Raw genomic sequence first — 55,399 nt, forward strand, 5'->3', positions numbered from 1 at the left:
GGCGGGGAGGCGTGCGCGGGGGCGCCGCGCCGGACCGGCGGCTTCTGGGGCCCGGGGCCGGTCAGCGGCGGGCGCGCGGCCTGCACGGCGGGCGCGGTGCGCTGCTGGGCCAGCAGCTGCGGCGGGAAGAGCACGACGACGCCGGTGCCGCCCCGGGACGAGGGCCGGAAGTTGACGCTCATACGGTATTTGGCGGCCAGCCGGCCCACGACGGCCAGACCCAGCCGGGTGCCCTGCAGCGCGGCGAGGTCGGTGACCTTCCCGGACACCGCCTCCTCGGCGCGGCGCATCGCCGCGCCCGCCATCTTCAGACCGCTGTCCTCGATCGTCACCACCAGACCGGCGGTGCGCTCCTCGACGTAGACGTGCACCTCGTCGATCGGCGGCGAGAAGTTCGCCGCGTTGTCCATCAGCTCGGCGAGCAGATGCATCACGCCCTCGGCGGCGAACCCGGCGATCGCGGCGGTGCTGGTGGAGTGGAGCCTGACCCGCTGGTAGGCGGCGATCCGGCCCGCCGCGCCGCGCAGGATGGACTCCATCGCGATGGGCTTGTTCCACGACCGGCTCGCCCGGCCGCCCATCAGCAGCGCCAGCCGGTCGGTCATCAGGCCGAGCTGCGAGGTGTTGTGGTCGAGCATGAGGAGATCGCCGAAGACCTCTTCGCCGTGGCGGTCCTGCATCGTGCGCAGATCGGCGAGCATGCTCACGGCCTTGGCCTGCACCCGGCTCAGCGCCCTGGCGCTGGCGCCCTGGGCGACGGCGGCCCGCCGCTCGCTGAGGGCGAGCTCGCGCACCATGGTGTCCATGACGATCCGCAGCCGTGCGTCGGCCGGCAGCTCCAGCTCGGCGAGCGCGGTCTCGGCGGAGGCGCCGCCGCGCAGACAGGCGACGGCGGCGGGCAGCGTCACGGCGGTCAGCCGGTCCAGGCCGTCGGCCGCCGCGCTCAACTGGCGTACGGCCAGGGCGCTGTCGGCCGCCGCGCGCTGCGCGCGACGCTCCCCGGCGGCTACCTCGGAGGCGAAGAGCTGGAGCACGCGTCGCAGCTGGGGATCGTGCGGCTGACGGGCGGCGGCGAGGGTGTCGTCGGCGCTCTCGCCGTCGCGGAGCCGTTTGACGACGGAGGGGAGGGTGACGTTCACGAGATGGGCGGAATCGGCGCTGGTCTGCGCTGACTGGCCCTGGGCGGTGCGCATGTCGCCGTCGGCTCGGGCGGCCGCCGCGCGCAGGCGCCGCATGCTCAGCGTGGCGAGGACGACGGTGAGCGCCACGATCAGCCAGGCGCCGGCGACGGCGCCGGCGACCCAGACCCGGGCCGCGGCCGGCGCCGCCGCCGTCACCGCGCCCCCGCCCGCGGAGGCCACGATGAGCGCCGCCGGCGGTATGGCCGCCGGTAACGGCCGCGAGGTGCGTATCCGGTGCGGTGTAGGGGCGACTGGCACTGACATTCCGCGATCCCTCGCTGCTCGAGTGCGGGAACAACTGCGGTACGGGTCAACCAAGTTGACGGTGATCTTCCGCTCGCATGTGGCGCTCATGCTAGTCACGCGGGCATCGCGGTGAGGCGAGAGGAACCGGACTGCCCACACAACGGTGGACTTCGTCCCGAACTCACCGTGCCTGTTCGCTCACCGTGGTAGATGTACGACCGTGGCGTGAACCAGCGGACGGGCGCATATGCCGGGTGCGAAACGGCCGCGGACCGTGTGACGGGCGGGACGAGAGGGGCGGGAGAGGCGCAGCGGCGCCGTTGCCGCAGTGATTTTCGGCCATCCCAGCCGATGGACCGTCATATATTCAACGTCTACGGCGAGTTGAGGCGCTGGGCTCGCTGCGGAGCTTTCGCGCCGCGCGCCGGGCCGGGCAGGGCGCGCGTGCCCCCGGCGGCCGAGTCCGACGGCGCCGCCTTTGCCCCGCGGCACACGGCCGCAGGCGGCGGCGAACGCCCTCCCCGTGGGGCGAACATCACAGCGGACCGCCGTGATCAGGCCAGGTCGGGCGACTACCGTGTGCGGGTGCCCAAGAACAGAGACACGTTCTCCTCGCTCGCCGCCTGGCGACGGCGCGTCCTCGCACGCGCCGTGCAGCGCGGCTGGCGCTGGGTGCAGGAGACCGGCTCCGTCACCGCCGAGCACCCCGGACCGCTGCGGTTCCGGCGGCTCGGGCCGGGCACCCGGCTGGCCTTTCCCCAGGGCACCGTCTTCGGCGAGGCGTGGATCGAGATCGGCGACCACTGCATCATCGCCGAGCAGGTCACCCTCACCGCGGGGATGCTCCCCGGGCTCGACCTCGGGCCCGACCCCATCCTCACGCTCGGGGACGGCGTCGTCCTGGGCCGCGGCAGCCACGTCATCGCCGACACCCGTGTGACCATCGGCTCGGACACGTACTGCGGCCCGTACGTCTACATCACCTCCACCAACCACAGCTACGACGACCCCCACGAGCCCGTCGGCAGGCAGTGGCCGCGCGCCGAGCCCGTCGAGATCGGCCCCGGCTGCTGGCTGGGGACCGGCGCGGTCGTCCTGCCCGGCGCGCGGCTCGGGCGCAACGTGGTGGTCGCCGCAGGCGCCGTCGTGCGCGGCGACGTCCCCGACCACTCGGTCGTCGCGGGCGCGCCCGCTCGGGTCGTGCGGAGCTGGGATCCGGAGCTGGGATGGCAGCCTCCGCTGCGCACCCCCGCTCCCGTGCCGATCCCCGAAGGCGTCACGTCCGAGCAGCTGGTCGCGCTCGCCGACCTGGAGCCCGAGACTCCCTAGCCGGAGGCGGGGAGCGGGTGGCGGCCGGTGCTCGTCAGCCGCTCGCCAGCAGGACCGTGCCGACCAGCGCCAGGCCCGCTCCCGTCGCCTGGACGACGCGCAGCCGCTCCTTGAGGAAGATCAGCGCGGCCACGACCGTGACCACCGGGTAGAGGTTCGCGAGGACCGCCGCGACGGTGACGGGTCCGGTCTGCGCGGCGATGGAGTACGTGCCGTTGGCGGCGACGTCCGCGAGGCCCACGAACGCGAGCGCGGGCAGCGACCGCCACAGCACCCGCATCCCGCCCTCCTCGGGCAGTGCGCGACCGCCCCGGCGCACCGAGACGAACAGGGCCGCGCCGCCGACCGTCACATTGGCGACGCGCTGTACGAAGAGGGCGAGGAACAGCCCGGTGAGGGTCGACGAGGCCTCGGCGATCAGCGCCAGCACCGCGCCGAACCCGAACGCCGCCACCACCGTCAGCACGATCGCCTGCCGCTGCACCGCCGCCCCGCGCAGCTGGGGCCCGCCGGCCAGGATCACTCCGGCCACCGCCACCGCGATCCCGGCGAACTGGAGCAGGCCGGGCCGCTCGCCCATGACGAGCCCCACGCCGACCGGCACCGCCACGCTGAGGGAGCCCAGCGGCGAGACGACGCCCATCGGGCCGAGGGCGAGCGCCTTGTAGAAGCAGAGCATCGCCACCGGGCCCACCGCGCCCGCCGCCACGGCGTACCAGAGCTGAGGGCCCGCCTCGGAGAAGCCGCCGGTGGCGACGACGATCGCGCCGAGCACCACGACCGCGATCGTCTGCGAGGCGACGACGACGGTCAGCGCCGGGGTGCGGCGGGTGAGCAGCCCGCCGCCGAAGTCGGCCAGCCCGTAGAGCAGGCTGGTGGCCAGGGCGAAGAGTGCGGTCATAGGGGGCCTCGCAGTACAGTGCATTGAACGTTCTGGTGCAGCACACCGTAGTTCACTTTATTGAACTATGCCATCTAAGATATTGGACGGAATGTGTCGGACCTCGACCAGCTCACACAGTCCCTCGCCCGCAACCTCAAGCACTGGCGCGGCGAACGCGGCCTCACCCTCGACGCCCTCGCCGCCCGCGCGGGGGTCAGCCGCGGCATGATCATCCAGATCGAGCAGGCGCGCACGAACCCGAGCGTGGGGACCACGGTGAAGCTCGCCGACGCCCTGGGCGTCTCCATCGCCGCGCTCCTCGACGCGGAGCAGCCGCCGCAGGTGCGCCTCGTGCCCCCGGAGAAGGCCGTACGGATGTGGTCCACCTCGACCGGCAGCCACACCACGCTGCTGGTCGGCGCCGACAGCCCGGGGCCCCTGGAGCTGTGGTCCTGGCATCTGATGCCCGGCGACAGCAGCGCCTCCGACCCCCACCCCGACGGCACGATGGAGCTGCTGCACGTCACGGCCGGGGTCCTGACCCTGCTCGTCGACGGCGAACCGCACTCCGTCCCCGCCGGAACCTCCGCCGCCTTCGAGGCGAACGTCGCGCACGGCTACCGCAACGACGGCGCCGAGGCCGTCGACATGACCATGGCGGTCTCCGTCGTTCCCGCACGCTGAGACGGTCAACCGCACCCCTGGCTGGCGCTGTTAGCGTGGCGGTATGCGCGCTCCCATCGGCTCCTTCGACGACGCCCGGCCCGCTCCCGACTGCCTCGACCTGCTGACGCGGCCGGTCGCCGACGCCGTACGCGCCTGGAGCGGAGACGTCCCCGCCGAGCAGCTGATCTACGTCGACACCGACCCGGAGATCGCGGACACCGCCGTCTTCACGGAGCACTACGGCCAAGAGCTGCTCGAGCAGTCGGCGAACTGCGTGGTCGTGGCGGGCAGGCGCGGCGGCGCCGCCACGGTGGCCGCGTGCCTGGTGCTCTCCAGCACCCGGGTGGACGTGAACGGAGTCGTCCGCAGGCAACTGGGCACCCGCAAGGCGTCGTTCGCGTCCATGGAGCTCGCGACCGGCGAGTCCGGCATGGAGTACGGCGGCATCACGCCCATCGGGCTGCCCGCCGACTGGCCGCTGCTCGTGGACTCCGCGGTCGTCGACACGGAGTGGGTGCTGATCGGCAGCGGCCGCCGGCGCGGCAAGCTCATCGTGCCCGGCAAGGTCTTCGCCGCGCTGCCGGGCGCGGTCGTCGTCGAGGGCCTGGGCGTCTGAGGGCCGCGCGCCCTAGGCCCCGAGGGCCTGGCGACGCTCAGCCCAGCATCAGCCCAGGAGGCCCTCAGCCCAGGCGGGGGATCTCGATCGCGGGGCAGCGGTCCATCACGACGTCGAGCCCGGCCGCCCGGGAGCGCTCCGCGGCCGCCTCGTCGATCACGCCCAGCTGGAGCCAGAGCGCCTTGGCGCCCGCCTTGACCGCCTCGTCGGCGACCTGTCCGGCGAGGTCGGAGTTGACGAAGACGTCGACCACGTCGATCTCGAAGGGGATGTCGGCGAGGCTGGCGTAGCCCTTCTCCCCGTGCACCGTCTCCGCCTTGGGATGCACCGGCACGACCCTCTTGCCGTACCGCTGGAGCACCTCGGCGACGCCGTACGCCGCCCGCGCCCGATTGCCGGACAGCCCCACCACCGCCCAGGTGTCGCCGAGCTCCGTGAGGATCCTGCGGATGGTCGCCGGGTCGCCGTGCACAGACTGCCTCCTGCGGTCGGGTCTTCTCGATGGCCATCGTGCTCTATGACGCTGCTCTATAACGCTCTCTGGCCCTGCTGAGGGGAACAGCCGGGCGCGGCCCGCGATTCCCCGCGCCTATGGGGGCGGCGAGAAGCGCGCGCTATAGCCGCGCGGAACGATCCTCTCCGGGCGGCGCATAGGGTGGCGGGATGCAGGAGCAGTACCGGACGGTCGCCCGCGAGGGCGTCCACGAGACCGAGATCAACAGATCGCGCTTCATCTGCGCGCTCGCCCCCGCCGCGACCGAGGAGGAGGCGCAGGCCTTCGTCGCGCGCATCCGCAAGGAGCACCCGACCGCGACCCACAACTGCTTCGCCTATGTGATCGGCGCCGACGCCTCGGTGCAGAAGGCAAGCGACGACGGCGAGCCCGGCGGCACGGCGGGCGTGCCCATGCTGCAGATGCTGACGCGCCGCGAGGTCCGGTACGCGGTGGCCGTCGTGACCCGGTACTACGGCGGCGTGAAGCTCGGCGCGGGCGGGCTGATCAGGGCGTACGGCGGGGCGGTCGGCGAAGCCCTGGACGCCGTCGGCACGATCACCAGGCAGCGCTTCCGGCTCGCCTCGGTCACCGTCGACCACCAGCGGGCGGGGAAGCTGGAGAACGATCTGCGGGCGACCGGGCGTCATGTCCGGGACGTCCGGTACGGCGAGGCGGTGACGATCGAGATCGGGCTGCCGGACGCGGACGTCGACGCCTTCACCGCCTGGCTGTCCGACGCCACGGCCGGCACGGCGGTGCTGGAGCTCGGGGGTGAGGCGTATGGAGACGTCTGAGCTGCCTGCGGCCTCTGCGGCCTCTTATACCTCTGTGCTGTCGGCGACCTCGGAGCTCCCTGCGACCGCTGCGACCGTTGCTGCCCCTGTGACTTCGGCGACTTCAGCGGCGTCGGCGGCGGGTGTGGCGGGTGTGGCGTCGAGCACGGACACGGCCCGGACGGCCGATGCGGCCGAGACTCCTGAACCCGCCCGTGATGTCCGACCCCACCGATACGCTCGGGGATCATGAGACTCCTGCACACGTCGGACTGGCACCTGGGGCGGTCGTTCCACCGGGTGAGCCTGCTCGACGCACAGGCCGCGTTCCTCGACCGGCTGGTCGAGACCGTGCGCGCACGCGAGGTGGACGCGGTGCTGGTCGCGGGCGACGTATACGACCGGGCCGTGCCGCCGCTCGCCGCCGTCGAGCTCTTCGACGCGGCGCTGCACCGGCTCGCCGCCGCAGGCGTGCCCACCGTCATGATCTCCGGGAACCACGACTCGGCGCGCAGACTCGGCGTCGGCGCCGGCCTGATCGAGCGCGCCGGGATACATCTGCGCACGGACCCCGCCGGATGCGCCTCCCCGGTGCTCCTCGACGACGCCCACGGCCAAGTGGCCGTCTATGGACTGCCGTATCTCGAACCCGCCCTGGTCAGAGACGAGTTCAAGGCCGACAAGGCCCGGCACCACGTGGTGCTCGCGGCAGCCATGGACCGCGTCCGGGCCGACCTCGCCACCCGAGGCCCCGGCGTCCGCTCCGTCGTCCTCGCCCACGCCTTCGTGGCGGGCGGCGAGGCGAGCGACAGCGAACGGGACATCACCGTCGGCGGCGTCTCCGCTGTCCCCGCCGGGGTCTTCCACGGCGTGGACTATGTCGCCCTCGGCCATCTGCACGGCTGCCAGACCATCACCGAGCGCGTGCGCTACTCCGGCTCGCCGCTCGCCTACTCCTTCTCCGAGAGCCGCCACCGCAAGACCATGTGGCTCGTCGACCTCGGCGCGCGGGGCGAGATCACGGCCGAGCGGATCGACTGCCCCGTGCCGCACCCGCTCGCCCGGCTGCGCGGCACGCTCGACTCGCTGCTCGACGACCCGGCGCTCGACGTCCACGAGCAGTCGTTCGTCGAGGCGACCCTCACCGACGCCGTGCGCCCGGCCGAGCCGATGGCCCGCCTGACCGAGCGCTTCCCCCACACCCTCAGCCTCGTCTTCGAGCCCGAGCGCGCCGGCGAGGACACCCTGGCCTCGTACGCTCAGCGGCTGCGCGGACGCAGCGACCAGCAGATCGCGGAGGACTTCGTGGCCCATGTGCGCGGCGGCAGCGGCCCCGACGAGCGCGAGCGCACCGTGCTGCGCGGCGCCTTCGACGACGTCCGGGTCGACGAGGACGTGCGCGAGGTGGCCAGGTGAGGCTGCACCGGCTGACCGTCACCGCCTTCGGACCCTTCGGCGCCGGCCAGGACGTCGACTTCGACGCGCTCGCGGCCGCCGGGATCTTCCTGCTCCACGGCCCGACCGGCGCGGGCAAGACGTCCATCCTCGACGCCGTCTGCTTCGCGCTGTACGGCGCGGTGCCCGGCGCACGGCAGGGCCCCGGGCTCTCGCTGCGCAGCGACCACGCCCCGGCCGGGGTCTTCACCGAGGTGAGCCTCGAACTGACCGTGGGGGGCCGCCGGCTGGAGGTCACCCGCCGCCCCGCCCAGCCGCGCCCCAAGAAGAACCGCAAGGGGGGCTTCACCACCGAGAAGGCCCAGAGCTGGCTGCGCGAGTACGACGCCGCGGAGGACGCCTGGAAGGCCCTGAGCCGCTCGCACCAGGAGATCGGCGAGGAGATCACCCAGCTCCTGGGCATGAGCCGCGACCAGTTCTGCCAGGTCGTCCTGCTCCCGCAGGGCGACTTCTCGCGCTTTCTGCGCGCCGACGCCGAGGCGCGCGGCAAGCTGCTCGGCCGGCTCTTCGACACCCGGCGCTTCGCGGCGGTCGAGGAGCGCCTGGCGGAGCGGCGGCGCGCGGCCGAGCAGCAGGTGCGCGCCGGGGACGAGCGGCTCCTCACGGTCGCCCACCGCATGGAGCAGGCCGCGGGCGCGGCGCCCGGCGGCTGGCCGGCGCCGCAGCAGCAGCCGGGCGACCCCGGGCTCGCCGAAGCCGTTCTCGCCTGGGCGGCCGTCGCCCGCGCGGGCGCCCGCGAGATGCTGGACATCGCCGAGTGCGCGCTCGCCGCGACCGAGAGCCGGCAGGCCGCCGCACGGCACGATCTGGACGACGCACGCGAACTGGCCCGGCTGCAACTGCGCTACGAGGACGCCCGCGAGCGCTCCCACGCACTCGAAGAGCGCCGTCCGGAGCGCGAGCAGGCGCAGGCGCGGCTGGACCGGGCCCGTAAGGCGGAGTGGGTGGAGCCCGCGCTGCGGCTGCGCGAGGACGCCGAGCGCGAGCACCGGAGCGCGAGCGCGGACCGGGAGCGGATCAGGGCGAAGCTGCCCCCCGACCTCGCCGACGCCGGAGCGGAGCAGCTGGCGGGGCTGGAGCGCCGGCTCCGCGAGGACCTCGGCGGCATCGAGGCCGCCCGCCGGGCCGAGCGGCGCAGCGCCGAGATCACCCGCGAGCGCGGGGAACTGGACCGCCAGGCCCGGGCGGACGACGAGATCCTCCAGGACGCGGCGGGCTGGCTGACCGGCTGGGAGAGCCTGCGGCGCGAGTGCCAGGAGCGGATCGCGGCGGCCCAGGAGGCCGCCACCCGCGCCGAGCACCTCAGCGGCCAGCTCGAACCGGCCCGCCGCAGACTGCACGCCGCGCGGGAGCGGGACCGGCTCGCGACCCGCGTCGAGCTGGCCGAGGACCGGCTGCGCACGGCCCGTGAACAGGCCAACGCGGCGCACGAGAGCTGGCTGGACCTCAAGGAGCGCCGACTGCGGGGCATCGCCGCCGAGTTGGCCACCGCGCTGGCGCCGGGGGAGCCGTGCGCGGTCTGCGGCTCCGCCGACCACCCGGCGCCGGCCCGCGCCGGAGACGGGCACGTGGACCGTACGGCGGAGGAGTCCGCGTACGAGCGGTACAGCCTCGCCGACGCGGCGAAGGCGGAGGCGGAGCGCGAACTGGCCGTGCTGCGCGAGGCGTTCGCGGCCGCCCGCGAGGAGGCGCGAGCGCCGCAGGGAGCCGGTGGGACGCAAGGGACCGGTGGGGCGCAGGCCTCGGAGCACGCCGGCGCCGAAGCCGACGACCCCGAGGTCGCCCGACTGCTCTCCGCGGTGGAGCAGCTGGAGCGCGACCACGCGCAGGCGCACCAGGTGGCCTCCGGCACGCACGCCGCCCAGGAAGCCCTCGACCGCGCCGAGCGCGAGCGGGAGCGGCGTCTGGCCGCACAGCAGCAGGCCGAGCTGCGCGCCACCGCGCGTACTGCCCAGCGCGAGGCCCTCGACCGTGAACAGGGCGCGCTGGAGCGCGAGTTGACCGCTGCCCGGGACGGCGCCGACAGCGTCGCCGAGCGCGCCGACCTGCTGGAGCGCAGGGTGGGCATCCTCGCCGAGGCGGCGGAGGCCGTGCGCGCGGTCGACGTCACCGCGCAGCGCCTGAAGGAGGCGGACGACCGGCTCGCCGACGCCGCGTTCCGGGCCGGCTTCGAGACGCCGAGGGCTGCCGCCGCGGCGCTCGTCGCCGACGCCGAGCAGCGCGACCTCCAGCACCGTATCGACGCCTGGCAGACCGAGGCCGCCGCGGTCGCCGACCGGCTCGCCGAGCAGGACGCCCGCAGCGCGGCCGAGCGCCCGCCCGCCGAGACCGACGCCGCTGTGGCCGCCCACGAACAGGCCGAACGCGCCCTGCGCGACGCCGCGTCGGCGCTCGCCGCCGCCCGCGAGCGGTGCGGCGAGCTCGACCGGCTCTCGCGCGACGCGGCGACGGAGCGGCGCCGGCTCGGCCCGCTGCGCGAGGAGTACGACCGGGTGGCGCGGCTCGCCGGGCTCACCGCCGGCACCTCGGCCGACAACGAGCGCAAGATGCGCCTGGAGTCGTATGTGCTGGCCGCCCGGCTGGAGCAGGTCGCCGCGGCCGCGACCGTACGGCTTCAGCGCATGTCGGCCGGCCGCTACACCCTCGTGCACTCCGACGCCCGGGTCGGCGGCAAGCGCGCCGGGCTGGGGCTGCACGTGGTGGACGCGTGGACCGGCAGCGAGCGGGACACGGCGACGCTGTCGGGCGGCGAGACGTTCTTCGCCTCGCTCGCTCTCGCGCTCGGCCTCGCCGACGTGGTGACCGACGAGGCCGGCGGCGTACAGCTGGACACCCTCTTCATCGACGAGGGCTTCGGCAGCCTCGACGACCAGACCCTGGACGAGGTGCTCGACGTGCTCGACTCGCTGCGGGAGAGGGACCGCAGCGTCGGGATCGTCAGCCATGTCGCGGACCTTCGCCGCCGCATCCCCGCCCAGCTGGAGGTCGTCAAGGCGCGGCACGGCTCCGCGGTACGGCTCCGCGAGGCCTCCGGGGCGGTATAGCGGTCCCCGGAGCGCGTCGCTCAGCGGCTGATCGGGCGGCGCGGCAGCGGGGAGGAGTAGACGATGCTCGTCGTCACCGAGCCGAGCGCGCCGATGCGGCCCGCGACCTCCTCGAGATGGCTCATGGAACGGGCGGCGACCTTCAGCACGAAGCAGTCGTCGCCCGTCACATGGTGCGCCTCGAGTATCTCGGGCGTGGTCTCCAGCAGATCGTGGAACGGCTTGTAGTTGCCGTTCGGGTAGCGGAGCCGTACGAACGCGAGGATCGGCAGCCCGATCCGGTCGTGGTCCACCACCGCGGTGTAGCCGGTGATCACCCCGGCCTCCTCCAGCCGCCGCACCCGCTCGGTGACGGCGCTCGGCGACATGGCGACGGCCCTGGCCAGCTCTGCGAAGGTGGCCCGGCCCTGGTTCTGCAGGGCTTCGAGGATGCGCCAGTCCGTGGCGTCCGGTGAATATCCGGTCATGCCCGCTAGACAACAGGGGAATCCCCGGCTGATCAAGACAAGCGCCGTGGATTCTCACTTCATGGGAACGATCAACGATCGTAGATTCTCCGTCATGACAACGACGCAGCTCACCACGAACTCGGTCCTTCGCGTCCCGCCGGCCTCGCCCGCCGCGGCCGCCGCGGCCGCCGCGTACTTCGCGGCGAGCCTGGCCTTCCACGCCGACGTCTCCGACGTCGCCTCCGCGCTGGCGGCGGGCGGCGACCCCGGCTTCGTCGTCGTCGACTCCCGGTCCACCGCGTCCTGGGACCAGGGGCACGTGCCCGGCGCGATCCACCTGCCGACGGCGCTGATCCCCGAGCAGGCGGAGCAGTTGCTGGACAAGTCCGTGCCGGTCGTCACGTACTGCTGGGGCCCCGGCTGCAACGGCGCGACGCGGTCCGCGCTGGCCCTGGCCGAACGGGGCTACCAGGTCAAGGAGATGCTCGGCGGATTCGAGTACTGGGCCCGCGAGGGCTTCGCCTACGAGACATGGGAGGGCGAAGCGAAGCGCGAAGCGGACCCGCTGACGGCGCCCATCGACGCCGCCTGCGGCTGCTGACACGGCGAGGCGGGGGCGCTACGGGAGGAGTCCCGCACCGCCCCCGCAGTGCGTCGAGCGCCTGGTGGCGTGAGGCCGCCGTCTGCGCTGGACGCGGCGGTCGCCTCCGGCGTGCGGGCCGACGCGTGGCCCAGCGTGTTCCCGCCGTCAGGCCCTGCGCCCCGCCGTCGGCCCGCACCCCCTCCCGCAGCGCGGCGCGGGAGCCCGCCCAGGCACGGGCCGCGAGCCTGGTCGGCGGGGTATCGGTCAGAGCTTCGACAGCTCGTCCACCAGGTCGTCCAGGCCCAGCGAGCCCTGCGACAGCGCCGCCATGTGCCAGGCCTTCGCGTCGAATGCGTCGCCGCGCGCCTTGCGGGCGTTCTCGCGGCCCAGCAGCCACGCGCGCTCGCCCAGCTTGTAGCCGATCGCCTGGGCCGGGACCGAGAGGTAGCGCGTCAGCTCGCTCTCCACGAAGTCGGCCGGGCGGCCGCTGTGGTTGCCGAAGAACTCCTGGCCCAGCTCCGGCGTCCACCGCTCGCCCGGGTGGAACGGCGAGTCCGCCGGGATCTCCAGGCCCAGATGCATGCCGATGTCCACGATCACCCGGCACGCGCGCATCATCTGCGCGTCCAGATAGCCGAGCCTGCGCTCCGCGTCGGGCAGGAAGCCCAGCTCGTCCATCAGCCGCTCCGCGTACAGCGCCCATCCCTCGGCGTTGGCGCTGACCCCGCCGATCGTCGCCTGGTAGCGGGAGAGCTGGTCCGCGACGTGCACCCACTGCGCGATCTGCAGATGGTGGCCCGGCACGCCCTCGTGGTACCAGGTCGACACCAGGTCGTACACCGGGAAGCGGGTCGCGCCCATGGTCGGCAGCCAGGTCTGGCCGGGCCGGCTGAAGTCCTCGGACGGGCCGGTGTAGTACGGCGCCGCCGCGCTGCCGGGCGGCGCGATGCGGGACTCCACCTTCCGTACCCGGTCGGCGAGTTCGAAGTGCGTGCCGTCCAGCGCCTCGATCGCCTCGTCCATCAGCTTCTGCAGCCAGACGCGCACCTCGTCCACGCCCTCGATGTGCTCTCCGTGCACGTCGAGATGCGCGAGCGCCTCCCAGGGCCCCGCCCCGGGAACGATCTTGTCCGCCTCGATCTTCATCTCGGCCAGCAGCCGGTGGTACTCGGACCAGCCGTACGCGTACGCCTCGTCGAGGTCGAGGTCCGTGCCGTTGAAGAAGCGCGACCAGCGGGCGTAGCGCTCGCGGCCGCAGGTGTCGGGCGCGTCCACGACGGCCGGGGCGTACACCTCGCGCATCCAGTCGCGCAGCGCCGCCACCGCCCCGGTCGCCGAGCGAGCCGCCTCGTGCAGTTCGGCGCGGAGCGCGTCGGGGCCGTCCGCCGCGAACTCCTCGAACCAGCCCTGATCCGTCCCGATCCACTCGGTCAGCTGGCCGATGAAGGTCTCCGTCGCGCGCGGGCCCCCCAAGAGCTCGCGCTCGAGCCCCAGCTCGAGCGATGCGCGGTATCCCTCCAACGCGTCGGGCACCGCCCGCAGTCGCTGCGCGACGGCCGCCCAGTCCTCGTCCGTCTCGGTGGGCGTCACCGTGAAGACCTCGCGCACGGCGTGCGCGGGAGAGCGCATGTTGCTCACCGTGCGGAGCCCCTCCTCCGCTTCGTGCACGGCGAGTTCGGCCGTCAGACGCTCTCGCAACAGCCGGCCGCAGCGCCGTTCCACCTCGTCCTCGGCGCCCGGCAGCTTCTCGGCGTCGTCGAGCCGGGCGAGCGTGTCGCGGGCGAGTGCGGCCAACGCCTCCTGTCCGGCGGGCGAATAGTCGGGAAGAAGGCCGGAGCTCTCCCTCCGGCCCAGGTAAGTGCCGATCGTGGGGTCGAGTTCGATGAGCGCGTCGACATAGGCGTCGGCGACCTGGCGGGGCAGCGAGCTGCTGGAAGAAACTGGCATGCTCACATCCTCATACGAGTGGGCCCTCCACGTCACCACCAATGGATCTCAGTCGCCCGGGGTCGGCGGAAGCAGCGGCCCGCAGTCCCACTGCTGGAAGATCAACCGGGTTTCCACACGGGCGACTTCAGGCCGCGAGGTGAACTCGTCCAGGACCAGACGCTGGAGATCCGCGGTGTCCTTGACCGCCACATGCACCAGGTAGTCGTCGGGCCCGGTGAGGTGGAACAGGGACAGCGACTCGGGCAGCCCGCGGACGCGCTCCACGAAGGGGCCGATCAGCTCGCGCCGGTGCGGACGCACCTGTACGGACAGCAGCGCCTGCAGCCCGCGCCCCAGTCGTGCGGGGTCCAGGGCGAGCCGGTGTCCGAGGATCACTCCGGATCGGCGGAGCCTGGTGACCCGGTCCAGACAGGTGGAGGGAGCCACTCCGACCTCGGCTGCGAGATCGCGATAGGTGGTCCGGGCGTCGTTCTGCAGCAGGCGGAGTATGTGCAGGTCCACCGTGTCCAGTGCGACAGTTTCAGCCATTCGTCGAACGTAGCACGGGCTTTGGCCATTACCTACCGGTAAGTGTTCACAGTGCCGCCATGGAGAACGCATTCGCCGCTGCCGTACCCCGGGCACTGGCCACCGAAGCCGTGCACGCCGGTCGCGAAGACCTCGCCGAGCTGGGCGTGCACGCGCCGCCGATCGACCTGTCCACGACCTATCCGTCGTACGACGCCGCAGGCGAGGCCGGTCGGATCGACGCCTTCGCCACCACCGGCGCACGGCTGGAGGGGCCGCCGGTCTACGCCCGGCTGGACAACCCCACCAATGCGCGCTTCGAGACGGCCCTGGCCAAGCTGGAAGGCGCGGAGGCCGCGGTGGCCTTCGCCAGCGGGATGGCGGCTCTCACCGCCGTACTGCTCGTACGGGCCGGCATGGGGCTGCGGCACGTGGTCGCCGTCCGGCCGCTGTACGGATGCAGCGACCATCTGCTCGACGCCGGGCTGCTCGGCACCGAGGTGACCTGGACCGATCCGGCGGGCATCGCCGACGCGATCCGGCCCGACACCGGTCTGGTCATGGTGGAGACGCCCGCGAACCCCACCCTCGCCGAGGTCGACCTGCGCGCCGTGCGCCACGCCTGCGGCTCGGTCCCGCTGCTGGTCGACAGCACCTTCGCCACGCCCGTGCTCCAGCGGCCCCTGGAAGAGGGCGCCCGCATCGTGCTGCACAGCGCGACGAAGTACCTGGGCGGGCACGGCGACGTCATGGGCGGCGTGGTGGCCTGCGACGAGGAGTTCGCCCGCAAGCTGCGCCAGGTCCGGTTCGCCACCGGCGGCGTCCTGCACCCGATGGCCGGCTATCTGCTGCTGCGCGGACTGTCCACGCTGCCGGTGCGCGTCCGGGCCGCGTCGGCCACCGCGGCCGACCTGGCCTGCCGGCTGGCCGCCGACCCGCGGATCGCCCAGGTGCACTATCCGCGGATCGGCGGGGCGATGGTCGCCTTCGAGGTGTACGGCGACCCGCACCGGGTGATCTCGGGCGTACGGCTGATCACGCCGGCCGTCAGCCTCGGCAGCGTCGACACCCTCATCCAGCACCCGGCCTCGATCAGCCACCGGATCGTGGCCGAGGGAGACCGGCGCTCGGCGGGCGTCAGCGACCGGCTGCTGCGCCTGTCGGTCGGTCTGGAGGACGTCGAGGACCTGTGGCGCGATCTGACCGAGGCCCTCAGCGCTCAGCCTGTTCGTAGCGAGGCGCCGGCCGACGCCCGGGCGTCGCGTCGAGTCGGGCGGTGACGACCAGGGTGCCCTCCTCGATCTGGTAGTCGAGCGGCAGGCCGAGGCCGCGCATGGCCGCGACCATACCCGTGTTCGACGACTGGGTGACCGCGTACACGCTGCCGCAGCCGGCCTCGACCGCGAGGTCGACCAGCCGGGCGAGCAGCTCGGCGCCGATGCCGCGGCGCTGCCAGTCGTCCTCGACGAGCAGCGCCACCTCGGTCTCGTCGCCGTCCCAGAGCAGATGGCCGAGCGCGACGAGCCGGCCGGACGCCGTCTGCACGGCGAGGGTGCGGCCGAAGCGCGGGCTGAGCAGATGGCTGAGGTAGCGGTCCGCGTCCCCGACCGGGCCGTGGTAGCGCAGGCTCAGGGTGCGGTCGGAGCAGCGGTCGTGCATGGCTCGGGCCGCCGGGACGTCGCGCTGGTCGGCCCGGCGCACGGTGATCTCGTTGCCCTCGGGGAGGGTGAGCACGTCCCGGCTGCGCGGGAGACGGGGGCCGAGCCGGGCGTCCAGCTCGACCAGGGCGCGGGCCCGGGCGAACTCGGTCGGGGTGAACGGAAGGTAGGGGCGCTCGATGGTGATCGCGCCGCCGTTCGGGTCCCGCAGCCGCATCGTCGTCTCCTCCAGCACGCCCTCCACGGGAGGGGTCTGGCCGGTGGGCTTGCCGGTCAGGGAGACGGCGGGCAGCGAGTGGATCGTGCAGCGGCCGAGCAGCTGGCGCAGCGCGAGAGGGAGTTCGGCCGCGTCCAGGGCGGTGCGCGTGGCCAGGCCCAGCACTCGGGTGGGGGTGTCCACCAGATCGTGGGCGTCGGCCCGCTCGATCCAGGTTCCGGAGCCGCCCGCGTCCGCGATCGCCCGGCTCAGCTCCTGGGCCGGGAGGGACGCGGGGGCGCGGAGCAGGAACTCGTCCACCGTGCCCTCGGTCAGCGGATGGGTCTGCAGGGTGAGGATGTCGACCCGGTGGCGGGCCAGCGCGGTGCAGAGCGCGGCGAGGCTGCCGGGGGCGTCCCGGACGGTCGTGCGCATCCGCCACAGGGACGTCCCGGTCGTGGGCTCCTCGAGGTGGCTCCCTTCGGCGGCCGTGGTTTCGACGGGGCTGGCGGGCCCGGCGGGCTTGGCGGCTCGGCTCGGGGGCGCATGGCTATGGCGCCGTGCCCACCATGTGTGGAAGGCGGCCGTGGCGACGAGGGCCACCGCCGAGGCGACGAGCAGGAACGGGCCGTCCGGACCGTGTCCGACCATGTTCGCGATGGCGTCGGCGACCGCGACGGCGGTGAACATGGCGGCCAGCTCGACGAGATCCCGCCGCCAGTGGTGGGGACGGCGGGCACTCTTCGCAGAAGTCACATCAGTCATGCCATCACTGTGGCCGAGCGGTGTTGCGTGATCACCAACGCTCTGTGACTGCCAGGTTAAGTATGGATCTGAATGTTTATGAGCTGTTTTGAGCCGTTTTTGGCCAGGAGTGTTCGTCTGCTCGCCGCATTGCGGCCATCAGCCGAGCCGCCTGCGTGACCAGCTGCGAAGTGCCCCGGCGACCGGCGAGATCGGCGAGCCCGGGTATCGCGAACGAGCCGATCGGAGCCCCGTTTCCGGCTCCGTCGTCCTGCGCCGCTCCCGGCGCCGCGCTGTCCGCCGCGTCCCGAGTCGCTCTGCCCGCCCGGCCCGGCGCGGCCGTGCCCGCTGTCCCCGCGCCTGCCCCGCAGCGCTCGACGCAGTCCGCGGCCACCCCCAGTATCTCGCCCAGCCCGCGGGGCGGGGCGCCGGCGGTCAACAGCCCTGCCAGGGCGGGCGCGAGAACAGACCAGGTCGTGCCGTACGCACCGGTGGCCGCCGCCGTCCGCAGCGACTCCGCAAGCCGGTTGGGCTTGACCGTGCCGCAGGCGACCAGCTCGCCGAGGCGCCGGCCGAGCTCCTCGCCGTCCAGCCGTCCTCGGGCCGCCAGCACCAGCAGCGTGTCCACCGCCGCCAGCCGGTCGTCCGCGTGCCGGGCGCCGAGACCCGCCGCCAGCGCATGGTGCAGCGCGGGCCCCGCCGGTCCGTCCGCCTCGGCGAGCACGGGCAGGAACCAGGCGCCGCCCCGCAGTCGTCCTTGCGCGCCGGCCGTCGCCGCGGGCAGCAGCCAGGCCGCGAGCGACTCGCCGTGGTGCGGCAGTGCCGCCGGCCACGGCGCGGACCGGCCCGTCGCGTGGTAGCAGACCTCGGACGGGACGGCCCATGGGCGGCCGAGCCAGTGGAAGGGCTGCGGGAACGCCCGCTGGAGCGAGCGCCGTTCCTTGATCTCCGTCAGCCGGCGGCGCACGGTCGCGGCCGCCCGCAAGGGTGCGGAGTCGGGTGAGGAGTCGGTCCGCAGCGCGGGCATGGCGGGATCCTCGTCGAGGATCCAGGCCGCCAGACGGTCGCCCTCGGTCGTGCCCAGCCGCGCCGCGGCCTCAGCCGCGGCGACGTCCTCGCCCCTGCGCACCCGCAGCAGCGCCTGCCCGAAGTCCATCGGCCCAGGAACGGCGCCCAGACGCTCGTACTCCCGCAGCCGCTCGACCAGTTCACCGGCGTCGAGCGCCCCTGTGTGCCAGGTGGGGGTGGCGAGCAGAAAAGGCACGGGTCGCACGCGGACGAGGTAGGCCGCCTCCCACAGACGGGAGTCGGTCATCACGGACAGCGCCCTGTGGACGCAGGCGTCCGCCGACGCCGGACGGCTGCGGCAGCGGTCCAGCGTCTCGACGGACACCCTCTCCAGCAGAGCCGCGACGACCGCCTCCACTCCGTGCGGATGCGCGGAGAACCGGTCGTCCGCGCTCCACGGCGCCGAGTCGCTCAGCCACCAGCTGCCCGCCAGCGCGGCGCGCAGCGCCTCGGCCAGCGCCTCCCGCTCCCGGTACGCCAGCCGCACCAGGCCGTCGAGCGTGCGCTCGACGTCGCCCGCCTCGTCGTGCGAGCGGACCAGCACGACCACGTCCTCGACGAGCTCCGCGACGGAGTCGGGGGCCGGGGCGAGCCTCCGCCGCTGCGGGGGCGGCGGCAGCATCTCCTCGTACGCGCCGCCGTCCTCGGCCGGCAGCGCGCCGAAGATCTCGACGGCCGCGGCCCGGTGCACCGGGCTCAACAGCTCCGCCGAGGCGGCCAGTTCCTCGCGCAGCGCCTCGTCGACGGCGGACAGATGCCTGCCCACCAACTTCAGCGCCCGCTCTTGGACGCCCACGTCCACATGGCCGAACGCCTCGGCCAGCACCGGCAGCAGCTCCGCCGCGCATCTGGCGTCCCGCCTCAACGCCTTTCCCAGCAGGACCAGTTGCGCGCGGACCAGCTTCTTCTCGGCACGGAAGAGAACGGAGGCCGACATCTCGCTCAGCGCCCGCGTCGAGAGCCAGCCGCTCTCGGCGAGCCGGGCGAGCACCCCCTGGGCGTACGCGGCCGCCGTGGACGCTCCGTCCGCCGCCATGCCGATCCAGTCGGCGACGCGGTCGCGCTCCTCCTCCGCCGTGAGAGCGAGCCGGCGCAGCACCACGAGCAGGAACCGCAGCTCGCCGGGGCGTCCGCCGCGCAGCACCCGGGCTACGCACGCGTCCACCAGAACGGCACGCTCCACCTGCCCCTGCTCGACCAGAGCGCACAGCGCCGACGGCCAGTGGTCCGGCGCGTCGGGGTCGTCGTACCAGAGGACCTCGCGGGGAAGCTCGGGGAGGTCGAACAGGCACGGCGCCAGCGTCCGCGCCTGAGGGTCCTCGCCCAGGCGGGCGAGCCCCTTGCCCCGCGCGGAGACGGCCGCCTCCGCCCACCCCTGCACATACCCGGCCGTCGTCGGCAGCGGGCAGTCCGCCACCCGTACCAGCTCGCTGATCAGGGGGTAGTCCTCCTGCGCGGTCGAGGCTCGCCCGGCCAGCCGGTGCGCGACGTCGCCGATCCACGCGGCGTCCCGGTCCGAGAGGAGCTCGACCAGCATGCTGTGCAGCGGCCGGTCGGTGCGCAGATCCCGGGCGCCGATCCAGGCGGCCGTGGCCGCGGCGCCCGTCTGGCAGGCAGCGCCCGCGGGGAGCAGAGCCCGGTTGACCTTGCCCCGCTCCTGCCAGCGCTGCCAGCTCCAGCCGCGCACCTCGGCCCGCAGAGTCTTCAACTCGGCCAGACACGTCTTGCGTTCGGCTGCGGTCAGCGGCTTCAGCAGCGCCGGGACATCCCGTGAGCGCCCTGCGCGGACGGCTTCGAGCAGGTCCTTCGTCGCGCTCTCGCTCATCGGGCGCCTCCGGTGGTCGTCTGCGCCACCGCGGAGGCGGCGGCGCCGCGCCGTGCCATCCGTACGGCGAGGGCGTGCTTGCACGGGCCGCGCCTGCCCTGGAAGTCGGCCCACCACTGGCAGGTGCAGCTGAGCCTGTCGCCCGACTCCCGCACCTGGTACGTGCGCTCGCCGGACCGGACGGAAGCCGGGCCCGCGGCCGGGTCCGCGCTCAGCCGCACGGCGCCCGAGGAGATGAGCGCACGGGCGGCGACCAGCCGCGGATTGTGCCGCTCGGCGCGATCGGAGTCGTACGGCAGCTCCCGGTGGAAGTACGCGGCGTCCGCTATGTCGTAGCCCACCCGGCCCGCCGTGCCGAGCCTGGTCAGCGCGGCCCGCACCCGCTCGGCCGTCAGCCCGGACTGCGCCGCGAGATCGGCCACGTCGATCCTCGGCTCCCAGGCCAGCAGGACCGACACCAGCTCCGCGTCCGCCGCCGCCTCGTCCTCGGCCAGCGCCTGGAGCACCCCGCCCTCGCCCGAGAAACCGCGCGAGGCCCCCGGCGAGAGGGTCAGGGTGAGCCGCATACCCGGGAGCACCGCCTCCCACGCGCTCGCGGTCGTCGCGCCGCGCGCGGAGCCGTCGACCGCCGCCGGGCCGTACACCCGCAGCGCCGTCGCATGCCGCAGCACCCGCTGGAGCGCGGCCAGCCGCTCCGGTCCCGGCAGGCACACGGCCCCGGCCGTCGGCCGGGTGGTCGGCCGCAGCGTCCTGCCCGCCGGCACGACCCACAGGGCGCCCGGGGACGCGTTCCCCGTGGTCCGCGGCAGCGAGCGCAGGAAGCGCACCGCCTCCGCCGCCGGCAGCTCGGCCCGCAGATCGAAGCCGACGGTGGCCACCTGCGCCTCGGCGAAGCCCCGCAGCCAGCGGTCCGGCAGCGGAACCTTCTTCTCCACCACCGCGCCGCCGAGGGTGGTGACCGCCAGCTCCTGGGAGCCGACCCGAAGATGCAGCGGATCGTCGCCCGCCATCCGTGAGAGTGCCTCCCGCAGCGGGTTGTTGACGTCGACGTTGGTGGTGCCGTGGCCGGTCTGAGCGCCGTCCAGACCCGCGCTGAGCACATCGAGCCGTGCGTACACCCCGCAGCAGCCGGAGAAGGACTCGAACCGCAGCCGGTCGCCGTTCCCCGTCACCACCGGGTCCAGCGACGCACGCGCGATCCGGTCGTGGTAACGCGCGCCGGCGACGTCCGCGACCGCCAGCAGCCCGCGGGCAGCCGTCTGCGGCGAGGTCAGGAAGCCGGAGAAGAAGTGCGGATGGGCCTCGGCCCCCTGCGGCGTGAGCCCGCCCGAGGTCTCCAGGCCGAGCCGCCGTCCGTCCTGGGAGGACTCCAGGGCGGACGGGCGGGCGTAGGCGGTCGCCTGCAGTGATCGCGTCATGAGAACGACGGTAGAACCCGCCACTGACAATCGACCCGGCCGGCGGATCCGACGACCTCACGGGCGGCGGCCGGCGCATCTCTCTCCCGCCGCCGCCTTCGAAGAAGCAGCCGCCCGGCCGCCGCTCCTACTGCCCCACCCTGCCCGGCTGGAGAACCTTGCTGAACAGGACCGTTCCGCCCTCCGCGCGCAGGCGCACGGTCAACTCGCCGCTGTCGCCGTCGACGTCGACCTCGCCGAAGTGCTGCGGCGACTCCATCGGCGAGACGTTCGCCCGCTCCGGCGCCCGCACGAACACCCGGTCGGGGCCGAAGGTGCCGTCGAGCGCATTGGCCGGGAAGCCGCCCGCGGCCAGCGGACCCGAGACGAACTCCCAGAACGGCGCGAAGTCCTTGAAGGCCGCCCGCTCCGGGGCGTAGTGCTGAGCCGAGGTGTAGTGCACGTCCGCCGTCAGCCAGAGCGTGCCCGTGATCCTGCGGTGCTTGACGAACCGCAGCAGCTCGGCGATCTGCAGCTCGCGCCCGAGCGGGGTGCCCGGATCGCCCTGCGCCACGGCCTCGAAGTTCGCGGCGCCGTCGGGGACGACCAGCCCGATCGGCATGTCGGCGGCGAGCACCTTCCACACCGCTCGGGAGCGCGAGAGCTCACGCTTGAGCCAGGCCAGCTGCTCGGCGCCGAGGATGCCCTGAGGGTCGTCGCTCTGCCGGCCGGGGGAGTTGGCGTTGCGATGCGTCCGCATGTCGAGGACGAACACGTCGAGCAGCGGGCCGTAGCGCACCACCCGGTGGACGCGGCCCTCGCTGCCGCGCGGGGAGAGCGTCGAGACGGGGAAGTACTCGCCGAAGGCCCGCAGCGAGCGCGCGGCGAGCACGTCGACGTTCTTCTCCGTGTAGCGGGGGTCGTCGAGGATCTGGCCCGGGTACCAGTTGTTGCGCACCTCGTGGTCGTCCCACTGCACGACCGTGGGGACCTGAGCGTTGAAGCGCCTGACGTTCTCGTCGAGCAGGTTGTAGCGGAAGTTCCCGCGGAAGTCGCCGAGCGTCTGCGCGACGCGGGACTTCTCCTCGGTGGTGACGTTCCGCCAGATCCGGCCGTCGGGCAGGGTCACGCTCGGCGCGATGACGCCGTCCGCGTAGACCGTGTCCCCGCTGCACAGGAAGAAGTCCGGGTCCAGCCGCCGCATCTCCTCGTACGCGCGGAAGCCGCCGATGTCCGGGTTGATGCCCCAGCCCTGCCCGGCGATGTCGCCCGACCACACGAAGCGCACCCCCTCGCGGCGCCGGGCGGGCGCGGTGCGGAAGGTCCCGTACACCGGCTCGCCGGTGCGGCGCGGGTCGTCGGGGTCGGCCAGCGTGACCCGGTAGTGCACCTGCTCGCCGGCGGGCAGACCGCGCAGGGAGGCCGTGCCGGTGAAGTCGGTTCCGGGTCCGAGCAGCGGACCGTGCCATCGGTGCGCGCGCCGGAAGGACTCCGTCGCCGAGGTCTCCACGATCATCCGGGCGGGGCGGTCGGAGCGCGCCCACACCAGGCCCGAGGAGGAGGTGACGTCTCCGGTCTGCACGCCCCATGCCGCGTTCGGGCGGCCGGAGCGCGCCAGCGCGGGCGCGGCGGCCGCGGCGGGCAGGGCCAGCGCGGCCGATGCGGCGACAGTGCCGCGCAGGACGGAACGGCGGTCGGGGGACGAACTCCGCGAGATGGGGGACATCGCTGCGCCTCCAGGGGCAGGTCGGGCCGGTGTGCCGTGCCATGCCTAGTCCCCGGCTGCGGCGGGCACGCGAACCCCAAGTGAACAACTGGGCGCGGCGGCTGGGGAGTACGACAGGGCCGCCGGGCCGCCGATGCCCGCTCTGTGCGGGGCCGGGCGTCCGAGCGGGCTGCTCCGGCGACCAGGACCGGCTCCCTCAGCCGGCCGCCCGCACTGCCTGGGCTGTCAGCCGCACTCCGCGCTCGATCTCGGACGGCGGGAGACGCGCGTACGCGCAGCAGCGCCTGCCCGAAGTCCACCGGCCCCGGAACGGCGCCCGCGCACATCCGAGGCGTCTCCCTCCGCCGCCCGCGTGCGGTGGTGGTGGGCCGGCGGGCGCACCGCCATGCCGGCATCGGCGGCGCGCTGGAGGAAGCGCGGCTCGGGCCCATACGGCTCGGGCGGCCGCGCGATGAGGTGCGGGCCGGTCGCGATGCCCCCGACCTCGGCGCCGGGGAAGTGCCCGTCGAGCGCGGCGACTATGGCGTCGCTGCGCTCGCGGTAGGAGCGGCGCAGCCGGCGGTCGTACTCCGCGCGGGTGATGAAGCCGGCGAGCGGCGCCTGGCAGATCGATGGATTGCCGCGATCCATAGTGCGCTTGCGGCGGACGATCCCCTTGCTCAGCCGCTCCGCCACGGGGAGCCGGCCGAGGCGCAGGCCGGGGGCCAGGGCCTTGCTCGCCGAGCCGCTATAGGCGACGCGTTCGGATCGAGGCCCTGGAGGGCGCCGACCGGGGCGCGGTCGTATCGGAGGTCCCTGTCTCCACCGTGTCGACCGCGTCGCTCGTCTGCGCCGGTTCGTAGGGCGTGGCCCAGGGCGCGGACAGCGCGCTGGCGGGCGCGGGAGTGGCCCTGGGCTCCGGTGTCCTCAGCAGGCGCGAGCCGTGCTCAGCGGCTCCCGTCCAGGATGACGCGCGCGACAAGCGCCGGGTCGTCGTTCATGGGGACGTGGCCGCAGCCGGGCAGCCGTACGAGCCGGGCGTCGGGGATGGCGTGCTTGGCCCTGACGCCCTGGCGGCGCAGGAGAAGACGGTCCTGCATACCCCAGGCGATGGTGACCGGCATGCCGGGCACGTCGTCCGTGAACAGGATGTCGCGCCCCGCGGCGAGGGTCTGGTGGAAGCCGGTCGCGCCGCGCAGCGCGAGGGTCTCGGCGACGGCCGCCTGGGGTGAACGCCGTCCGGGCCGGGCGTAGATGGTGCTGGTCAGCGCCGCCCGCCCGGCGGTCGAGCGGGACAGCCGCTCGATCATCGGCAGCGGCATCGACTGCGCCCCCGCCCGCATGGCCCGCAGCGTCACAAAGGCGTAGCGCCGCTCGGCCTCGGACCAGAAACCGGCGGGCGAGAGGGCGGTGACGGACCGTACGAGCTTCTCGCGGCCCAGCTCCAGGGCGAGCAGGCCGCCGAGCGAGTTGCCCGCGACGTGCGGACGCTCGACGCCCAGCGCCTCGCAGAGCGCGCCGAGCGTCGCGCCCACGGTGGAGAGGTCGTACGACACGCCGTCGGGGAGGGCCGGGGACTCCCCGAAGCCGGGCAGGTCGACGGCGATGACGTCGCGCTCGGCGGCGAGGATGTCCAGCACGGGCTCCCACGCCTGCCAGTGGTGGCCGATGCCGTGCAGCAACAGCAGGGGCTCCCCGGCCCCGGTGCGCTCGTAGGCGATGGACATGGTGCGACTGCCCCGAGGCGAGTCGATGGAGAACGAGATCTTCGCGGTCATGCTTGATGCTCCCTGTTGTCGCCCATGTGCGCACGCTGTAGACGGCTTGTCAGTAACAATTACCGCTCGGTAGCTTGCAGTTCAAGAGGACGGGCGGGGACCGGCCGCCCCAGTCTCCTCCACCCCGCCCCTCAGCAGCCCCGACTGTGGTCTTCGACGCACCGGAGTCGCCTGGACAGACGCGCCGGTTCGGGTTGGGATGGGAGCGTGGCGACAGATACAGCGACCGACGTCTTCGAGGAGCACCGGCCCGTTCTGACCGGCGTGGCCTACCGCATGCTCGGCCGGGTGGCCGACGCCGAGGACGTGGTGCAGGAGGCGTGGCTGCGCTGGTCGGCCGCGGAGCGCGACGACGTCCGCGAGCCGCGGGGCTATCTCGTACGGATCACGACCCGCCTCGCCGTCGACCGGCTCCGGCACGTCCAGTCCCGGCGCGAGGCCTACGTCGGCCCATGGCTGCCCGAGCCGCTCGCCACTGATTTCAGTCATACCGTCCCCGACACGGCCGAGCGCGCGGTTCTGGCCGATTCGGTGTCCCTGGCCCTCCTCGTCGTCCTGGAGTCGCTGTCGCCGCTGGAGCGCGCCGTGTTCGTGCTGCGCGAGGCGTTCGGGTTTCCGTACGGAGAGATCGCCGGCACGCTCGACCGGTCCGAGGCGGCCGTCCGGCAGCTCGCCGGACGCGCCCGCCGGCACGTGGAGGAGGGCAGACCCCGCTTCGACGTCGATCCGGCCGCGTGCCGCGACCTCACCGAGCGCTTCCTGGCCGCGGCCGCCGGCGGGGATCTGGAGGCGATGCTGTCCCTGCTCGCGCCGGACGTCCGGCTGGTCGGCGACAGCGGCGGCAAGGCCAAGGCGCCCCTGCGGGTCCTGGAGAGCGCGGACAAGGTCGGCCGGTTCCTTGTCGCGGTGGCCCAGCAGCCGATCGCGGAGCCGGAGTTCCGCTTCGTCGAGGTCAACGGCGCCCCGGCGCTGCTCGTGCTCTCCGCCGGAAAGCCGGACAGCGTCCTCCAGCTGGGGGTTCGCGACGGCAGCGTCCAGTGCGTCTACATCGTCCGCAACCCCGACAAGCTCACGTCGCTGGCTTCCGCCTGATCCTGCCTCTATAGCGCTCGCGCGGCGCACGGCGCCCCCTGGCCCCCAGGGTGCGGGGCACCCTGCTGCGCGCTTCTCACCAGGGCGATAACGTCCTGTGAACGCACTGCGAAGCGGGTCGACCTCGCTGTGTGACCGACGCAGGATTGGTCTTGACCAAGGGGGAGGGCCGTCCTATGGTCGGCAGAGTTAGTGCAGGAACCTTTAATAAACAAGGGCGCGGAAAAGCCGCCGCTGACACGGCGATTGCGGAGGATCAGGGTGGGGACCACGCAGCTGGAAACAGTGCCGGAGCCTAAGTACTGGCACCTCAAGACCGTGATCAGCGAAGCACTCGACTCGGACTTCTCGGTCGGCGAGATCCTGCCGAACGAGCGGGACCTCGCCGCGCGTTTCGGAGTCGCCCGCGCCACGCTCCGCCAGGCGCTCGAGCAGCTCGAGCTCGAAGGCCGGCTGCAGCGCCGCCGCGGCGTCGGCACCACCGTCGCCCCGCCGCGTATGGGCGTCGACGTCTCCACCACCCAGCACGCCTGGCCCGGCGCCGGCCAGGACGCCTGGCAGACCGTCGACGGCACGACCGCCGTGCCGCCGGCCGCCGTGGCCCGCATGCTCGACCTGGACGCCGGCGAGGAGACGCACATCGTGCGCAGGCTCCGCGTCCCCCATAGTCAGCCGGTGGCCGCGGAGCTGCTCTACGTCCCCGCCTCCTCCGTGCCGGACCTCTCCGCGATCGACGCTCCCTCCGGTCCCGCGCGCGCCCGCGCGGTGCTGCGCGAGCTCGGCCGCCTCGACCTCGAAGGCCAGGACCGCGCGGTCGAGCTCGGCTCCGCGCGCGCCGACGACGCCAAGGAGCTCGACCGGCTGCCGGGCGCGCCCGTCCTGGTCGTCACCACCCGGTACGTCTCCGGGGGCAGGACCGCCGCCGTCTCCCTGGCCACCTACCGCGCCGACACCTGCCGCCTCACCTTCGGCGACTCCGGCGACCTCGAGATCAGCCACCACGACCAGGAGCGCCGCGCCTCCTGAGCCCGCGCGCCCTCACAGCGCACCGGATCTCCCGAGGCCACACGTCCCTCCCGCTTTTCCCGTACGGGAAGGCCCGTATGCCCTTACGGCCCGTCGCACCCGAGCTCATGGCTCAGCGGCGGGCCGTCACCGTCGCGTCGACGGCGAACAGCTGCTCCTCGACGTGGTCGAGGGCGAGCCGCAGCGCGCCGGTCGCCACGGCGGCCTCGCCGAGCAGCGAGAGAGCCACCCGCGGCGGCCGCAGGCAGTAGCGGGAGAGCTCGTCGCGCAGCGGATCGAGGACGCCGTCCAGGCCCGCCGCCCAGCCGCCGACCACCACCAGCTCGGGGTCGAGGGCCAGCACCAGGGCCGCTACGTCGTGCACCAGCCGCTGGATGAACCGCTCGACCGCGGCCTGTGCCCGTGAGTCCCCCTGCTTGGCGAGGGCGAAGACGTCGGCCACCGCCTGCTCGTCGAGCGGGTGCAGCGGCTCGTCGGTCGTCGACAGCAGCTTCTCCGGGGTCACGCCGCGCCCGAGCAGATGCAGGGCGCCGATCTCCCCGGCCGCGCCGCCGAAGCCGCGGTGCAGCCGCCCGCCGATCAGCGAGCCCGCGCCGGGGCTGAGACCGGCGAGCACGAAGACGATGTCGTCGGACTCGGTCGCCGCGCCCTTCCAGTGCTCGGCGACCGCGGCGGCGTTGGCGTCGTTCTCCACGAGCACGGGGCATTTGAACGACCGGCGCAGCCGGTCGCCGAGCGCGAGGCCGGTCCAGCCGGGCAGCGCGGTCCCCAGCCGTACGGTCCCGTCGGCCTCCACGATCCCCGGCGAGCCGACGCCGACGGCCCGCAGGCTGCCGCGCGCCACACCGGTGCGGCGCAGCACGTCCGCGACGACCAGCCGGACCCGCTCCAGGCGTTCGTCCTCGGACGCGGTCTCCGAGACCTCCCGCGAGCCGGCGCCGATGATCCGTCCGTCCAGGCCGGACAGGAGCGCGGCCACCCGGTGCGACCCGATCTCGATGCCCAGCAGATGTCCGGCCTCGGCCCGGAACCTGAACCTCCGCGCCGGGCGGCCCTGACGTCGGGCGCCGCCCTCCTCGGGCACGCTCTCGACGACCAGGCCGGTCTCCATGAGTCCCTCGACCACGCCCTCGACGGTCGGCCGGGACAGACCGGTGATCCGGGTCAGATCGGTGAGCGTGGGGGAGTCAGCGCCCCGCAGTGCATGGAGTACCACCGCGGAGTTGATCCGCCGCAGCAGCGACGGGTCTCCGCCGGTCAGCCGCCCCACCATGTGTCCTTCCAGCTTGAGCGCGTGTCTGCCGGATCGTACTCGCTGGTCGCGTGTGCGGCGAGTGGCGGCAGGGGGCGATGGGGCGTCGTGTACGTCAGGTCGTGGAGGGGAGACGGCGGTTCGTCGGCGCCGGGGTGACTGATGGGCTGTCAGTGGCCCGTGCGTGCGGGTCTGGGTCTGCCGGGGCGTCGGGACCGCGACCGGCGGGCCCCGGCTGCGGGTCGGGTCCAGCGCCGGACGCGCGCTCGCGGGCTGGGCGACTCGGCCGACTCGACAGGTGTGCTGGCCGCGGCTTTGCTGAGGGCGATGGGGACCGCGGCCCGCGACGCCTCGAACGCGATCGGGCCGACGCTGGAGGGGCGTCCGCGCGCCATACGCCCTACGGGCACCTCAATCTCCCCCAGACTCCGTCCGGGGGGACTCCCAACGGGCTGAAAATCCAGCCCCGCCGGCGTTTGAGGCGCGCGGCGACCCGCGGACGTCGAACCCGTGCCGTACGGCGATCCGCAGCGGACGCCGCGATCTGGACAGGACTCGTCAGCCGTCCTGCGCCGCCTCGCGCAGCCGGGCGAACTCCTCGGCCATCGTCTGCGCCGTCCAGTGGGCGTTGAGCCCGCTGGGGTTGGGCAGCGCCCAGATCCTGGTCTCGCCGATCGTCCGCTCCTGCGGCCCGATCCGCGCCTTCTTGTCGCCGAACGCCACCCGGTACGCGGTGACTCCCGCGACCGCCAGCCAGCGCGGACGGAGCCGTTCCACCTTGGCGTGCAGGATCTCCCCGCCCGCCCGGAACTCCTCGTCGCTCAGCTCGTCGGCGCGCGCCGTCGCCCGTGCGACCACATTGGTGATGCCGAGACCGTAGCCGGGCAGCCGGTCCTGCTCCGAGGGCTGCAGCCGGCGCGGGGTGAAGCCCGACAGATGCAGCACCGGCCAGAACCGGTTGCCGGGGCGGGCGAAGTGATGTCCCGTCGCGGCCGTCATCAGCCCGGGGTTGATGCCGCAGAACAGGACGGACAGCCCGTCCCCGACGACGTCGGGGACGAGACGGTCGCGTGCGGCCTCGAGCTCGTCCGGAGTCAGAGGATCGACCCCGGGGTGTAGCCGGCGGCCTCCGGGTGCTGCTTGAGGATCTCCTCGACACGGGAGACCACCGCGGCCACCTGGTCGCCCGCCGCGCCCGTGAAGGACAGCTTGTCGGCCATCAGCGCGTCCAGCTGCGCCCGGTCGAGCGGGATCCGCTCGTCGGCGGCGAGCTTGTCGAGCAGCTCGTTGCGCTCGGCGCCCTGCTCGCGCATGGCCAGCGCGGAGGCCACCGCGTGCTCCTTGATGGCCTCGTGCGCGACCTCGCGGCCGACGCCCGCGCGCACCGCGCCCATCAGGACCTTGGTGGTGGCGAGGAAGGGGAGGTACCGGTCCAGCTCGCGCGCGACGACGGCGGGGAACGCGCCGAACTCGTCGAGCACCGTCAGGAACGTCTCCAGCAGACCGTCGAACGCGAAGAACGCGTCGGGCAGCGCCACCCGGCGGACCACCGAGCAGGAGACGTCGCCCTCGTTCCACTGGTCGCCGGCGAGCTCGCCGGTCATCGAGGCGTACCCGCGCAGGATGACCATCAGGCCGTTCACGCGCTCGCAGGAGCGGGTGTTCATCTTGTGCGGCATCGCCGACGAGCCGACCTGGCCCGGCTTGAAGCCCTCGGTGACCAGCTCGTGCCCGGCCATCAGACGGATCGTCTTGGCGACGGAGGACGGGGCGCCGGCCAGCTGCACCAGCGCGGACACGACGTCGTAGTCGAGGGAGCGGGGGTAGACCTGGCCGACCGAGGTGAAGGCGTGGGCGAAGCCCAGGTGCCCCGCGATGCGCTGCTCCAGGTCGGCGAGCTTGCCGGCGTCGCCGCCGAGCAGGTCGAGCATGTCCTGGGCGGTGCCGACCGGGCCCTTGATGCCGCGCAGCGGGTAGCGGCCGAGCAGGTCCTCGAGCCGGCCGTACGCCACGAGGAGCTCGTCGGCGGCGGTCGCGAAGCGCTTGCCCAGCGTCGTGGCCTGCGCGGCCACATTGTGCGAGCGGCCGGCGAGGACCAGCTCGGCGTACTCGCCGGCGAGCTTGCCGAGGCGGGCGAGCACGGCGACCGTGCGGTCGCGCATCAGCTCCAGCGAGAGCCGGATCTGCAGCTGCTCGACGTTCTCCGTCAGGTCGCGGGAGGTCATGCCCTTGTGGACGTGCTCATGGCCCGCGAGCGCGTTGAACTCCTCGATGCGCGCCTTCACATCGTGCCGGGTGACCTTCTCGCGCTCGGCGATCGAGGCCAGGTCGACCTGGTCGAGCACGCGCTCGTAGTCGGCGAGGGCGGCCTCGGGCACCTCGATGCCGAGGTCCTTCTGGGCGCGCAGCACCGCGAGCCAGAGCTGACGCTCCAGCTTGACCTTCTGCTCGGGGGACCACAGGACGGCCAGCTCCGCGGAGGCGTAGCGGCCGGCCAGGACATTGGGGATGCGAGGCTTCGCAGACACAGCAGTCACGTGAGCAGAGTTTACCTGGCGCGCATGTGCGGTCTGTGTCGCGCATAGGGCGGACAGAATCGCAGGTCATCGGCACCGTAGTGGGACCCGCGCGACCCCGCGCGTGAGACGTCTGTGAGACGCACGCAAGGCCGAGGCCCCCGCCCTGTCGGAGTCAGGGCGGGGGCCTCTTTTGCGTTCTGCCTGTTCCACTAGGCGGGCGGCTGTACCGGGCCCCTGGCACTGACAGGCCCCTCGATCACGGCCATCTCCTACTCCGTCGCTTCTTGCCAGAAGCCGGGGGTGTAGACGTCCTCCCAGAGCTCGATGGGGCCGTCCTCGTCGTAAAACGTGGTGTGCAGAACCAGTACGGGCACTGCGGCGTGGGCAGGCACGGGCACCTCGAGCGCTTCGAGCTCATAGTCGGCCGCGAGGCGTGCCGTCCTTCGCTCGGGAGACCGCGTGACCTCCTTGCCGGTGCGCTCGGTGTATGTCTTCTGCCAGAACGGCTGCAGCGGGCCGCTCTGCGCGATCTCGGGTACATCGCGAAGCGCTCGCTGATGAATGAAGGACATCCCGAGGGCGTAGGGCACGTCGTTGCGGCGGAAGGTGCGCCGGCGGATGACCACCTCTTCGTAGGGCTCGATGCGCAGCTGCTCGATGATGTCGTTGTCGGCGCACCCGCGGATCATCGCCATGTGGTCGGTGGCCGTCTCCTCCACGGTGAACGGGTTCCCCGTGGCTTTGAGCCGGTCGAGACGCGCCGCGCCGGTGGCGGCCATGCGGGGCCGTGCGGCTACGACCGTCCCGACCCCGGGCTTCGCATAGGTGAGCCCTTCGGCCTTCAGCTGCTTGAAGACGCGGTTCGCGGTGGTGACCGTGACGCCGTACTGCTTCTGGATCTCGGTCAGTGAGGGGACCTTGTCCCCCGGATTCAAGACGCCGTTCTGCATCTGCTTGCGCAGCTCAGCGGCGATTTCGGCGTAGCCGACCTTCTCCATCTCGCCCTGCCCTCTCTCGGGACTTTCCGAGTTTTCAGTAGATTACCTTGTGTAGAACTAAGTGTAGTGGTCTACTGAGGTCCGTCGAGAACGACGACGACCCCGCCCGGTGCAGCAACACCGGAACGGGGCCTAGGACCGATCCCTGCCTAACAGGAGACCGAACCATGTCGACAACCGTACCGGCGGGCGAAAGCCCCGCCATCAAGCGCACTGAACCCCTCCGTGTGAAGGACATCGCCGCCGCCCTCCGGGTTAGCGCCGACAGCGTCTACGCGGAGATCAAGGCTGGTCGCCTGGCCTCGTACCGGGTCGGTGCCGGTCGCGGCACGCACCGCGTCTCGCGCGTCGCCTTCACCCAGTACCTCGCCGAGCGCGGCATCCCGACGAGCGAACTGGCGGTGACGCTGTGACCGCCATCCCGAGCCCCGAGAAGCCGATCCCGTCGATGCTCCGTCCGTCGGGCGCGCTGCTGCCGGGCATCCCGGCGCAGCCGACCGCCAGCCAGTCCGCGGACACGTCAGCCCCCACGGAGGCCAAGCTGCGGGACCTGCTGTGTGCCCACGGCATCACGCTGGAGATCCGCCCTCGCGGCGAGGGCCGCGACGACACCTCGATCGACTTCGGGCGGGACGAGGCCGGCGGCTACGTCTTCCGCGTCGGCCCGGACAGGGACCCGGCGGAGGCGCTGGGCTTCGCCCGCACCGTCATCGAGCGGCACAGCATCCTGCCGCTGAACCTCGACCCCCAGTACATGGCCGGGCGGAAGCTGATGCGCCTGGTGCCCGCGAAGGTCGGTCCGTCCGGCCGCACGCAGATCATCCACATCGAGTGCCCTGAGTGGTGCGTCGTCGACCACATGGACCGCATGGCCCACCTGGACGACGTCATGCACTACTCGGACTGCGACGTCGTGCAGGTGTCGACCCTGTCGGACGACGACTTCGCGCATTCCGAGCTGTACGCCAACATCAGCTCCGACCCGTCCGCTGCTGATCCGCGCCTGCGGGCCGCGCACATCACCGTCAACGGCGGCTCGTCGACGGACGCCTATCTGACGGCGGACATGGCCGAGGAGCTGGCGGACGAGCTGATCGCGTTCGCCGCTCAGGTCCGGCACAAGGCCCGCATCGTCCGCCTGCACAACCAGGCCGGCCAGTGAGTGCCCGCACGGTGACCGTGGCCACGTCGGACCACGGGAACGTCAGCATCCCTGAGCCGTCGTGGTGCACGGGCGTGCATCAGGAGGGCGGGTACCTGTCGGACGTCAGCCACAACGGCCGGCCGGTCGAGGTGCTCCACGATGGCGAGCTGTTGGCGTCGGGCCAGCTGGGCCAGTGGCCGTTCAGTCTCTCCTGCCGGGTGCCGTTCGTTGCGGTCGAGTTCGGCGACGGCGGCGAGTGCGACGAGGACGAGCTGCAGCAGCTGGCGTCTCGGCTGGCGACGTTCGCCGCGGTGACGATCCCGGAGCTGCGGGTTCGTCTGGCGGCGGCCATCGAGGAGGCGCGGCTGTGAGCACCGCTCTGGTGCGCCGGCCGACTGAGGAGGCCGCGGTCAACGCGGCCTCCCGGTCCCTCCGGGCGCTTCCCCCGATTCACGTGATCCTTGCCGACCTGCTCACCGCCAATCGGCTGGGCGACAGGCACGGCGTCAACCTGTGCGCGCACAAGGCCGCGCGTGCCGCCCTCGGAGAGGTGGGCGAATGATGGCCCGCAAGTTGAACGACCACGACCGTTACCGGATCGGCCAGGCCCGCGAGGCGCTCGCCGCGGCGGCCGTCGTGGACCTGTCGGACGACCGGGCCCTGTGCCGGATGCTCGGCCGCCTCGAGGTCGCCCTGAGCCAGCTGCTCGACGTCATCGACGAGGAGGGCCAGGAATGAAGAAGGACTACCTGAAGTGGGGAGCGCTGGCTGCTGCTCTGGTGGCCACGGCGTCCGCCGAGTACGAGCTGGCCCGTGCCGTCGGCTTCAACGAGTGGGTGGCGGCCGCGGTGCCGGCTGCGCTCGACCTGTACACGGTCCGGGCGCTGCGGGCGCACAAGGAGGTGCTGGCCGCGGTCGCCGCGATGATCGGCGTGAACGCTGCCTCCCACCTGGTGACGACCGGTCTCCTGCCCGTGAACGTGTGGCTGGTCGTCGCGGTCGCCGCGATCGCCCCGCTGGTGCTGTGGCGGGTGCACTCCCTCGGGGACGGTCATGCCGAGCCGAGCAAGTTGGATGCTATGCAGCTTGCTCCGGCCGTCGAGGTGACCGCTCAGGTGACCACCGAGGAGCCCAACCTCTTGGATGTCATCCAAGAGGTTCCGGCCGTCCCGGAGCTTGCCCCGGTGGTCATCCCGGCGGCCTCGGCGATGACTTCGGCACCGTTCATGTGGGAGTCCATCACCCCAGAGAAGGTGACCGCTGTCGCCGCCGAGACGCCCCGGCAGGTGGTCACCGAGGTGGTCACCCTCAGCCCGGCCGACCTGCGACGTAAGGCCACCCGCATGCACCGGGACGCGGTCACCTCGGGCGGTCGTGGCGTGACCATCGACCAGCTGCGCGGGGAGTTCGGACTGTCGCGCCGTGAGGCGACGGAGCTGCGCCGCCAGGTGGTCACCGAGGTGGCGTCATGACGGACATCGAGAAGGCCGCCCGTGAGGCGGTCGACGCGGCTGACGACTCGCAGCAGCTGGCGCTCATCGCCGCGGTCATTCAGGCGCAGCAGCTCGCCCAGCAGCAGACGTGCCAGCACCCGCCGGCCCCGGTCCCTCAGTCGGGGTCCGCGGCGAAGTGGATCGGTATCGGGGTGGGCGGCTCGATCTTCCTGATCACCGTGGCCGTCTCGGCTGTGGCCGTGGCCATCTCCGCCGTGGCGCTCACCATCTGCGTCCTGGTGCTGCGCGGCATGTGGCAGGACACGCAGAAGGGCCGCAAGCGCGGCTGACGGCTGCCCCTCGTCGCCCGGCCCCGATGGCGGGCGGCGGGAGGGAGCCGGAAAGCCCGGCCCGACAACCGAAGGAGCCCGCCATGGGTCTGTTCGGCTACACCCCGAATCCCCGCCCCCGTTCCGACAGCCACCTCGAGGAACTGCGTAAGGGCGCGAAGAACCTCCGCGCCAGCGCCCGACGCGATCAGGGCGCGGACCCCGTCAAGGCCGCCCGCGACCTCCGGGCCGCCCAGCAGAACGAAGCCGAGATCGCCGCCGAGCTCAAGCGTCGCCGCAAGGGCGGATCCAATGGCTGAGCCGAAGCTCACCGCAGGCGAGAAGGCCAAGGTCGCCTGGTACGTCGCCCGGATGGCGAAGCGCGGCATCGCCGACGACCGCCAGTACGGCGGCCGCGTCCACCAGGGCGACCTCGAGAAGAAGGTCGAGCGCGTCCTCGACGGCGCCCGCAAGCGCGAAGAGCGCCTGACCGAGAAGTAGCCCCGCCCCGGGGCGGCCGTCATCCGCCAAGACAGCCGGCCGCCCCGGGCTCCTGACCACCAACGAGCAGCAGGAGACCCACATCATGACGGAAAGCCTGGTCCGCCCGGTCAACGGGCACGCCCTGGAGAAACTGCACGCCATCAGCCCGAACGCCCTCGACAACGCGCCTGCCGCACCGGCCACGGTTCAGGAGGTCCCCGCCGTCGAGGCGGTCGACCGCCCGGACAACCCGCTCGCCGACTGGCTCACCGTGCCCGACGCCCCGATGCTCCCCGCATGGGCTCGATCGACTGCGTCCATCAAGGCGAGCGTCGTCGCGTTCTGCCGACTCAGCTGGTGGCACGCCCGCTATCACGGCATCCGCACCCCCAAGTACCTGGTCAAGACCGTGCTGCTCGCCGCCCGCGGCTTCTACCGGGCGACCGTTGGACTGTGGCCGACCCTGTCCGCGCAGGACCACACTGCGGCCGTGAAGGCGCTCCGCGCGCAGGCCAGGGCCAAGCCCGAGGACGTCGAGCTCGCGGTCCGCCTGCAGATCGCGCACGCCAACCGCACCCAGACCCGCCGTTGGCGCTTCGGCGCCGCAGCCGTGGGAGTCGCCGCCGCCACGATCGGCATCATGCTCGCCGACCCCATGCTGCAGACCGGCATGGTCGGCGCCGTCGTCACCCCGCTGGCGTACCTGGGGCGCGGGAAGGAGACGCACCTGCTCGACCACGGCACGCCGCCCGTCAAAGTGGACATGTCCGCGCAGCAGCTCAACGACGCCCTGCGGGCCGCCGGCCTCTTGAAAAGCGGCAAAGGCGACGAGGAGGGGCCGCGGGTGTCCTGCGTCATGGGTCCGGTACGTGACGGGCGCGGCTGGGCGGTGATCTTCGACATGCCTCGAGGAGGCGGCAAGACCGCGTCCGACGTGCTCGCCAAGCGCGAGGTCATCGCGCAGGAGCTGGGCGTGGACGAGATCCAGGTCATCGCGTCCCGCGTGCGTGCGGCCAAGGGCGGCAACGCCGGCCGGGTGTCCATGTGGGTGGCCGACGACGACCCCTACCTGGCGGAGCCGACCCCGTCGCCGCTGGCCAAGGCCGAGCGGTTCTCCATCTGGGAGCCGGTGCCGTTCGGACAGGACGCACGCGGCAACCGCATCGCGGTGCCCGTGATCTGGCAGTCGATGTTTTTCGGCGGCCTGCCGAGGCGCGGCAAGACGTTCACTCAAAGGCTGATGACCGCGGCCGGCCTGCTCGACCCGTGGGTACGGCACTATGTCGCCGACTTCAAGGGCGGGCAGGACTGGATGGGGATGCGGCACGTCGCGCACCGCCTCGTCCTCGGCGCCGAGGACGACGCCATTGCAGCGTTCATCGCGATGCTCAAGGAACTGCTGGCCGAGATGGAGCGCCGGTTCACCCTGCTCCGGGGCCTGCCGACGTCCATCTGCCCCGAGGGCAAGCTCACCCCGGCGATCATCGAGAAGTACCGGATGCCGTTCATCTTCATCACCGTCGACGAGCTGCAGGAATGCTTCCTCGCCGTCGACGACAAGGTGCGCGAGGAGATCGTCGACGACCTCGGGCGCCTCGCCCGCCGCGGGCCGGCCGCCGGGTTCATCAGCAACTACGCCTCCCAGCGCCCGGACGCCAAGAGCGTGCCGACCAAGCTGCGGGAGATCATCACCATCCGCTGCTGCACCCAGGTCACGGACAAGACCAGCAGCGACATGGTGCTCGGCTCGGGCAAGGCAGCCATGGGCGCCGACGCCTCGCTGCTGTCCGAGGACCACAAGGGCGTGACCGTGCTGGTGACCGGGCCGGCGTCGCACGCCACGGTGAAGAACGACCTGCTCACCACTGCCGAGTTCAACGCCCTGTGCCTCAAGGGCCGGGCCCTGCGCGAGCCCCTGGGACAGATCACGGGGGACGCGTCCGGGGACGTCGCGGCAGCTGCCGGACTGGCCGGCCTCACCATCGAACCCGTGCTGTCCGACTCGCTCGACGCGATGCGGCACTCGGACCGGATGCACTCCGTCGACCTGCTCGCCCGCCTGGTCAACGCCGACGAGGACCGGTACGGGGACTGGGACCTCGACAAGCTCGCCGCCGAGCTGGACGCCGCCGGGGTCAAGCGCACCACCAAGCAGATCAACATCAAGGGCAAGAACCTTGCCGGGTACCGGCGGGCCGACCTCGAGGCGGCCGTGCCCGAGGAACTGCTCCTTGCCGCACGGGCGGTAGAGCCCCCTCCCTCTGCTGAGACCCCCAACTAGGCCCGCACGGAAGGGTCCGGTGGACCCCCGGAAGTAGCGGGGGCCCACTACGGCGGTAGATCCCCCCGGTAGAGGGCCCTGACCTGCGAAGTAGAGGCCCCTAGAGGGGGATCGGCCAGCACCGCGGAGGCCCCTAGAACGGGGCGTCGGCCTCCCCTCCGCTGCTTCCCTCCCCTTCCGCTATCCGTCCGACTTGAGGGCCCGCTCGACTGCCTGCAGCTCGCGCTCAAGCTCACGCTTCAGGGCCCGCACCCGCGTCAGCTGGCGTCGGGCAGAAGCCTCAGCCGCCATCGACTGCACTTCCTGCTGGTGCACCTGGTCGAGCTCGTCACTGAGCTCTGCAGCCCGTCGCTTCAGATCGTCAGCTGACCCGCTGACCCGCGGCGGATTCAGCAGAGGGTCCAACTCCAGATTGAGTGCCTGAGCGAAGGCCGCTACCTCCTCGAACGGCACTGGCCGCGTGCCGGCCTCCGTCCGCGTGATCGCAAGAGGGTTCACCTCCTTGCCCAGCAGCGCCCCGAGGCGCTTCGCCAGGTCCGCCTGTGTCCACTGCCGGTCTTCACGGGCCTGGCGTACCAGCGCCCCGAATGCTTGCCCAACGCCATCCAACTTCATGAGGTGAAGGTAGCGACTTCCCCTCACGACTTCAACAGTGCTACCGTCCAGCCATCACCTGGTGAAGATCTCGACTTCACGAGACGAAGGAAACTTATGGGATCTCTCGACAGCAAGATCGAGAAGTACCTGACCACAGAAGAAGTCGCCCGCCGGTACAGGACCGCCGCGAGCACCGTCCGGTACTGGCGGCACATCGGATACATCCCCGCAGGCGTCAAGCGCGGCCGGCGCGTCCTGTACGACCCGGATGCACTCGACCGGTGGGACGCCGAACAGGCCGGAGGCGTCGCGGCCCTCGGAAGCTCGGTCGACGACCTCCTCACCGAGGAGGCCGCCGATGCCGCGTAACTCCCGCCCCACACTCGCCGAGATTCGCAAGTGGCCTGCGACTGTCAGCCTTCCCAAGGCTGCGACCGCTCTCGGCTGCAGCGCTCGCCATCTGCAGGAGCGCGTCAAGCGGGGCGATGCGCCCGTCAAGACTCTGCCGTTCGGCAACCGCAACGTCGTCATCGTCGCCGACCTGGTGCGTGTGCTGTCCGGAGTCGCCAAGGGGGCGGCATGACCCTGAACGCAGAAACGCCCCGGGTCGTAGCCGGGGCGTTTCCGGAAGACCTCGAGGCGCTTGGGTCTGCCTCGACTGTAGAGCAGACGGCGCGCCGCCGTGAAGCCGCCGCACGCTGCGAGCCGCTCGAGTGCGGCCACCGCGACCCCGTCGACTGCGCCGCCGCACGCTGCGGCGAGCCGACGCCCGCCGAGCCGCCGGCCGACCAGATCGACCCCGGCGACTTCGCACAGCTGTGGGCCGAAGCCCGAAGCCTGTTCTTCGCCAAGGACTTCCCGCCCTACGCCTCGCCGGCCTGGCGAGCACTCCACCCCGACGACCCGCGGCGCCTCGCCGCTGCCCTCAACGCCGCCGAACTCTGGCGGAAGTACGGCGACGAGGAGGCCCTCCTGCAGTGGTTCCGCGACGCGACAGCCCCCAAGCCGCCGCTGTGGACCGGCCGCACAGCCGCCGAGCTGGCCGAAGCCAGGAAGCACCGGCCGCCGCACCAGCTACGGGCCACCCCCGGATGGCCGCCCGTCGCCGTACCCGGGCAGCCCGGCAAGTACCTGACCTACACCGAAGGGAGGAATGCCGCGTGAGCGACAACCAGAAGCAAGACGACGACGGCAAGGGCCGCGGCCCCTCCCAAGCCTCCCAACTGGTCGCGCTTGCACGCGAGAAGTTCGAGTTCTTCATGTCAGAGGACGGACGCCCCTACGCCGTGAAGAAAGGCGGCCTGAACACCGTCTACGCCCTCCGCGGCAAGGCCGCCCTGCGCTCCCACCTGGCACGCATCTACACCGACGCGCACGGCGGCTCCGTACCCTCACAGTCCGCACTCGCGGACGCCATGACCGTGCTCGAAGGGCAGGCCGCAGAAGTCGAACCCCGCCAGCTGTCACTGCGCGTCGCCCGGCACTACGACCGCATCATCGTCGACCTCGCGACCCCCGAGGGGCGTTGCGTGTCCATCGGACCGGACGGCTGGCGGCGAGAGCCCATGGCACCCGTCCTGTTCCGGCGATCAGGTGCCATGAAACCGTTGCCCGAACCGATCAGTGATGGCGACGGACTCGCGCGGCTGCAAGACCTGCTGAACACCGACGACGAGGGTTTTCACCTGCTTGTCGCCTGGCTGGTCGCCTGCTTCATCCCTGATCTGCCGCACCCGATCCTCACGTTCCGAGGCGAGCAGGGCACCGGCAAGTCCTACGCGGCCAAGATGGTCATCGGCATCGTCGACCCGTCCGGGGCACCGAAGCGGACCGCGCCTCGAGACATCAAGGCATGGGCAACGCAGGCGTTCAACTCGTGGGCGCTGTGCCTCGACAACGTCTCGATCATTCCCGACTGGCTGTCAGACGCTCTGTGCCGGGCAGTCACCGGGGACGGCATCGTCGACCGGGCCCTGTACACCGACGACGACGTGGTGGTTCTGGAATTCAGGCGCGTGCTGGCCATGACCACCATCGACGCCGGAGCGTTGGCCGGCGACCTCGCCGAGCGTCTGGTGACCATCGAACTGCACACGATCCCCGACGCCAAGCGGCGCGAAGAGAACGAGATGGACCAGGCGTATACCGACGCGCACGCCGCCATCCTGGCCTCGCTGTTCGATCTGCTCGCCAAGGTGCTCAAGGTGCTGCCCGACGTGGTCCTGACCGAGCGTCCCCGCATGGCGGACTTCGCGCGCATCCTCGCGGCGGTCGACCTGGTGCAGGGCTGGAAGACCATCGACAGCTACAAGGCGAGCGCCCGCGATGCCGTGGCCGACGTCCTCGACGGCGAGCCGTTCGCGCAAGCCGTAGTCGCCCTCGTCGACGCGAGCCCTGCGGAAGGGCTGACGCTCACGACGCAGCAGATCCTCGACAGTGTCACCACGCCCGACAAGATGCCGAAGAAATGGCCCAAGGACTCGACGCGCGCCGGCGGGCAGCTCAAGCGGCTCGCTCCTGCCCTGCGCACGATCGGGATCGAGGTGGACGACTCGCAGCGCGGCCCGGCGCCGAAGCGTCAGCGGCTGTACAAGCTGACGGCATCAGCAGAGAGAAGGTCCGCTGCAGCGTCCACAGCGTCCAGCGGAGCCGAGAAAGTGCCTCTGACCAGTGGGAAAGGGGTGGACGCTGGCATGGACGCTGTAGCGTCCACCCCCTGCCCGGAGCAGCCCGGCATGGACGCTGTGGACGCTGCAATGGACGCTAGCAATTCTCCAGCGTCCATCTCTGGCACCACCGCTGACCAGCGGACTTACCCGGGAGTGGACGCTAGGGACGCTATGGACGCTGGAATGCGCCCACTCTCCAATGCCGCCACCGGCTACGGGCGTTCCCTCAGCCGCTCGGTCCCACTCTGCGCCAGCTGCAAAGAGCCGTTCGAGCCCTACGAACCCGGCCAGACCGCACACCCGGGATGTGAGGCCGCGTGAGCCGCGCCAAGCACCGGTGCGCCGTTTGTGACCGGCCGCTCAAGTCTGGCCGCGGCAGAGTCTGCGTCCGCGGTTGCGGTGCGCACCTCTGCCGGACCGTCCGCATCCCCCAGTGCACCGACGTGCACGGCGGGCAGTGCCCGCACCTCGAACTCCCCGAAGGGAACTGACCATGACGAAGGCAACCCCCGAATCCATCCGTGCCGAGCGTGACCGTGCCCTCGCCCGCGTCCGCGACCGGCGCGACCTCACCACCCAGGCCCGGCAGGTGTCTGTCGCCCGCATCCAGCAGGGCGCCGAGAAGAAGATGGCCGCCCTCCTGGAGGAGAACACCGCCAGCTACGAACGGCAGCGCGCCTTCCTTGAGCGCCGACTGTTCGGCGGTGAGGACTCCACCGGCTACAGCGCACTCAGCGCCCGCGACGCACGCGAGAAGGCCGCCAAGCTCGACGACCCCCGCGAAGCACAGGCCGCGTTCCAGAGGGCCCAGCGTGCGGGCGACACCGACATGGTCAAGGCCATCGCCGCCCACGCCGCCGACCTGTCACAGACGCCGATCCTCGGCGAAGCCTGGCAGCCCATCGTCTCCGCCTACGGCCAGACCTCGCCGAGCAAGGCCGGCACCTACAAGGAGCTCTCCGAACTGCGCAGGCCCAACACCGGAACCGACTGGAGCTACGCGCTCGACACACCCTCGGAACTCGGCAGGCTCTCCGTCGACCAGGTCATGCAGCTGGCAGGCAGCGACCTCACCGTCTACGGCAACGACGCAGCCTGACCCCTAGACCCGACGTCAACGGCACCATGCAGCTGCATCTTCACGGCTGACATGGACCGATGGTGACGAGCGGATCTCTGCTCGATCTCTTCCCGTGATGACTCACCAGCGTCGACCGCGGTCCGGTCGGCCCGACACCGTAGCCGCCAGCCGGCCGGACCGCACCCCTACCCCCACCCCCCACCGGGGGGCAGGGGCAAGGGCACAACGCGAGACGAAGATCAAAGCGTTGAAGCAACGAAGATCAGAGAACGAATCGAAGATCAACAATCGATTCGATCAACGATCAGAACAACATCAACAACAGCATCGAAGCGAGCTCGATGACACCGATCACGGACGTCGGCGCCGCACCCCTGAGACGCCATCGACCGGCCGATCGGACTACTGGACGATCACGCCCCTGACCAGGGGACATGCCCCTGACCAGGGGTTCTCAGGGATCGGGGCGTATAGCAGCTGACCCCGGCTGACACCTGAAACGGTCCTATGCGGCCCGCTGACCTGCACGTTTATTAGATCTGCTGACACCCTGTCAGCTATGGGAGGAGAACCACGATGGCCAGTCTGAGCATTGCCGCAGGTCAGGGCCCTGTATCCGTGACACCCGATGGTCTCGAGGAGTCGGGTACCCGGCTGTGGGAGTCCGTGGCCGGCGAGTTCGATCTCGACGTGCACGAGCAGCTGCTGTTGCTGCAGGCGTGCCGCACCGCCGATCTCCTGGACCGGCTGTCGCTGCAGGCGTGCCGGGCCCCGCTGACAGTGGAGAACGCCAAGGGCGACAAGGTGGCGAACCCGTTGGTGACGGAGCACCGGCAGCAGTCGCTGGTGCTGGCCCGCCTGTTGGCGTCCCTGCGGATGCCGTCTGGCGAGGAGGAGAGCCGGCCGCAGCGCCGCGGGGCAGCCCGTGGCTCGTATGGCGTGAGGTCGGCGGTGTGAGGCGCCGTCCGTCGCCTCCGGCGGGCATGCCGCCGCACGTGTCGGTGATGCAGCCGGAGCGGTACCGACGCCTGGCGGAGGCGTACCTCGAGGAGCGGCCCGACGACACGCGAGGGGCGGCTATGGCGGTGTGGCGGGCGTACCTGGTGGAGCGTCGGGCCTGGATGCGGGAGCACGGCGTGCGTCGGCATGTCGACGGCCGCGACACGCTGGGGACGCCTCGGCCGCCGTATGCGTGGGTGCGGGAGACGTTCGGCACGCCTCCGCTGCGGGAGCCGTGGTGAGACGCCGGAGCCATGACCCGGAGCTGATGCCGGAGTGTCTGAACCGGTTCGACTGGCGGGAGTGGCGACCGCCAGCCCCGGCAGGCCACCCGGATCCGTACTACGTCGAGTGGTACCTCGCTATGCACGACTGGCTGGAAGCCAAGGATGCATGGCTGGCCGGCGAGCCTGTACTGCTGCCGCCCGACCGCCCGTTGCCGGACCCAATCCCGTACACGGGGGTCCTGCCGGCCAAGTCGAGCTGGAAACCGCCGTATCCGGATGCCGTGGCCACGGCACCGGTACATCACAAGAATCAACCGCCGTACCCCACGAAGGAACGAGGTTGAGGCGGCAAGCAAGAGCATCAAGAAGCGTCCGCCGGCCCTGCCGGACGACCCGTCGCCGTTCTGCAGTGAGTGGTACCTGGCCAGGTTCGACTGGCAGGAGGCTCGAGAGGCTTGGTGTGCGGGCCGCGCCCAGTGCTGCTGCCGCCGGAGCGCCCGCTGCGGATCCGGTGGCGTACAAGCCGCCCTGGGGAAGTTGAGGAGAAAGGCTGCCATGCCGGACCCGATCAAGAAAATCACGCTGAAGAACGGCACAGTCCGCTATCGAACGGTCGTCGATGCCGGCCGCGACGAGAACGGCAAGCGCGTCCAGCTCACGATCACGAAGGACACGAAGACGGAGGTCAAGGAGGAGCGCGCCCGGATCATCTCCCAGCGCGCGGCTGGCACGTTCATCGCCCCCAGCAAGATGACGCTGGGGGAGTGGTTGGAGCAGTGGCTGGAGTACAAGCGGCGCGACGTCGAGGAGACGACGATTCGCACCTATCGCCTGGCCCTGGTGCACGTCGTCGACCGGCTCGGCCACCTGCGGCTGCAGGAGTTGACCGAGGACCACATCCAAGAGTTCGTGGACGAGGTGGTTACCAACGGCCGGCGACGCGGCGGAGAGCCGGGAACGCGACTCGCCGTCTCGACGGTCGAGGGCATCCTTACGCGGCTGCGGGAAGCGTTGGGGAGAGCGGTCGTCCGCAAGCTGATCGCAACGAGCCCAGCTCAGTATGTGCGTGTGGCGCTCGTCGACAAGAAGACCGACAAGCGGGACCGCGACAAGGTCAAGCCCTGGACGGTCGCCGAGGTGCAGACGATCGTCCGCGGCATGGAGCAGGACCGATTGTTCGCCCCGCTGCTCCTGTCCCTGATGGGACTTCGGCCGGCTGAAGTCTGCGGGCAGCGATGGACTGACGTCGACCTGAGTGCGGGCATTCTCGAGATCACGACCACGCGGACGATGATCGGCAATCACAGGGTGCTCGAGAAGGACACGAAGACAGCGTCCGGCGAGCGCGCTCTACCGCTGCCGCAGGGCCCATGGGAGGCGCTACGCCGATTCCGGGACCAGCAGGCCGCGGAGCGAGTGGCAGCAGGCGAGGCGTACACGGAGACGGGTTACATCGTCGTCAACGAACTCGGCATCCCGCTCAACACTCGGCAGCTAAGGGAGTACGCCTACCGCCTCATGCGCGCGCTGGGCCTGCGCCAGGTGCGTCTGTACGACGCGCGGCACTCCGTGCTGAAGGCACTGGCGGTGAGCGGCGTCCCGGACGTCATCCTCGCGGCGTGGGCTGGCCACACGAACGCAGCGTTCACCAAGCGGAAGTACGTCTCCATCGAGGCCGAGGACATGCGGGCGGCAGCCCTTGCTCTGGACGTCTTCCACGGTGCCCCCAACTAGCCCGTGTGAGAGATTGTGAGATTTGATCACCTGATTGCCGAGCTAAATGGCTAGTGACCTGCATATTTGATCTGCACCGTAGAACAGTGAGCAGAGTCTACTGGCGGTTTGTGCAGGCCAGCGCCGCGCCCTCGGTTGTGCGTTGCTACGAGAGACGACGAGAGACATTGGCGGGCGGCGCGGAGGCGGGCGACGGCGTGCCGGAAACCGGCCCCGGAACACGTGCGGGCACGGGGTGCCGGCGCGGAGACGGGCGGCGGTGCGGCGGAAACCGGCCGCCGGAGCACGTGCGGGTGCCGGCGCCGGGCGCGGACGCTGTGGACCGTACGGTCCAGGCCGCTATGGACGCCGCCGTAGCGGGCTGCTGAAGACGGCGGCCGTGACGGGCGGCTGTCGACGAGCGCCGGAGCAGGTGCGGGCACGGGGTGCCGGTGCCGGGCGCGGATGCTGTGGACCGTACGGTCCAGGCCGCTATAGACGTCGCCCTAACAGGCGGCTATCGACGGCGGCCGTGACAGGTGCCTATAGACGAGCGCCAGAGCAGGCCCCCGGAAGCGGCACCCGAGGACAGAGCGCCGGAGCAGGCCGCCGGACGCGCCATCCGAGGGCAGAGCACCGGACGCCGCATCCCAAGGCACAGCGCCGTACGCCGCATCCGAGGGCAGCACCCCAGCCGCCGGGGCCGGACGCGGTCCGGCCTACGCGAGCGGTGGCTCGTACGGCAGCAGCTCCGGGCGCTTCGCCGGTAGGCCGTCCCCCGAGGAGCGCCCGGTCAGCCGTCGTCCGATCCAGGGTCCCAGATGCCGCCGTGCGAACCGCAGGTCGCTCGCCCGTCGGGCCGCCCAGCCGGGGAGCAGGGCCGGCGGCAGCGGCGTCTGCCAGTCGTCCTCGGCCTCCAGGCCGAGGGTCTGCCACACCGCCTCCGCGACCCGCCGGTGCCCCTCGCCCGTCAGATGGAGTCGGTCCACGTCCCACATCCGCTGGTCGGAGAGGGCGGCCGACCCGTACAGGTCCACGACCAGCGCGCCGTGGCGCTCGGCCAGCTCGTCGACGTACGAGAAGAGCTCCTCCATGCGCGGGCGGAAGCGCTCCAGCACCGGGCCGGTGCGGCCGGGGCTGCGCATCAGCACCAGCTGCTCGCAGGCCGGGGCGAGCCGCTCCACCGCCTCCTCCAGGAGGCCGCGCACGCGCCCCATGTCGCACTTGGGCCGCAGGGTGTCGTTGAGCCCGCCGACCAGAGTGATCAGGTCCGGCTTCATCGCCGCGGCCGCCTCGACCTGCTCGTCGACGATCTGACCGATCAGCTTGCCGCGCACGGCGAGGTTGGCGTACCGGAATCCCGGCGTATGGGCGGCCATCCGGCCCGCGAGGAGATCCGCCCAGCCGCGGTACGAGCCGTCTGGCAGCAGGTCGGACATGCCTTCGGTAAAGGAATCGCCGACTGCGCAAAAACTGGTGTATTTGGCATTGATCTCCATGGCGGAGCGATACTACCGCGCGGTAAGGTCCCTCGGTTCCGTACCGGGAGGGGAGCTCTGTGAGTGACGCGCTGCTGAACGCTCTGGCCGAGGCTCTGGCCGACGTCGTGACCTCGATCGACACCTGCGACGACGGTGTCCTGGACCCGGACACCGCGGTGAAGTGGATGGAGACCACCGGCTACCTCCTCGACCGGCTGCCGCCCGCCGACCGGCGCGCGCTCGCCCGGCTCTTCAGGCGCGCGGCCGCCCGCCAGCCCGACGGCGCGTGGCGCGAGGACCTGCTGCGCATACCCGAGGGCTTCGGCCTCGACGACGACCAGCACGAGCTGTACTGCGACGCGGTCGAGGAGCGCACCCGCCGGTTCGTGGAGACCGTGCGGAACGTGGACCCGGCGACGCCCGTGCCGACCTGTCCCGGCTGGACCTTCGCCGACCTGGTCGAGCACCACGGCGCGACGCACCGCTGGGTCGAGCACCTCGTGCGCATCCGTGCCTCCGAGCGCGTCTGGTCGCGGGACGTCCCGCTGGAGCTGCCCGAGGCGCCGGACGCGTATCCGGACTGGCTGGCCCGCAGCGCCGAGGCCGCCCTGCGCACGCTGCGCGCAGTCGACCCCGAGACGCCGATGTGGTCCCACGGCGCGGACCAGCGGGTGGGGTTCTTCCCCCGGCGGCTGCTGTTCGAGGCGATCGTCCATCTCGCCGACGCCGAGCTCGCGCTGGGCGTCGAGCCGCGCATCGAGCCCGCCACGGCGGCCGACGGGATCGAGGAGTTCCTCGAGAACCTGCCGCACTTCTCGTGGGTGGCGGAGCCCGTCGGCGCGCTCGCCGAGGGCTCGATCCGGCTGCTGGCCGCCGACACCGGCGCGGCCTGGACGGTCGGCTTCGGTCCCGGCGGGTTCGCCTGGACGAAGAGCGCGGGCGCGTCGGACGCCGCCGTCGAGGCGGCGAGCGGCGACCTGCTGCTCTTTGTCTACGGCCGTCGGCGCCCGGAGGACGCGCGCCTGACCGTCTCGGGCGACCGCGCGGTCCTCGACGCCTGGCTCGGCGCGGCCGCGCTGTAGAACGGGCGCTGCACGGACGGCGGACGAGCCGGCACGCCCACCCGCCCCCGCACCAGGACGCCTCAGCCGCCCGGACGGGACCTCTCGGCGGCCTGGCCGAGAACCCCGGACCGGGCCGCCGCGCCCAGCGGGCTAGTCGGGCCTGCCGACCAGTTCGCGCAGCACGTCCTCCATCGTCACCAGGCCCTCCGGCGTGCCGTCGTCGTCCAGGACCGCCGCCAGATGCGTACGGCTGCGGCGCATCGCGGTCAGTACGTCGTCGAGCGGGGTCGCGGCCCGCACCCGTGCGATGGGGCGCAGCGCCGTGACCGGGAAGGGCACCTCGCGCGGGGTGGCGTCCAGCGCGTCCTTCACATGGAGATAGCCGAGAATCCGGCGTCCCTCGTCCACGACCGGGAAGCGCGAGAACCCCGACTCGGCCGACAGCTGCTCCAGCTGCTCGGGCGTGGTCCCGGCCCGGGCGTACACCACCCGCTCCACCGGCATCACCACATCGCGCACCGGCCGCCGGCCCAGCTCCAGCGCGTCGCGCAGCCGCCCGGCCGCCCGGTCGTCGAGCAGCCCCGCGTCGCCGGCGTCGCGCACCAGCCGGGCCAGCTCGTCGTCCGAGAACGTGGCGGACACCTCGTCCTTGGTCTCCACGCGCAGCAGCTTCAGCAGGCTGTTGGCGAACGCGTTGATCATGAAGATCACCGGCCGCAGCGCCCGCGCCAGCGTCACCAGCGGCGGGCCGAGCAGCAGCGCGGTCCGGGTGGGCTCCGCCAGCGCGATGTTCTTGGGCACCATCTCGCCGAGCAGCATGTGCAGATAGGTCGCGAGCGCCAGCGCGATGACGAACGAGATCGGATGGACCAGGCCGTGCGGCACGCCCAGCGCGTCGAAGACCGGCTCCAGCAGATGCGCGATGGCCGGCTCGGCGACGATGCCGAGCACCAGGGTGCACAGCGTGATGCCCAGCTGGGCGGCCGCCAGCAGCGCCGAGACGTGCTCCAGGCCCCACAGGACGCTGCGCGCCCGGCGGTTCCCGGCCTCCGCCTCCGGCTCGATCTGGCTGCGGCGTACAGAGATCAGGGCGAACTCAGCCCCGACGAAGAAGGCGTTGACGACCAGCGTCAGAAAACCCACGAGCAGCTGGATCGCGATCATCGGCCGGCCTCCTCGACGTCGTCGTCCGACGCGAGGGGCGCGTGCATCAGCACCCGCGCCGCGCGCCGCCCGGAGGCGTCCACCACATCCAGCCGCCAGCCCGCCAGATCGATCCGGTCGCCCGCGGCGGGGATGCGCCCCAGCTCGTTGGCGACCAGGCCGGCGAGCGTCTCGTAGGGACCGTCGGGCACCCGCAGCCCGACCCGTTCCAGCTGGTCGGTGCGGGCGGCGCCGTCCGCCGACCACAGGGCGCGGCCGTCCGCGTCCTCGCCGGTCTGGGCGAGGTCCGGCGTCTCGTGCGGATCGTGCTCGTCGCGCACCTCGCCGACGACCTCCTCGACGATGTCCTCCATGGTCACGACGCCGGCGGTGCCCCCGTACTCGTCGATGACCACGGCCATCGTCGAGCGGCCCGACAGCCGGTCGAGCAGCCGGTCCACGGTCAGCGTCTCCGGCACCAGCAGCGGCTCGCGCAGCAGCTCCGAGACGCGGCGGCGGACGCGCTCCTCGGCGGGGACCGCCAGCACGTCCTTGATGTGCGCGACGCCGACGACGGTGTCGAGGCTGCCGCGGTAGACGGGGAAGCGGGACAGACCGGTGGCGCGGGTGGCGTTGGCGACGTCCTCCGCCGTGGCCTGCACGTCCAGCGCGGTGACCTGCACGCGCGGGGTCATGACGTTCTCCGCGGTCAGCTCGGCCAGATTCAGGGTGCGGACGAACAGCTCGGCGGTGTCCGCCTCCAGCGCGCCCTCCTTGGCGGAGTGGCGGGCGAGCGCGACCAGTTCCTTCGGGCTGCGGGCGGAGGCCAGCTCCTCGGTCGGCTCCATGCCGATCCGCCGCAGAATGCGGTTGGCCGTGTTGTTGAGATGGCTGATCAGCGGCTTGAAGGCGGCGGTGAAGACCCGCTGCGGCGTGGCCACGGCCTTCGCCACGGCCAGCGGCGAGGAGATCGCCCAGTTCTTGGGGACCAGCTCGCCGACGACCATCAGCACGATGGTGGACAGGGCGGTGCCGATGACCAGCGCGACCGACGCGGCCGCCGAGGGGGACAGGCCGAGGGCCTCGACAGGACCGCGGATCAGCTTGGCGACGGACGGCTCGGCGAGCATGCCGACGATCAGATTGGTGACCGTGATGCCGAGCTGAGCACCGGAGAGCTGGAAGGTGAGGCCGCGTACGGCCTTGAGGGCGCTCGCGGCGCCCCGCTCGCCGCGCTCGACGGCCCGTTCGAGGTCGCCGCGCTCGACGGTGGTGAGGGAGAACTCCGCGGCGACGAAGGCTCCGCAGGCGAGCGCGAGCAGCACCGCTACCAGGAGCAGGAGCACTTCCGTCATCGGTTCACCTCCGTCCCATGATCGGGCAGGGTCAGGAGGTTTGCGCGATGTCGGCAACTAGGAGGCTCGCCCATGGGCGGACGCTCACACCTTTCGTACAGGAGAGGGACGATGATGCACACATAGTAAAGGACCGGCAAAGGCGTGGGCCCCCGCAGGGCCCGGTGCGCAACCCGGCCCCCTGGGGCAAGCCGCTCGCGTCAGGCGAACGGCTTCACCCAGCGTCGCCAGTGGTCCTCGCGACGGTAGCCCGCGGCCGCCCACGCGTGCTGCGCACGCTCGTTGGCCTCCAGCACCATCGCGTCGCCGCGCCTGCCGCCCACCGCCGCGAACCGCTTCTCGGCCGCGTCGAGCAGCGCCGACGCGATGCCGCGGCGGCGGTGCGAGGGCAGCACGGCGAGCCGGTACAGCGAGCAGCGCCAGCCGTCGTACCCGGCGACGACCGAGCCGACCAGCACGCCGTCGCACTCGGCCAGGATCAGCGCGTCGGGGTCGCGGGCGATCAGCCGGGCGACCCCGTCCACGTCGTCGGTGATGCTCGTGCCCTCCGCGGCCTGCCGCCAGAAGGCGAGGACGGCCTCGGCCTCGTCGGCGGCCGCGGTCCGTATCCGTACGTCGATCATGGCGGGAGCCAAGCACGGCCCGCGGCGGCCCCGCCACCGGCTTTCACAGTCCGAGACCGGGTCCGGCTCACGCGCCGCGCAGCTCCTCCATCACCGGCCCGAAGGCCTCCAGACACGGATCGAGGACGGTGAGATACGAGAATCCGTACCGCTCCCGCTGCGCCCGCAGCTGGTCGGCGATCTCCTGCACGGTGCCGACGGCGAGCAGCGGCAGGTCCAGCACCTGCTCCAGGCTCATGTGCGGGACCAGCGCCAGCAGGTCCTGCACCGCGGCCTCGCGGTCGTCGGTGATCTCGACGTGCTGGATGAGCAGATTCAGCTCGGGCGCCTCGGCGCGCCCCGCGACCAGCCTGCGGAGGGCGGCGATCCGCTCGTCCAGCTGCTCGGCGGTGAGCACCTTCATCCCGTCCGGGGACTCGCGCGCGCCGGTGAACGCCACGACCTCGGCGTGCTCCACCGCGAGCCTCAGCACCCTGTCGCCGTTCCCGCCGATCAGCAGCGGCGGACGGGGGCGCTGCACGGGCCGCGGCATGTGCTCCTCGTCGCGCAGCAGCCCCTCCAGCTCCTCGACCGTGCGCCGCAGCAGGTCGACGCGCTGCCCGGCCGGGAGGAACGGCAGGCCCGCCCGGTCGTGCTCCTCCCGTACATAGCCGGTGCCCAGGCCGACCTCCAGCCGGCCTCCGGTCAGCGCGTCGACGGTGGCGATCTCGCGGGCCAGCAGCGCGGGGTTCCAGAAGCCGACGTTGAGCACGAAGGCGCCCAGGCGCGGCCGTTCGGTCGCCTCCGCGGCGGCGACCAGCGCCGGGAACGGCGCGACCATCCCCAGATGGTCGGGCACCTGGATCACGTCGTAGCCGAGCTCTTCGGCGCGCCGGCACTTCGCGCGCCACTCCTCGCCCTCGGCGGGCGTCACCATGTTCACCGCGAAACGGAACGGCCTGGCCATGCACCCTCCCGGTGCGGTCGTGTCGTCTACCCGCCTACCCTTCCTCGTCTACCCGCCTACTCGTACTCGCCTACCCGGTTCACTCTTTCCCGCGTCTCCTCGTGCTCCCGCGTCTCCTCGTGCTCCCTCGTCTACTCGTGCGCGATCGCGGCGAGCACGTTCATCCGCGAGGCCCGCAGCGCCGGGAGCACCGCCGCCGCGAGGCCCACCACCACAGAGCCGACCACCACCGCCGCCACCGTGCCCCACGGCACGGCGAACGCGGTCAGTCCCTCCAGCGCCAGCACCCGCTGCACCGCCACACCCCACACCAGGCCGAGGCCGAGGCCCAGCAGCGCGCCGAAGACCGCGATCATGACCGACTCCAGCCGGATCATGCGCCGCAGCTGGACCCGGGAGAGTCCGATCGCGCGCAGCAGCCCGATCTCCCGGGTCCGCTCCACGACCGACAGCGCGAGCGTGTTGACCACGCCCAGCACGGCGATCACGATCGCCAGCCCGAGCAGCGCGTACACCAGATAGAGCATCACGGCGATCTGCTGGCGGATCAGCTCCTTGTAGTCGGCCTGGTCCCGCACCTGCACCTGCGGATAGGGGGCGAGCGCCGTCTCCAGCCCGCGGCGCAGCTCCGCCGCGTCGCCGCCGCCCGCCGCGTTGACGTACAGCGCGGCCTCCTGACCGCCCGGCTGGTACTTCTCGACGGTGGCCAGCCCCATGAACAGGCCGCCCTCCATCCCCGGGCCGCCGCTCTGATCCATGTCGGTCAGCGCGCCGACCGTCAGCCGCGCCCGGGCTCCGCCCGCGAACTCCGCGGGCAGCACGGACCCGACGCGGACCTTGTGCTCGGCCGCGTAGTCCTTGTCCATCGCGATGCTGTCGGGCGCCAGGGCCGCCTTCGTGTCGCCGGCGGCGTACTGGATCCGCGCGGCCTCGTCCAGCTGGGGGTCGTAGCCCGAGGCGGTCGACTCGATCCGCTTTCCGTCCGGCAGGGTCAGCGCGATCGCGGCGAAGCGCTGCCGTACGACCGTCCCGGCCGCCTCCACCCCCCTCACCTTCTCGGTGATCTCCTGGGGGAACGGCTGGAAGCTGCTGTTCTGCACGACGAAGTCGGCGCCCAGCGTCCGGTCGATCTGGTCGTCGAACGACGCGGTCATCGAGGCGCTGGCGATGGACAGCCCGCCCACCAGCGCGAGCCCCACCATCAACGCGGCCGCGGTCGCGCCCGTACGCCGTGGATTGCGCAGCGCGTTGCGCTGGCTCATCCGCCCCACCGGGCCGAACACCTTGGGGAACGCAGCGCCGAGCACCCGGATCACCGGCCGCACCAGCAGCGGCCCGGCCACCACCGTCGCGACGAGCGTCAGCACCACGCCGAGCCCCAGCAGCGAGGAGGCGGTCGCGGTCTTGTCGCTGACCGCGCACCCGACCAGCGCTGCCGCGCCCGCGGCCCCGACGACTCCGCCCGCGATCGCGCGGACCTTCAACGGCCGTCCCACGCCCGCGACCTCGGCGTCCGAGAGCGCGGCCATGGGAGAGACCCGGCCCGCCCGCCTGGCCGGCAGATACGCGGCGACGAAGGTGACGCCGACGCCCACCGCGTACGCGGACACCGGCGTCGCCACGCCGACGACCATCTCGGCGGCGCTCAGATTCATCCCGAGCAGGCCCATCAGCTCGATCAGCCCGGCCGCGAGGCCGACGCCGGCGGCCAGCCCCAGCGTCGAGCCGACGACCCCCAGCAGCAGCGCCTCGGTCAGCACCGAGCGGCGCACCTGGCGGCGGTCCGCGCCGAGCGCCCGCAGCAGCCCCAGCTCCCTGGTCCGCTGGGCGATCAGCATCGAGAAGGTGTTGACGATCAGGAACACGCCGACCAGGACGGCGACGCCGGCGAAGCCCAGCATCACCCACTTGACGACGTCGAGGAACCCGCCGAGCTGAGCGGTGGCGGACTCGGCCTGCTCGTCGGCGGTGCGCAGTTCGTACGCGCCGCCCAGCTCGGCCGCGACGCGCTGCTTGAGCACCTCGTCCGAGACGCCGTCGGCGGCGTCCACCTCGATCGAGGTGGCGAGCCCGGACTTGCCCAGCAGCTTCGTCTGGGCGGTCGGGGTGTCCAGGTAGAGCAGCGCGGCGCCGGGGTTGGTGGTGGTGAAGGCAGCGATGCCGACGATCTCGACCTTGAAGGAGCCGGGCTGCGCGAGGACGGTGAGGCTGTCGCCGATGCTCACCTTGTTCTTGTCGGCGGTGTCCTTGTCGAGCAGCGCCTCGCCGGACCCGCTCGGCTCGCGTCCGCTGGTCAGCTTCACCGGACTGCGCTCGGTGATGTTCCAGTTGACGGCGATGGTGGGCGCGCCGGTCGTCGGGCCGACCGGCTCGTTCTTCCCGTCGACGACCGTGATGTTCTCGACGGACGCCTCGACATGGGCGGCGGCCACGCCGTCGACGGAGGCGACGCGGTCGGCGAGCGCGGCGGGCAGCGTGCGGACGACTCCCGTCGGCAGGCTCTCGGAGACGCCCTCCTTGGGACTGACCGTGACGTCCGCGGACGTCGAGGCGAACAGCCGGTCGAACGTGCGCGAGACCGTGTCGGAGAAGATCAGGCTGCCGCTGACGAAGGCGACCGAGAGCAGCACCGCCAGCGCCGACAGCAGGAGCCGTCCCTTGTGCGCGAAGAAGCTGCGCAGCGTCGTCTTCAGCATCGCGGGCTCAGCCCTTGCTCAGCGGGTCGGCGCCGCCGGACGGGGCTCCGGGGGACGGGGCGTCGGGGGAGTGGGCGCCGGAGGAGGACGGGCCGCCGCCGGAGAACAGGCGCATACGGTCCAGGACCGCCTCGGCCGTCGGGTCGGGCATGACGTCGACGATCTGCCCGTCCGCGAGGTAGATCACCAGGTCGGAGTGGGCGGCCGCGCCCGGGTCGTGGGTCACCATGACCACGGTCTGCCCCAGCCGGTCGACGGCCTCGCGCAGGAACGCGAGCACTTCCGCGCCCGCGCGGGAGTCGAGGTTGCCGGTGGGCTCGTCCGCGAAGATCAGCTCGGGACGGGAGGCCAGCGCCCGGGCGCAGGCCACGCGCTGCTGCTGCCCTCCGGACAGCTGCGAGGGCCGGTGCCCCAGCCGGTCGCGCAGCCCGAGCGTGTCGATCACCTGGTCCACCCACTCCTTGTCGGGTCTGCGTCCCGCGATGTCCATGGGGAGCGTGATGTTCTCCGCGGCGTTCAGCGTGGGCAGCAGGTTGAAGGCCTGGAACATGAAGCCGATCCTGTCCCGGCGCAGCCGGGTGAGCTCGCGCTCCTTGAGGCCGGTGATCTCCGTGTCGCCGAGCCAGACCTGTCCGGCGGACACGGTGTCGAGCCCGGCGAGGCAGTGCATCAGGGTGGACTTTCCGGAGCCGGACGGACCCATGACCGCGGTGAACCGGCCGCGTGAGATGTCGACGTCGACCGAGTCCAGCGCGCGCACAATGGTTTCGCCCGTGCCGTACGCCTTGGTCAGCGCCCGTGCGCGCGGCGAGCGGCGCGTCCGCGGCCTGGCCGTGGGCTTGTGCAGTGGCAGGTGTGGACAAGACCGCCTCCCGGGTCGTGGCCGCGGCGACGGCGCCGCTGCGGCTCCCGTACAGGAGGCGAGGGTAGGTGGGTCCCGGCGGATCCGGTATCCCTCGTAGGGCCGGTCCTCAGGTTCTGTGTAAGGGGCACGGGAGTACGGGCGCGGAGTTTGGCCTTGCCGGTGCTAGCGTCAGCGCGCTAGCTTATGGATGTGGCGAAGACTCAGCTGAACGTGAGAGTGGACGAGACCACCGCGGAGGCCGCCCGCCAGCGGGCCCTCCAACGCGGGATGAGCGTGAACCGCTATATCGAGGAGCTCGTCAAACAGGACGCGGGCGAGGTGGGACGCACGTTCGTGGACGCCGCGGCCGACTTCATGAAGAGCTACGAGTCGGTGTTCGCGGAGGAGTTCGGCGCGGAGCACGGCACGGGCAAGCGTTGAGCCTTCAGATCGACCTCGCCTGGCTGCTCATGATCGCCGAGCATAAGACCCCCGGAGACCCGCAGGTCAGCGACTGGGGCGCGCTCGTGGCCGCGGTGAGCCGCCACGAGGCGGAGATATTCGGCATCCCGGTCTACAGCGATCCGCACGCCCGCGCCGCGGCCCTGCTCCAACTGCTGCTCCACATCCCCGCGCTGGAGCACTCCAACGCCATGTTCGCCTCCGCCGTCGCGTACGGCTATCTGGTGGCCTGCGGACTGAAAGTCGTCACCTCGCCCGAACAGGTGCGGGACCTGGCGCGGCTGGTCAAGGACGGCAAGGCGGACGTGCGCGTCATCGCGGCCGAGCTGCGCCAGTGGAGCCAGTGACCGGCGCGTAGCGCACCCGCCCTGACCGACCCGCGGCGCACCGCCC

General features: G+C 72.3%; 54 protein-coding genes and 2 pseudogenes. 32 read left to right on the forward strand and 24 right to left on the reverse strand.

The window, feature by feature from the left end:
• Positions 1–1,445, reverse strand: a 1,445-nt coding sequence (locus AB0M39_RS25635) for an ATP-binding protein (RefSeq protein ID WP_365368230.1), incomplete at its 3' end; no start/stop codon positions are given.
• Positions 1,446–2,012: 567 nt separating this feature from the next.
• On the opposite strand from AB0M39_RS25635, the gene AB0M39_RS25640 reads away from it, so the two are divergent.
• Complete coding sequence (locus tag AB0M39_RS25640; RefSeq protein WP_365368231.1) at positions 2,013–2,756, forward strand: DapH/DapD/GlmU-related protein; 744 nt, start codon at positions 2,013–2,015, stop codon at positions 2,754–2,756.
• A 34-nt stretch (positions 2,757–2,790) separates the two neighbouring features.
• Here AB0M39_RS25640 and AB0M39_RS25645 read toward each other — a convergent pair whose 3' ends face one another.
• Positions 2,791–3,657, reverse strand: a complete 867-nt coding sequence (locus AB0M39_RS25645) for a DMT family transporter (protein ID WP_365368232.1) — start codon at positions 3,655–3,657, stop codon at positions 2,791–2,793.
• 93 nt (positions 3,658–3,750) lie between these two features.
• On the opposite strand from AB0M39_RS25645, the gene AB0M39_RS25650 reads away from it, so the two are divergent.
• Both AB0M39_RS25650 and AB0M39_RS25655 read left to right on the forward strand, forming a co-directional pair.
• On the forward strand, positions 3,751–4,323 hold the full coding sequence (locus AB0M39_RS25650; RefSeq protein WP_365368233.1) for an XRE family transcriptional regulator: 573 nt from the start codon (positions 3,751–3,753) through the stop codon (positions 4,321–4,323).
• A gap of 43 nt (positions 4,324–4,366) precedes the next feature.
• On the forward strand, positions 4,367–4,921 hold the full coding sequence (locus tag AB0M39_RS25655; protein WP_365368234.1) for a YbaK/EbsC family protein: 555 nt from the start codon (positions 4,367–4,369) through the stop codon (positions 4,919–4,921).
• Between the two features lie 64 nt (positions 4,922–4,985).
• Here the strand turns inward: AB0M39_RS25655 and AB0M39_RS25660 are convergent, their stop codons facing one another.
• Entirely contained in the window at positions 4,986–5,393 is a 408-nt protein-coding gene (locus tag AB0M39_RS25660) for a CoA-binding protein (RefSeq protein WP_365368235.1), read from the reverse strand.
• A gap of 191 nt (positions 5,394–5,584) precedes the next feature.
• Between AB0M39_RS25660 and AB0M39_RS25665 the strand changes: the two genes are divergently transcribed.
• The 3 genes from AB0M39_RS25665 to AB0M39_RS25675 all read left to right on the forward strand — a co-directional run bounded on the left by AB0M39_RS25665 (position 5,585) and on the right by AB0M39_RS25675 (position 10,689).
• Positions 5,585–6,211 carry a YigZ family protein gene (locus AB0M39_RS25665; RefSeq protein WP_365368236.1) on the forward strand — a complete coding sequence of 209 codons (627 nt, stop codon included), beginning with the start codon at positions 5,585–5,587 and terminating at the stop codon, positions 6,209–6,211.
• Positions 6,212–6,439: 228 nt separating this feature from the next.
• Positions 6,440–7,606, forward strand: a complete 1,167-nt coding sequence (locus AB0M39_RS25670) for an exonuclease SbcCD subunit D (protein ID WP_365368237.1) — start codon at positions 6,440–6,442, stop codon at positions 7,604–7,606.
• Positions 7,603–10,689 carry an SMC family ATPase gene (locus AB0M39_RS25675; RefSeq protein WP_365368238.1) on the forward strand — a complete coding sequence of 1,029 codons (3,087 nt, stop codon included), beginning with the start codon at positions 7,603–7,605 and terminating at the stop codon, positions 10,687–10,689. The genes AB0M39_RS25670 and AB0M39_RS25675 overlap by 4 nt, the downstream gene beginning before the upstream one ends.
• A 20-nt stretch (positions 10,690–10,709) precedes the next feature.
• Here AB0M39_RS25675 and AB0M39_RS25680 read toward each other — a convergent pair whose 3' ends face one another.
• Entirely contained in the window at positions 10,710–11,156 is a 447-nt protein-coding gene (locus tag AB0M39_RS25680; protein ID WP_365368239.1) for an Lrp/AsnC family transcriptional regulator, read from the reverse strand.
• Between the two features lie 94 nt (positions 11,157–11,250).
• Between AB0M39_RS25680 and AB0M39_RS25685 the strand changes: the two genes are divergently transcribed.
• The gene (locus AB0M39_RS25685) at positions 11,251–11,739 is read left to right on the forward strand and encodes a rhodanese-like domain-containing protein (protein WP_365368240.1); all 489 of its coding nucleotides are present in this window, start codon (positions 11,251–11,253) and stop codon (positions 11,737–11,739) included.
• 246 nt (positions 11,740–11,985) lie between these two features.
• Here the strand turns inward: AB0M39_RS25685 and AB0M39_RS25690 are convergent, their stop codons facing one another.
• Together AB0M39_RS25690 and AB0M39_RS25695 are read right to left on the reverse strand one after the other, a co-directional pair.
• Complete coding sequence (locus tag AB0M39_RS25690; protein WP_365368241.1) at positions 11,986–13,668, reverse strand: DUF885 domain-containing protein; 1,683 nt, start codon at positions 13,666–13,668, stop codon at positions 11,986–11,988.
• A 48-nt stretch (positions 13,669–13,716) separates the two neighbouring features.
• Positions 13,717–14,199: an Lrp/AsnC family transcriptional regulator gene (locus AB0M39_RS25695; RefSeq protein ID WP_365368242.1), complete on the reverse strand. Its 483-nt coding sequence runs from the start codon at positions 14,197–14,199 to the stop codon at positions 13,717–13,719.
• Between the two features lie 59 nt (positions 14,200–14,258).
• On the opposite strand from AB0M39_RS25695, the gene AB0M39_RS25700 reads away from it, so the two are divergent.
• Positions 14,259–15,458, forward strand: coding sequence for a PLP-dependent transferase (locus AB0M39_RS25700; protein ID WP_365368243.1), 1,200 nt, complete (start codon positions 14,259–14,261; stop codon positions 15,456–15,458).
• Here AB0M39_RS25700 and AB0M39_RS25705 read toward each other — a convergent pair.
• The 6 genes and pseudogenes from AB0M39_RS25705 to AB0M39_RS25730 all read right to left on the reverse strand — a co-directional run bounded on the left by AB0M39_RS25705 (position 15,391) and on the right by AB0M39_RS25730 (position 24,549).
• Positions 15,391–16,797: a GNAT family N-acetyltransferase gene (locus tag AB0M39_RS25705; protein ID WP_365368244.1), complete on the reverse strand. Its 1,407-nt coding sequence runs from the start codon at positions 16,795–16,797 to the stop codon at positions 15,391–15,393. The two genes, AB0M39_RS25700 and AB0M39_RS25705, sit on opposite strands and share 68 nt — an antisense overlap.
• Positions 16,798–16,873: 76 nt before the next feature.
• Positions 16,874–19,669: a DUF6493 family protein gene (locus AB0M39_RS25710; RefSeq protein WP_365368245.1), complete on the reverse strand. Its 2,796-nt coding sequence runs from the start codon at positions 19,667–19,669 to the stop codon at positions 16,874–16,876.
• Positions 19,666–21,087 (reverse strand): SWIM zinc finger family protein, encoded by a 1,422-nt coding sequence (locus AB0M39_RS25715; RefSeq protein ID WP_365368246.1) that lies wholly within the window; start codon positions 21,085–21,087, stop codon positions 19,666–19,668. Before AB0M39_RS25715 ends, AB0M39_RS25710 begins: the two co-directional genes overlap by 4 nt.
• A 127-nt stretch (positions 21,088–21,214) precedes the next feature.
• Positions 21,215–22,792: an alkaline phosphatase D family protein gene (locus tag AB0M39_RS25720; RefSeq protein WP_365368247.1), complete on the reverse strand. Its 1,578-nt coding sequence runs from the start codon at positions 22,790–22,792 to the stop codon at positions 21,215–21,217.
• A gap of 372 nt (positions 22,793–23,164) precedes the next feature.
• A pseudogene (locus tag AB0M39_RS25725) lies at positions 23,165–23,592 on the reverse strand (PLP-dependent aminotransferase family protein); the annotation flags it as partial.
• 126 nt (positions 23,593–23,718) lie between these two features.
• Positions 23,719–24,549, reverse strand: a complete 831-nt coding sequence (locus tag AB0M39_RS25730) for an alpha/beta fold hydrolase (RefSeq protein WP_365368248.1) — start codon at positions 24,547–24,549, stop codon at positions 23,719–23,721.
• 207 nt (positions 24,550–24,756) lie between these two features.
• On the opposite strand from AB0M39_RS25730, the gene AB0M39_RS25735 reads away from it, so the two are divergent.
• Both AB0M39_RS25735 and AB0M39_RS25740 read left to right on the forward strand, forming a co-directional pair.
• The gene (locus AB0M39_RS25735) at positions 24,757–25,641 is read left to right on the forward strand and encodes an RNA polymerase sigma-70 factor (protein ID WP_365368249.1); all 885 of its coding nucleotides are present in this window, start codon (positions 24,757–24,759) and stop codon (positions 25,639–25,641) included.
• A gap of 261 nt (positions 25,642–25,902) precedes the next feature.
• On the forward strand, positions 25,903–26,667 hold the full coding sequence (locus tag AB0M39_RS25740) for a GntR family transcriptional regulator (protein ID WP_365368250.1): 765 nt from the start codon (positions 25,903–25,905) through the stop codon (positions 26,665–26,667).
• Positions 26,668–26,779: 112 nt separating this feature from the next.
• On the opposite strand, the gene AB0M39_RS25745 is transcribed toward AB0M39_RS25740, so the two are convergent.
• The 4 genes from AB0M39_RS25745 to AB0M39_RS25760 all read right to left on the reverse strand — a co-directional run bounded on the left by AB0M39_RS25745 (position 26,780) and on the right by AB0M39_RS25760 (position 31,436).
• Positions 26,780–27,937, reverse strand: a complete 1,158-nt coding sequence (locus AB0M39_RS25745; protein ID WP_365368288.1) for an ROK family transcriptional regulator — start codon at positions 27,935–27,937, stop codon at positions 26,780–26,782.
• Positions 27,938–28,477: 540 nt separating this feature from the next.
• Positions 28,478–29,017 (reverse strand): G/U mismatch-specific DNA glycosylase, encoded by a 540-nt coding sequence (gene mug, locus AB0M39_RS25750; RefSeq protein WP_365368289.1) that lies wholly within the window; start codon positions 29,015–29,017, stop codon positions 28,478–28,480.
• Positions 29,014–30,456 (reverse strand): adenylosuccinate lyase, encoded by a 1,443-nt coding sequence (gene purB, locus AB0M39_RS25755; RefSeq protein WP_365368251.1) that lies wholly within the window; start codon positions 30,454–30,456, stop codon positions 29,014–29,016. The genes mug and purB overlap by 4 nt, the downstream gene beginning before the upstream one ends.
• Positions 30,457–30,707: 251 nt before the next feature.
• Complete coding sequence (locus AB0M39_RS25760) at positions 30,708–31,436, reverse strand: GntR family transcriptional regulator (protein ID WP_365368252.1); 729 nt, start codon at positions 31,434–31,436, stop codon at positions 30,708–30,710.
• Positions 31,437–31,603: 167 nt separating this feature from the next.
• On the opposite strand from AB0M39_RS25760, the gene AB0M39_RS25765 reads away from it, so the two are divergent.
• The 10 genes from AB0M39_RS25765 (at position 31,604) to AB0M39_RS25810 (ending at position 37,106) form a co-directional block, all read left to right on the forward strand.
• Positions 31,604–31,849, forward strand: coding sequence for a helix-turn-helix domain-containing protein (locus AB0M39_RS25765; RefSeq protein WP_365368253.1), 246 nt, complete (start codon positions 31,604–31,606; stop codon positions 31,847–31,849).
• Positions 31,846–32,598, forward strand: coding sequence for a hypothetical protein (locus AB0M39_RS25770; protein WP_365368254.1), 753 nt, complete (start codon positions 31,846–31,848; stop codon positions 32,596–32,598). The genes AB0M39_RS25765 and AB0M39_RS25770 overlap by 4 nt, the downstream gene beginning before the upstream one ends.
• A gap of 17 nt (positions 32,599–32,615) precedes the next feature.
• Positions 32,616–32,951, forward strand: coding sequence for a hypothetical protein (locus AB0M39_RS25775; protein WP_365368255.1), 336 nt, complete (start codon positions 32,616–32,618; stop codon positions 32,949–32,951).
• Positions 32,948–33,142 carry a hypothetical protein gene (locus AB0M39_RS25780; protein WP_365368256.1) on the forward strand — a complete coding sequence of 65 codons (195 nt, stop codon included), beginning with the start codon at positions 32,948–32,950 and terminating at the stop codon, positions 33,140–33,142. Before AB0M39_RS25775 ends, AB0M39_RS25780 begins: the two co-directional genes overlap by 4 nt.
• Entirely contained in the window at positions 33,142–33,318 is a 177-nt protein-coding gene (locus tag AB0M39_RS25785; protein WP_365368257.1) for a hypothetical protein, read from the forward strand. Before AB0M39_RS25780 ends, AB0M39_RS25785 begins: the two co-directional genes overlap by 1 nt.
• Positions 33,315–34,052 (forward strand): hypothetical protein, encoded by a 738-nt coding sequence (locus AB0M39_RS25790; RefSeq protein WP_365368258.1) that lies wholly within the window; start codon positions 33,315–33,317, stop codon positions 34,050–34,052. Before AB0M39_RS25785 ends, AB0M39_RS25790 begins: the two co-directional genes overlap by 4 nt.
• Complete coding sequence (locus AB0M39_RS25795) at positions 34,049–34,363, forward strand: hypothetical protein (RefSeq protein ID WP_365368259.1); 315 nt, start codon at positions 34,049–34,051, stop codon at positions 34,361–34,363. The genes AB0M39_RS25790 and AB0M39_RS25795 overlap by 4 nt, the downstream gene beginning before the upstream one ends.
• An 83-nt stretch (positions 34,364–34,446) precedes the next feature.
• Positions 34,447–34,662, forward strand: a complete 216-nt coding sequence (locus AB0M39_RS25800) for a hypothetical protein (RefSeq protein ID WP_365368260.1) — start codon at positions 34,447–34,449, stop codon at positions 34,660–34,662.
• Positions 34,655–34,843: a DUF6257 family protein gene (locus tag AB0M39_RS25805; protein WP_365368261.1), complete on the forward strand. Its 189-nt coding sequence runs from the start codon at positions 34,655–34,657 to the stop codon at positions 34,841–34,843. Before AB0M39_RS25800 ends, AB0M39_RS25805 begins: the two co-directional genes overlap by 8 nt.
• A gap of 85 nt (positions 34,844–34,928) precedes the next feature.
• A complete protein-coding gene (locus tag AB0M39_RS25810; protein WP_365368262.1) occupies positions 34,929–37,106 on the forward strand; it encodes a cell division protein FtsK in 2,178 nt (725 codons plus the stop codon).
• Positions 37,107–37,286: 180 nt separating this feature from the next.
• Here the strand turns inward: AB0M39_RS25810 and AB0M39_RS25815 are convergent, their stop codons facing one another.
• The gene (locus AB0M39_RS25815) at positions 37,287–37,721 is read right to left on the reverse strand and encodes a helix-turn-helix transcriptional regulator (RefSeq protein WP_365368263.1); all 435 of its coding nucleotides are present in this window, start codon (positions 37,719–37,721) and stop codon (positions 37,287–37,289) included.
• A gap of 96 nt (positions 37,722–37,817) precedes the next feature.
• On the opposite strand from AB0M39_RS25815, the gene AB0M39_RS25820 reads away from it, so the two are divergent.
• The 9 genes from AB0M39_RS25820 (at position 37,818) to AB0M39_RS25860 (ending at position 44,413) form a co-directional block, all read left to right on the forward strand.
• On the forward strand, positions 37,818–38,072 hold the full coding sequence (locus AB0M39_RS25820) for a helix-turn-helix domain-containing protein (protein ID WP_365368264.1): 255 nt from the start codon (positions 37,818–37,820) through the stop codon (positions 38,070–38,072).
• Positions 38,062–38,286 carry a DNA-binding protein gene (locus AB0M39_RS25825; RefSeq protein ID WP_365368265.1) on the forward strand — a complete coding sequence of 75 codons (225 nt, stop codon included), beginning with the start codon at positions 38,062–38,064 and terminating at the stop codon, positions 38,284–38,286. Before AB0M39_RS25820 ends, AB0M39_RS25825 begins: the two co-directional genes overlap by 11 nt.
• Positions 38,283–38,867 (forward strand): hypothetical protein, encoded by a 585-nt coding sequence (locus AB0M39_RS25830; RefSeq protein ID WP_365368266.1) that lies wholly within the window; start codon positions 38,283–38,285, stop codon positions 38,865–38,867. Before AB0M39_RS25825 ends, AB0M39_RS25830 begins: the two co-directional genes overlap by 4 nt.
• Positions 38,864–40,693 carry an ATP-binding protein gene (locus AB0M39_RS25835; protein WP_365368267.1) on the forward strand — a complete coding sequence of 610 codons (1,830 nt, stop codon included), beginning with the start codon at positions 38,864–38,866 and terminating at the stop codon, positions 40,691–40,693. The genes AB0M39_RS25830 and AB0M39_RS25835 overlap by 4 nt, the downstream gene beginning before the upstream one ends.
• Before the next feature lie 172 nt (positions 40,694–40,865).
• Positions 40,866–41,471, forward strand: coding sequence for a hypothetical protein (locus tag AB0M39_RS25840; RefSeq protein WP_365368268.1), 606 nt, complete (start codon positions 40,866–40,868; stop codon positions 41,469–41,471).
• 600 nt (positions 41,472–42,071) lie between these two features.
• Positions 42,072–42,410: a hypothetical protein gene (locus AB0M39_RS25845; RefSeq protein ID WP_365368269.1), complete on the forward strand. Its 339-nt coding sequence runs from the start codon at positions 42,072–42,074 to the stop codon at positions 42,408–42,410.
• 26 nt (positions 42,411–42,436) lie between these two features.
• Positions 42,437–42,694, forward strand: a complete 258-nt coding sequence (locus AB0M39_RS25850) for a hypothetical protein (protein ID WP_365368270.1) — start codon at positions 42,437–42,439, stop codon at positions 42,692–42,694.
• Positions 42,695–42,816: 122 nt separating this feature from the next.
• A complete protein-coding gene (locus tag AB0M39_RS25855) occupies positions 42,817–43,023 on the forward strand; it encodes a hypothetical protein (RefSeq protein WP_365368272.1) in 207 nt (68 codons plus the stop codon).
• A 211-nt stretch (positions 43,024–43,234) separates the two neighbouring features.
• Entirely contained in the window at positions 43,235–44,413 is a 1,179-nt protein-coding gene (locus tag AB0M39_RS25860) for a site-specific integrase (RefSeq protein ID WP_365368273.1), read from the forward strand.
• Positions 44,414–45,111: 698 nt separating this feature from the next.
• On the opposite strand, the gene AB0M39_RS25865 is transcribed toward AB0M39_RS25860, so the two are convergent.
• Positions 45,112–45,891, reverse strand: a complete 780-nt coding sequence (locus AB0M39_RS25865) for an SGNH/GDSL hydrolase family protein (protein ID WP_365368274.1) — start codon at positions 45,889–45,891, stop codon at positions 45,112–45,114.
• 59 nt (positions 45,892–45,950) lie between these two features.
• On the opposite strand from AB0M39_RS25865, the gene AB0M39_RS25870 reads away from it, so the two are divergent.
• Positions 45,951–46,955, forward strand: coding sequence for a maleylpyruvate isomerase family mycothiol-dependent enzyme (locus tag AB0M39_RS25870; protein ID WP_365368275.1), 1,005 nt, complete (start codon positions 45,951–45,953; stop codon positions 46,953–46,955).
• A 132-nt stretch (positions 46,956–47,087) separates the two neighbouring features.
• Here AB0M39_RS25870 and AB0M39_RS25875 read toward each other — a convergent pair whose 3' ends face one another.
• The 6 genes and pseudogenes from AB0M39_RS25875 to AB0M39_RS25900 form a co-directional block, all read right to left on the reverse strand.
• Positions 47,088–48,101 carry a hemolysin family protein gene (locus AB0M39_RS25875; protein WP_365368276.1) on the reverse strand — a complete coding sequence of 338 codons (1,014 nt, stop codon included), beginning with the start codon at positions 48,099–48,101 and terminating at the stop codon, positions 47,088–47,090.
• Positions 48,098–49,435 carry a hemolysin family protein gene (locus tag AB0M39_RS25880; protein ID WP_365368277.1) on the reverse strand — a complete coding sequence of 446 codons (1,338 nt, stop codon included), beginning with the start codon at positions 49,433–49,435 and terminating at the stop codon, positions 48,098–48,100. Before AB0M39_RS25880 ends, AB0M39_RS25875 begins: the two co-directional genes overlap by 4 nt.
• Before the next feature lie 200 nt (positions 49,436–49,635).
• Positions 49,636–50,058, reverse strand: coding sequence for a GNAT family N-acetyltransferase (locus tag AB0M39_RS25885; protein WP_365368278.1), 423 nt, complete (start codon positions 50,056–50,058; stop codon positions 49,636–49,638).
• A gap of 67 nt (positions 50,059–50,125) precedes the next feature.
• Positions 50,126–51,004 carry a TIGR03621 family F420-dependent LLM class oxidoreductase gene (locus AB0M39_RS25890; RefSeq protein ID WP_365368279.1) on the reverse strand — a complete coding sequence of 293 codons (879 nt, stop codon included), beginning with the start codon at positions 51,002–51,004 and terminating at the stop codon, positions 50,126–50,128.
• Positions 51,005–51,135: 131 nt separating this feature from the next.
• Positions 51,136–53,700, reverse strand: coding sequence for an FtsX-like permease family protein (locus AB0M39_RS25895; protein WP_365368280.1), 2,565 nt, complete (start codon positions 53,698–53,700; stop codon positions 51,136–51,138).
• A gap of 7 nt (positions 53,701–53,707) precedes the next feature.
• Positions 53,708–54,563: pseudogene (locus AB0M39_RS25900) on the reverse strand (ABC transporter ATP-binding protein).
• A 191-nt stretch (positions 54,564–54,754) separates the two neighbouring features.
• Between AB0M39_RS25900 and AB0M39_RS25905 the strand changes: the two are divergent.
• Together AB0M39_RS25905 and AB0M39_RS25910 are read left to right on the forward strand one after the other, a co-directional pair.
• Positions 54,755–54,985, forward strand: a complete 231-nt coding sequence (locus AB0M39_RS25905) for an antitoxin (protein WP_365368281.1) — start codon at positions 54,755–54,757, stop codon at positions 54,983–54,985.
• A complete protein-coding gene (locus AB0M39_RS25910) occupies positions 54,982–55,353 on the forward strand; it encodes a fic family toxin-antitoxin system, toxin component (RefSeq protein WP_365368282.1) in 372 nt (123 codons plus the stop codon). The genes AB0M39_RS25905 and AB0M39_RS25910 overlap by 4 nt, the downstream gene beginning before the upstream one ends.
• The last annotated feature ends 46 nt before the right edge of the window (positions 55,354–55,399 follow it).

This window comes from Streptomyces sp. NPDC051907 (genome assembly GCF_040681075.1).
Lineage (GTDB): Bacteria > Actinomycetota > Actinomycetes > Streptomycetales > Streptomycetaceae > Streptomyces.

What these genes read in the sequence shown, in the direction of transcription:
- AB0M39_RS25865 (WP_365368274.1), bottom strand. Translation starts at nt 45,891, where the DNA reads ATGGAGATCAATGCCAAATACACCAGTTTTTGCGCAGTCGGCGATTCC.
- AB0M39_RS25895 (WP_365368280.1), bottom strand. Translation starts at nt 53,700, where the DNA reads ATGCTGAAGACGACGCTGCGCAGCTTCTTCGCGCACAAGGGACGGCTC.
- AB0M39_RS25840 (WP_365368268.1), top strand. Translation starts at nt 40,866, where the DNA reads ATGACGAAGGCAACCCCCGAATCCATCCGTGCCGAGCGTGACCGTGCC.
- AB0M39_RS25690 (WP_365368241.1), bottom strand. Translation starts at nt 13,668, where the DNA reads ATGCCAGTTTCTTCCAGCAGCTCGCTGCCCCGCCAGGTCGCCGACGCC.
- AB0M39_RS25715 (WP_365368246.1), bottom strand. Translation starts at nt 21,087, where the DNA reads ATGACGCGATCACTGCAGGCGACCGCCTACGCCCGCCCGTCCGCCCTG.
- AB0M39_RS25705 (WP_365368244.1), bottom strand. Translation starts at nt 16,797, where the DNA reads ATGACTGATGTGACTTCTGCGAAGAGTGCCCGCCGTCCCCACCACTGG.
- AB0M39_RS25860 (WP_365368273.1), top strand. Translation starts at nt 43,235, where the DNA reads ATGCCGGACCCGATCAAGAAAATCACGCTGAAGAACGGCACAGTCCGC.
- AB0M39_RS25820 (WP_365368264.1), top strand. Translation starts at nt 37,818, where the DNA reads ATGGGATCTCTCGACAGCAAGATCGAGAAGTACCTGACCACAGAAGAA.
- AB0M39_RS25800 (WP_365368260.1), top strand. Translation starts at nt 34,447, where the DNA reads ATGGGTCTGTTCGGCTACACCCCGAATCCCCGCCCCCGTTCCGACAGC.
- AB0M39_RS25645 (WP_365368232.1), bottom strand. Translation starts at nt 3,657, where the DNA reads ATGACCGCACTCTTCGCCCTGGCCACCAGCCTGCTCTACGGGCTGGCC.
- AB0M39_RS25850 (WP_365368270.1), top strand. Translation starts at nt 42,437, where the DNA reads ATGCCGCCGCACGTGTCGGTGATGCAGCCGGAGCGGTACCGACGCCTG.
- AB0M39_RS25890 (WP_365368279.1), bottom strand. Translation starts at nt 51,004, where the DNA reads ATGGCCAGGCCGTTCCGTTTCGCGGTGAACATGGTGACGCCCGCCGAG.
- AB0M39_RS25880 (WP_365368277.1), bottom strand. Translation starts at nt 49,435, where the DNA reads ATGACGGAAGTGCTCCTGCTCCTGGTAGCGGTGCTGCTCGCGCTCGCC.
- AB0M39_RS25805 (WP_365368261.1), top strand. Translation starts at nt 34,655, where the DNA reads ATGGCTGAGCCGAAGCTCACCGCAGGCGAGAAGGCCAAGGTCGCCTGG.
- AB0M39_RS25825 (WP_365368265.1), top strand. Translation starts at nt 38,062, where the DNA reads ATGCCGCGTAACTCCCGCCCCACACTCGCCGAGATTCGCAAGTGGCCT.
- AB0M39_RS25830 (WP_365368266.1), top strand. Translation starts at nt 38,283, where the DNA reads ATGACCCTGAACGCAGAAACGCCCCGGGTCGTAGCCGGGGCGTTTCCG.
- AB0M39_RS25710 (WP_365368245.1), bottom strand. Translation starts at nt 19,669, where the DNA reads ATGAGCGAGAGCGCGACGAAGGACCTGCTCGAAGCCGTCCGCGCAGGG.
- AB0M39_RS25670 (WP_365368237.1), top strand. Translation starts at nt 6,440, where the DNA reads ATGAGACTCCTGCACACGTCGGACTGGCACCTGGGGCGGTCGTTCCAC.
- AB0M39_RS25765 (WP_365368253.1), top strand. Translation starts at nt 31,604, where the DNA reads ATGTCGACAACCGTACCGGCGGGCGAAAGCCCCGCCATCAAGCGCACT.
- AB0M39_RS25700 (WP_365368243.1), top strand. Translation starts at nt 14,259, where the DNA reads ATGGAGAACGCATTCGCCGCTGCCGTACCCCGGGCACTGGCCACCGAA.
- AB0M39_RS25790 (WP_365368258.1), top strand. Translation starts at nt 33,315, where the DNA reads ATGAAGAAGGACTACCTGAAGTGGGGAGCGCTGGCTGCTGCTCTGGTG.
- AB0M39_RS25815 (WP_365368263.1), bottom strand. Translation starts at nt 37,721, where the DNA reads ATGAAGTTGGATGGCGTTGGGCAAGCATTCGGGGCGCTGGTACGCCAG.
- AB0M39_RS25665 (WP_365368236.1), top strand. Translation starts at nt 5,585, where the DNA reads ATGCAGGAGCAGTACCGGACGGTCGCCCGCGAGGGCGTCCACGAGACC.
- AB0M39_RS25885 (WP_365368278.1), bottom strand. Translation starts at nt 50,058, where the DNA reads ATGATCGACGTACGGATACGGACCGCGGCCGCCGACGAGGCCGAGGCC.
- AB0M39_RS25795 (WP_365368259.1), top strand. Translation starts at nt 34,049, where the DNA reads ATGACGGACATCGAGAAGGCCGCCCGTGAGGCGGTCGACGCGGCTGAC.
- AB0M39_RS25720 (WP_365368247.1), bottom strand. Translation starts at nt 22,792, where the DNA reads ATGTCCCCCATCTCGCGGAGTTCGTCCCCCGACCGCCGTTCCGTCCTG.
- AB0M39_RS25730 (WP_365368248.1), bottom strand. Translation starts at nt 24,549, where the DNA reads ATGACCGCGAAGATCTCGTTCTCCATCGACTCGCCTCGGGGCAGTCGC.
- AB0M39_RS25695 (WP_365368242.1), bottom strand. Translation starts at nt 14,199, where the DNA reads ATGGCTGAAACTGTCGCACTGGACACGGTGGACCTGCACATACTCCGC.
- AB0M39_RS25685 (WP_365368240.1), top strand. Translation starts at nt 11,251, where the DNA reads ATGACAACGACGCAGCTCACCACGAACTCGGTCCTTCGCGTCCCGCCG.
- AB0M39_RS25875 (WP_365368276.1), bottom strand. Translation starts at nt 48,101, where the DNA reads ATGATCGCGATCCAGCTGCTCGTGGGTTTTCTGACGCTGGTCGTCAAC.
- AB0M39_RS25810 (WP_365368262.1), top strand. Translation starts at nt 34,929, where the DNA reads ATGACGGAAAGCCTGGTCCGCCCGGTCAACGGGCACGCCCTGGAGAAA.
- AB0M39_RS25680 (WP_365368239.1), bottom strand. Translation starts at nt 11,156, where the DNA reads ATGACCGGATATTCACCGGACGCCACGGACTGGCGCATCCTCGAAGCC.
- AB0M39_RS25655 (WP_365368234.1), top strand. Translation starts at nt 4,367, where the DNA reads ATGCGCGCTCCCATCGGCTCCTTCGACGACGCCCGGCCCGCTCCCGAC.
- AB0M39_RS25760 (WP_365368252.1), bottom strand. Translation starts at nt 31,436, where the DNA reads ATGGAGAAGGTCGGCTACGCCGAAATCGCCGCTGAGCTGCGCAAGCAG.
- AB0M39_RS25855 (WP_365368272.1), top strand. Translation starts at nt 42,817, where the DNA reads ATGCACGACTGGCTGGAAGCCAAGGATGCATGGCTGGCCGGCGAGCCT.
- AB0M39_RS25785 (WP_365368257.1), top strand. Translation starts at nt 33,142, where the DNA reads ATGGCCCGCAAGTTGAACGACCACGACCGTTACCGGATCGGCCAGGCC.